At 48.0% G+C, this 57,671-nt stretch carries 53 protein-coding genes, 1 tRNA gene and 1 pseudogene (1 of these 55 running past the window's edge); 37 read left to right on the top strand and 18 right to left on the bottom strand.

Annotated features, from left to right (window positions below; genetic code table 11):
* From R3187_RS18295 to tsaA, 4 genes are all read right to left on the bottom strand, one after another.
* Window positions 1–296: the 5' portion of a sulfite exporter TauE/SafE family protein gene (locus R3187_RS18295; RefSeq protein ID WP_318968507.1), read on the bottom strand. Its footprint begins 454 nt before the window's first position; 296 of the gene's 750 nt are visible here — the first part of the coding sequence; its start codon is at window positions 294–296; its stop codon lies off the left edge, out of view.
* Between the two features lie 238 nt (window positions 297–534).
* On the bottom strand, window positions 535–2,256 hold the full coding sequence (locus R3187_RS18290) for a proline--tRNA ligase (protein ID WP_318968506.1): 1,722 nt from the start codon (window positions 2,254–2,256) through the stop codon (window positions 535–537).
* 49 nt (window positions 2,257–2,305) lie between these two features.
* On the bottom strand, window positions 2,306–3,364 hold the full coding sequence (locus R3187_RS18285) for a galactose oxidase (RefSeq protein WP_318968505.1): 1,059 nt from the start codon (window positions 3,362–3,364) through the stop codon (window positions 2,306–2,308).
* Window positions 3,312–4,043, bottom strand: a complete 732-nt coding sequence (gene tsaA / locus R3187_RS18280; protein WP_318968504.1) for a tRNA (N6-threonylcarbamoyladenosine(37)-N6)-methyltransferase TrmO — start codon at window positions 4,041–4,043, stop codon at window positions 3,312–3,314. Before tsaA ends, R3187_RS18285 begins: the two co-directional genes overlap by 53 nt.
* A gap of 149 nt (window positions 4,044–4,192) precedes the next feature.
* On the opposite strand from tsaA, the gene purU reads away from it, so the two are divergent.
* Together purU and R3187_RS18270 are read left to right on the top strand one after the other, a co-directional pair.
* Window positions 4,193–5,026 (top strand): formyltetrahydrofolate deformylase, encoded by an 834-nt coding sequence (gene purU / locus R3187_RS18275; RefSeq protein WP_318968503.1) that lies wholly within the window; start codon window positions 4,193–4,195, stop codon window positions 5,024–5,026.
* Between the two features lie 76 nt (window positions 5,027–5,102).
* A complete protein-coding gene (locus R3187_RS18270) occupies window positions 5,103–5,636 on the top strand; it encodes a hypothetical protein (protein WP_318968502.1) in 534 nt (177 codons plus the stop codon).
* 14 nt (window positions 5,637–5,650) lie between these two features.
* Here the strand turns inward: R3187_RS18270 and can are convergent, their stop codons facing one another.
* Entirely contained in the window at window positions 5,651–6,292 is a 642-nt protein-coding gene (gene can, locus R3187_RS18265; RefSeq protein ID WP_318968501.1) for a carbonate dehydratase, read from the bottom strand.
* A 200-nt stretch (window positions 6,293–6,492) separates the two neighbouring features.
* Here can and R3187_RS18260 point away from each other — a divergent pair, with 200 nt between their 5' ends.
* From R3187_RS18260 to R3187_RS18250, 3 genes are all read left to right on the top strand, one after another.
* Entirely contained in the window at window positions 6,493–7,908 is a 1,416-nt protein-coding gene (locus R3187_RS18260) for a mannose-1-phosphate guanylyltransferase/mannose-6-phosphate isomerase (RefSeq protein ID WP_318968500.1), read from the top strand.
* 1 nt (window position 7,909) lies between these two features.
* Window positions 7,910–9,346 carry a phosphomannomutase CpsG gene (locus R3187_RS18255; protein WP_318968499.1) on the top strand — a complete coding sequence of 479 codons (1,437 nt, stop codon included), beginning with the start codon at window positions 7,910–7,912 and terminating at the stop codon, window positions 9,344–9,346.
* Window positions 9,347–9,451: 105 nt separating this feature from the next.
* Window positions 9,452–9,976 carry an H-NS histone family protein gene (locus R3187_RS18250; protein WP_318968498.1) on the top strand — a complete coding sequence of 175 codons (525 nt, stop codon included), beginning with the start codon at window positions 9,452–9,454 and terminating at the stop codon, window positions 9,974–9,976.
* 73 nt (window positions 9,977–10,049) lie between these two features.
* Here the strand turns inward: R3187_RS18250 and R3187_RS18245 are convergent, their stop codons facing one another.
* Window positions 10,050–10,793: a YciK family oxidoreductase gene (locus R3187_RS18245; RefSeq protein WP_318968497.1), complete on the bottom strand. Its 744-nt coding sequence runs from the start codon at window positions 10,791–10,793 to the stop codon at window positions 10,050–10,052.
* 238 nt (window positions 10,794–11,031) lie between these two features.
* Here R3187_RS18245 and R3187_RS18240 point away from each other — a divergent pair, with 238 nt between their 5' ends.
* On the top strand, window positions 11,032–13,395 hold the full coding sequence (locus R3187_RS18240; RefSeq protein ID WP_318968496.1) for a VolA/Pla-1 family phospholipase: 2,364 nt from the start codon (window positions 11,032–11,034) through the stop codon (window positions 13,393–13,395).
* Between the two features lie 102 nt (window positions 13,396–13,497).
* Window positions 13,498–14,499 (top strand): protease SohB, encoded by a 1,002-nt coding sequence (sohB, locus tag R3187_RS18235; protein ID WP_318968495.1) that lies wholly within the window; start codon window positions 13,498–13,500, stop codon window positions 14,497–14,499.
* 62 nt (window positions 14,500–14,561) lie between these two features.
* Here the strand turns inward: sohB and R3187_RS18230 are convergent, their stop codons facing one another.
* Window positions 14,562–15,896 (bottom strand): dicarboxylate/amino acid:cation symporter, encoded by a 1,335-nt coding sequence (locus R3187_RS18230; RefSeq protein ID WP_318968494.1) that lies wholly within the window; start codon window positions 15,894–15,896, stop codon window positions 14,562–14,564.
* A 170-nt stretch (window positions 15,897–16,066) separates the two neighbouring features.
* Here R3187_RS18230 and R3187_RS18225 point away from each other — a divergent pair, with 170 nt between their 5' ends.
* On the top strand, window positions 16,067–18,349 hold the full coding sequence (locus R3187_RS18225; protein WP_318968493.1) for an Ig-like domain-containing protein: 2,283 nt from the start codon (window positions 16,067–16,069) through the stop codon (window positions 18,347–18,349).
* 60 nt (window positions 18,350–18,409) lie between these two features.
* On the opposite strand, the gene astB is transcribed toward R3187_RS18225, so the two are convergent.
* Window positions 18,410–19,750 carry an N-succinylarginine dihydrolase gene (astB, locus tag R3187_RS18220; protein WP_318968492.1) on the bottom strand — a complete coding sequence of 447 codons (1,341 nt, stop codon included), beginning with the start codon at window positions 19,748–19,750 and terminating at the stop codon, window positions 18,410–18,412.
* A 232-nt stretch (window positions 19,751–19,982) separates the two neighbouring features.
* Here astB and topA point away from each other — a divergent pair, with 232 nt between their 5' ends.
* Complete coding sequence (gene topA / locus R3187_RS18215; protein ID WP_318968491.1) at window positions 19,983–22,598, top strand: type I DNA topoisomerase; 2,616 nt, start codon at window positions 19,983–19,985, stop codon at window positions 22,596–22,598.
* Window positions 22,599–22,638: 40 nt separating this feature from the next.
* On the opposite strand, the gene R3187_RS18210 is transcribed toward topA, so the two are convergent.
* A complete protein-coding gene (locus R3187_RS18210; RefSeq protein ID WP_318968490.1) occupies window positions 22,639–23,403 on the bottom strand; it encodes a hypothetical protein in 765 nt (254 codons plus the stop codon).
* 74 nt (window positions 23,404–23,477) lie between these two features.
* On the bottom strand, window positions 23,478–24,167 hold the full coding sequence (locus R3187_RS18205; protein ID WP_318968489.1) for a sensor histidine kinase: 690 nt from the start codon (window positions 24,165–24,167) through the stop codon (window positions 23,478–23,480).
* A gap of 156 nt (window positions 24,168–24,323) precedes the next feature.
* Here R3187_RS18205 and cysB point away from each other — a divergent pair, with 156 nt between their 5' ends.
* Entirely contained in the window at window positions 24,324–25,301 is a 978-nt protein-coding gene (gene cysB / locus R3187_RS18200) for an HTH-type transcriptional regulator CysB (protein WP_318968488.1), read from the top strand.
* A 77-nt stretch (window positions 25,302–25,378) separates the two neighbouring features.
* On the opposite strand, the gene metE is transcribed toward cysB, so the two are convergent.
* Window positions 25,379–27,646 carry a 5-methyltetrahydropteroyltriglutamate--homocysteine S-methyltransferase gene (gene metE, locus R3187_RS18195; RefSeq protein WP_318968487.1) on the bottom strand — a complete coding sequence of 756 codons (2,268 nt, stop codon included), beginning with the start codon at window positions 27,644–27,646 and terminating at the stop codon, window positions 25,379–25,381.
* Between the two features lie 105 nt (window positions 27,647–27,751).
* Between metE and R3187_RS18190 the strand changes: the two genes are divergently transcribed.
* The 4 genes from R3187_RS18190 to R3187_RS18175 all read left to right on the top strand — a co-directional run bounded on the left by R3187_RS18190 (window position 27,752) and on the right by R3187_RS18175 (window position 31,118).
* Complete coding sequence (locus tag R3187_RS18190; protein ID WP_318968486.1) at window positions 27,752–28,669, top strand: LysR substrate-binding domain-containing protein; 918 nt, start codon at window positions 27,752–27,754, stop codon at window positions 28,667–28,669.
* Window positions 28,670–28,708: 39 nt separating this feature from the next.
* A complete protein-coding gene (locus R3187_RS18185) occupies window positions 28,709–29,563 on the top strand; it encodes a sterol desaturase family protein (RefSeq protein ID WP_318968485.1) in 855 nt (284 codons plus the stop codon).
* A gap of 156 nt (window positions 29,564–29,719) precedes the next feature.
* Window positions 29,720–30,172: a DUF4112 domain-containing protein gene (locus R3187_RS18180; RefSeq protein WP_318968484.1), complete on the top strand. Its 453-nt coding sequence runs from the start codon at window positions 29,720–29,722 to the stop codon at window positions 30,170–30,172.
* A gap of 121 nt (window positions 30,173–30,293) precedes the next feature.
* Window positions 30,294–31,118, top strand: coding sequence for a transporter substrate-binding domain-containing protein (locus R3187_RS18175; protein WP_318968483.1), 825 nt, complete (start codon window positions 30,294–30,296; stop codon window positions 31,116–31,118).
* A 21-nt stretch (window positions 31,119–31,139) separates the two neighbouring features.
* Here the strand turns inward: R3187_RS18175 and mutH are convergent, their stop codons facing one another.
* A complete protein-coding gene (mutH, locus tag R3187_RS18170) occupies window positions 31,140–31,817 on the bottom strand; it encodes a DNA mismatch repair endonuclease MutH (RefSeq protein WP_318968482.1) in 678 nt (225 codons plus the stop codon).
* Window positions 31,818–32,225: 408 nt separating this feature from the next.
* Here mutH and rppH point away from each other — a divergent pair, with 408 nt between their 5' ends.
* The 8 genes from rppH to R3187_RS18130 all read left to right on the top strand — a co-directional run bounded on the left by rppH (window position 32,226) and on the right by R3187_RS18130 (window position 39,700).
* Window positions 32,226–32,729, top strand: a complete 504-nt coding sequence (gene rppH / locus R3187_RS18165) for an RNA pyrophosphohydrolase (RefSeq protein ID WP_318968481.1) — start codon at window positions 32,226–32,228, stop codon at window positions 32,727–32,729.
* A 46-nt stretch (window positions 32,730–32,775) separates the two neighbouring features.
* Window positions 32,776–35,034, top strand: a complete 2,259-nt coding sequence (gene ptsP / locus R3187_RS18160) for a phosphoenolpyruvate--protein phosphotransferase (protein WP_318968480.1) — start codon at window positions 32,776–32,778, stop codon at window positions 35,032–35,034.
* 69 nt (window positions 35,035–35,103) lie between these two features.
* Window positions 35,104–35,898 (top strand): sulfite exporter TauE/SafE family protein, encoded by a 795-nt coding sequence (locus tag R3187_RS18155; RefSeq protein ID WP_318968479.1) that lies wholly within the window; start codon window positions 35,104–35,106, stop codon window positions 35,896–35,898.
* Window positions 35,899–35,947: 49 nt separating this feature from the next.
* Complete coding sequence (gene lgt, locus R3187_RS18150) at window positions 35,948–36,778, top strand: prolipoprotein diacylglyceryl transferase (RefSeq protein WP_318968478.1); 831 nt, start codon at window positions 35,948–35,950, stop codon at window positions 36,776–36,778.
* Window positions 36,775–37,608: a thymidylate synthase gene (locus R3187_RS18145; RefSeq protein ID WP_318968477.1), complete on the top strand. Its 834-nt coding sequence runs from the start codon at window positions 36,775–36,777 to the stop codon at window positions 37,606–37,608. Before lgt ends, R3187_RS18145 begins: the two co-directional genes overlap by 4 nt.
* A gap of 81 nt (window positions 37,609–37,689) precedes the next feature.
* Complete coding sequence (locus R3187_RS18140; protein ID WP_318968476.1) at window positions 37,690–38,313, top strand: FlgO family outer membrane protein; 624 nt, start codon at window positions 37,690–37,692, stop codon at window positions 38,311–38,313.
* Window positions 38,310–38,957, top strand: coding sequence for a FlgO family outer membrane protein (locus R3187_RS18135; protein WP_318968475.1), 648 nt, complete (start codon window positions 38,310–38,312; stop codon window positions 38,955–38,957). The genes R3187_RS18140 and R3187_RS18135 overlap by 4 nt, the downstream gene beginning before the upstream one ends.
* 215 nt (window positions 38,958–39,172) lie before the next feature.
* The gene (locus R3187_RS18130) at window positions 39,173–39,700 is read left to right on the top strand and encodes a FlgO family outer membrane protein (RefSeq protein WP_318968474.1); all 528 of its coding nucleotides are present in this window, start codon (window positions 39,173–39,175) and stop codon (window positions 39,698–39,700) included.
* 19 nt (window positions 39,701–39,719) lie between these two features.
* Here the strand turns inward: R3187_RS18130 and R3187_RS18125 are convergent.
* Together R3187_RS18125 and R3187_RS18120 are read right to left on the bottom strand one after the other, a co-directional pair.
* A tRNA-Arg gene (locus tag R3187_RS18125) sits at window positions 39,720–39,794 on the bottom strand.
* 101 nt (window positions 39,795–39,895) lie between these two features.
* Window positions 39,896–41,029, bottom strand: a complete 1,134-nt coding sequence (locus R3187_RS18120; RefSeq protein ID WP_318968473.1) for a flagellar assembly protein T N-terminal domain-containing protein — start codon at window positions 41,027–41,029, stop codon at window positions 39,896–39,898.
* A 193-nt stretch (window positions 41,030–41,222) separates the two neighbouring features.
* Between R3187_RS18120 and R3187_RS18115 the strand changes: the two genes are divergently transcribed.
* Entirely contained in the window at window positions 41,223–41,678 is a 456-nt protein-coding gene (locus R3187_RS18115; protein WP_318968472.1) for an LPP20 family lipoprotein, read from the top strand.
* Window positions 41,679–41,722: 44 nt separating this feature from the next.
* Here R3187_RS18115 and flgN read toward each other — a convergent pair whose 3' ends face one another.
* From flgN to flgA, 3 genes are all read right to left on the bottom strand, one after another.
* Window positions 41,723–42,157, bottom strand: a complete 435-nt coding sequence (gene flgN, locus R3187_RS18110; RefSeq protein WP_318968512.1) for a flagellar export chaperone FlgN — start codon at window positions 42,155–42,157, stop codon at window positions 41,723–41,725.
* Between the two features lie 2 nt (window positions 42,158–42,159).
* Window positions 42,160–42,492 carry a flagellar biosynthesis anti-sigma factor FlgM gene (gene flgM, locus R3187_RS18105; protein ID WP_318968471.1) on the bottom strand — a complete coding sequence of 111 codons (333 nt, stop codon included), beginning with the start codon at window positions 42,490–42,492 and terminating at the stop codon, window positions 42,160–42,162.
* A 77-nt stretch (window positions 42,493–42,569) separates the two neighbouring features.
* Window positions 42,570–43,280, bottom strand: coding sequence for a flagellar basal body P-ring formation chaperone FlgA (gene flgA / locus R3187_RS18100; RefSeq protein WP_318968470.1), 711 nt, complete (start codon window positions 43,278–43,280; stop codon window positions 42,570–42,572).
* Window positions 43,281–43,470: 190 nt separating this feature from the next.
* Between flgA and R3187_RS18095 the strand changes: the two genes are divergently transcribed.
* The 13 genes from R3187_RS18095 (at window position 43,471) to flgL (ending at window position 56,113) form a co-directional block, all read left to right on the top strand.
* Window positions 43,471–44,400, top strand: a complete 930-nt coding sequence (locus R3187_RS18095) for a chemotaxis protein CheV (RefSeq protein ID WP_318968469.1) — start codon at window positions 43,471–43,473, stop codon at window positions 44,398–44,400.
* Window positions 44,401–44,416: 16 nt separating this feature from the next.
* Entirely contained in the window at window positions 44,417–45,250 is an 834-nt protein-coding gene (locus R3187_RS18090; protein ID WP_318968468.1) for a protein-glutamate O-methyltransferase CheR, read from the top strand.
* A gap of 70 nt (window positions 45,251–45,320) precedes the next feature.
* Complete coding sequence (gene flgB / locus R3187_RS18085) at window positions 45,321–45,722, top strand: flagellar basal body rod protein FlgB (RefSeq protein WP_318968467.1); 402 nt, start codon at window positions 45,321–45,323, stop codon at window positions 45,720–45,722.
* A 2-nt stretch (window positions 45,723–45,724) separates the two neighbouring features.
* Window positions 45,725–46,144: a flagellar basal body rod protein FlgC gene (gene flgC / locus R3187_RS18080; RefSeq protein ID WP_318968466.1), complete on the top strand. Its 420-nt coding sequence runs from the start codon at window positions 45,725–45,727 to the stop codon at window positions 46,142–46,144.
* A gap of 13 nt (window positions 46,145–46,157) precedes the next feature.
* Entirely contained in the window at window positions 46,158–46,841 is a 684-nt protein-coding gene (locus R3187_RS18075; protein WP_318968465.1) for a flagellar hook assembly protein FlgD, read from the top strand.
* Window positions 46,842–46,866: 25 nt separating this feature from the next.
* Window positions 46,867–48,186 (top strand): flagellar hook protein FlgE, encoded by a 1,320-nt coding sequence (gene flgE / locus R3187_RS18070; RefSeq protein WP_318968464.1) that lies wholly within the window; start codon window positions 46,867–46,869, stop codon window positions 48,184–48,186.
* A 129-nt stretch (window positions 48,187–48,315) separates the two neighbouring features.
* Window positions 48,316–49,062 carry a flagellar basal-body rod protein FlgF gene (flgF, locus tag R3187_RS18065; protein WP_318968463.1) on the top strand — a complete coding sequence of 249 codons (747 nt, stop codon included), beginning with the start codon at window positions 48,316–48,318 and terminating at the stop codon, window positions 49,060–49,062.
* Window positions 49,063–49,099: 37 nt separating this feature from the next.
* The gene (gene flgG / locus R3187_RS18060; protein ID WP_217666768.1) at window positions 49,100–49,888 is read left to right on the top strand and encodes a flagellar basal-body rod protein FlgG; all 789 of its coding nucleotides are present in this window, start codon (window positions 49,100–49,102) and stop codon (window positions 49,886–49,888) included.
* A gap of 11 nt (window positions 49,889–49,899) precedes the next feature.
* The gene (gene flgH / locus R3187_RS18055; protein ID WP_318968462.1) at window positions 49,900–50,586 is read left to right on the top strand and encodes a flagellar basal body L-ring protein FlgH; all 687 of its coding nucleotides are present in this window, start codon (window positions 49,900–49,902) and stop codon (window positions 50,584–50,586) included.
* Between the two features lie 65 nt (window positions 50,587–50,651).
* On the top strand, window positions 50,652–51,758 hold the full coding sequence (locus R3187_RS18050) for a flagellar basal body P-ring protein FlgI (RefSeq protein WP_318968461.1): 1,107 nt from the start codon (window positions 50,652–50,654) through the stop codon (window positions 51,756–51,758).
* Between the two features lies 1 nt (window position 51,759).
* The gene (gene flgJ / locus R3187_RS18045) at window positions 51,760–52,821 is read left to right on the top strand and encodes a flagellar assembly peptidoglycan hydrolase FlgJ (protein WP_318968460.1); all 1,062 of its coding nucleotides are present in this window, start codon (window positions 51,760–51,762) and stop codon (window positions 52,819–52,821) included.
* 35 nt (window positions 52,822–52,856) lie between these two features.
* Complete coding sequence (flgK, locus tag R3187_RS18040; RefSeq protein ID WP_318968459.1) at window positions 52,857–54,875, top strand: flagellar hook-associated protein FlgK; 2,019 nt, start codon at window positions 52,857–52,859, stop codon at window positions 54,873–54,875.
* A 2-nt stretch (window positions 54,876–54,877) separates the two neighbouring features.
* The gene (gene flgL / locus R3187_RS18035; RefSeq protein ID WP_318968458.1) at window positions 54,878–56,113 is read left to right on the top strand and encodes a flagellar hook-associated protein FlgL; all 1,236 of its coding nucleotides are present in this window, start codon (window positions 54,878–54,880) and stop codon (window positions 56,111–56,113) included.
* A gap of 29 nt (window positions 56,114–56,142) precedes the next feature.
* On the opposite strand, the gene R3187_RS18030 is transcribed toward flgL, so the two are convergent.
* Window positions 56,143–57,153 carry a putative sugar O-methyltransferase gene (locus tag R3187_RS18030; RefSeq protein ID WP_318968457.1) on the bottom strand — a complete coding sequence of 337 codons (1,011 nt, stop codon included), beginning with the start codon at window positions 57,151–57,153 and terminating at the stop codon, window positions 56,143–56,145.
* A 236-nt stretch (window positions 57,154–57,389) separates the two neighbouring features.
* Here R3187_RS18030 and R3187_RS18025 point away from each other — a divergent pair.
* Window positions 57,390–57,671 (top strand): annotated as a pseudogene (locus R3187_RS18025) (flagellin FliC); the annotation flags it as partial.

Here is a 57,671-nt window from a genome sequence, read left to right as displayed (position 1 = left end):
ACCAGCAGCTGCCAGCGACTGTCGATAAGCGTACCTGCCCAGGCACCGCCATAGGTACCAAGCATACCCGGCAAGCCAAACCAAGCGACGTGACGCCAGCTGATCAGTCTTTTCATGCCATTATGCACAGAGCCAAATAAGCTGATCCCCGCTACGATTAACAGCGATGAGGCTATCGCTAACTCTGCTGGCATGCCAATTAGGTACAGCAGCACCGGGACGGTCAGGATAGAGCCGCCTGAGCCAAATAAACCGAGGCTTAAACCGATAATTAAGGCCCCAACAAATGCCAGCATGCCACCTCCTTATATATCTAAAAAGAATAAGCTTATAACCTTGATTTATTTTAAGGCGTTTCGGGCAAACTGGCAATCAAAATTTAGAATATACTAATTTAAATAAGCGGATTAACGTTAACTCATTGTTTTTAAAAAATATAAAAATTGTCAGCGGTAACATCGGCAGACCCGACAGACTGTGTTCAGCAGATTTACACAGTCTGTCGGGGGTAAAGGCAGGGGAACAGCGGCTTTATCAGCTTAGTTTTTGCTGAATTTCAGTCACCACAGCGGCAACATCGAGCATCACTTTTTCGCCAGTGCGGCGGTTTTTATATTCAACCTGCTGGTTATCCAGATTACGTTCCCCGACGACGATAGTGTGGGGTACACCAATCAGCTCCATATCGGCAAACATAACACCGGGACGCTCGCGGCGGTCATCAAACAGTACTTCAATGCCAGCGGCTGATAATTGTTGATAAAGTTGCTCAGTAACTTCAGCAATGCGCGCGGATTTATGCATATTCATCGGAATAAGTGCGACCTGAAATGGTGCAATGGCGTCTGGCCAGATAATGCCGTTTTCATCATGGTTTTGTTCAATCGCGGCGGCAACAATGCGCGAGACACCAACACCGTAACAGCCCATAGTCATGGTTTGATGCTTGCCTTCTTCATTTAACACACCGGCTTTCAGCGCTTTTGAATATTTTTCACCGAGCTGAAAAATATGGCCAACCTCAATACCGCGTTTAATAATAAGATTACCAAAACCGCAGGGGCTGGGATCACCGGCCACAATATTGCGGATATCTGCTACCTGATACTCGGGAATATCCCGATCCCAGTTGGTTCCGCTAAAGTGATAACCATCTTTGTTAGCACCCGTAACGAAATCAGCAAGATGTGCTGCGCTTCGATCGGCAATTATTCTGACTTGTAAGCCAACCGGGCCGACTGAACCCGGGCCAGCATTGCAAAGCGTCCGGATTTGCTCCTCTGTGGCAAATTGCAGCGGGCTGGCAATGCCATCAAGCTTTTCTGCTTTTAATTCATTTAATTCATGATCGCCGCGCAGTACCAGGGCGACCAGTTGCTGCTGACCGCTTTCATCAGCTTCGGCCAGTACAAACATTGTTTTGGCAATAGTGGCCGGGGCAACATTCAGCAATGTCGCAACCTCAGCAACAGTGCCGGCTCTCGCAGTGGCAATTTCGGTTAATGCTGACGTCGGTGCAGTTCTTGCTCCTTTTGGCGCCAGCGCTTCTGCCATTTCAATATTCGCCGCGTAGTCGCTGCTGTCAGAGAAAGCGATAGCGTCTTCACCTGATTCAGCCAGTACGTGAAACTCATGGGAGACACTGCCGCCAATAGCACCACTGTCAGCTTGCACCGGCCGGTAATCCAGCCCCAGGCGGTTAAAAATATTACAGTAGGCGCTGTACATAGCGTCATAGGTTTGTTGCAGGCTGTCCTGGCCCAGATGAAAGGAATAGGCGTCTTTCATGATAAATTCCCGGGCGCGCATTACCCCAAAGCGCGGCCGCCGCTCATCCCGGAATTTAGTTTGGATCTGATACAGATTCAACGGTAATTGTTTGTAACTGGTAATCTCGCGGCGAACTAAATCAGTAATCACTTCTTCATGGGTAGGCCCCAGCACATAGTCACGCTGATGACGGTCTTTAAAACGCAGCAGCTCTGCATCCATGCTGAACCAACGGCCGGATTCCTGCCATAACTCAGCAGGTTGCACCATGGGCAACAGCACTTCAATGGCACCGGCTTTGTTCATTTCCTGACGGACGATCTCTTCAACTTTACGCAGTACTTTGACGCCAGTAGGCAGATAGCTGAACATGCCGGTACCCAACCGGCGGATCAAACCGGCTCGTAACATTAGTTTATGGCTGATAATTTCGGCGTCGGATGGAGTTTCCTTCACCGTAGATAGTAAATACTGGCTGGTGCGCATACTGCTCTCAGAAAATAGTCAGAAAATTGCCGTCATTCTAGCAAGTCATTTAGTCTGGCAGAAGTTGAATCTGATGTTTTATTGGCTTATTTGTTACCTTCTGCTCTGAAATCATGCCACCAAGGGTATAAAACTGACCATTTAATTCCAGCAGCGCCCGTGCGTCCATAACAGGCACACTGTCTGCTGCCGTTCGCCACGCCTGCCTGGCGACTGAATATATCCAGACTTCACTGGAAGGTATGGCGCTTTTGCTATCGAAGCCAACGCCGCTGAAATGATAGGCTGTCTGGCTGCCACCAACAAAGATGATAACCGGCTCGTTATTAAGTTCAGTGCCGGTTGCTGCCATTCTGAAACGGGCATTGCCGGTTGGATGCACTACTTCTTGCCAGCCAATCTCGTTTGGGTTACTGCCAATGGTTCCCTGCCAGCAGGCAGGCTCGGTGACAAAGTTACGTGGCTGAGCTTTTGGATACTCAATCGTCACGCCATCACAAAGCAGCAGGGTATTACCAATAATGCCACCGGCTAAACCAAATACCGGTTTCCCCGGAAACGGCGTGGCTTGTGACCAGCGCTGGGTAAAGTTATCAAATACCTGTACCAGGTTAACGTTACCGTGGTCACTCCAGCCACTGACCAGGTATATATAGCGATTCTGATAGGGCAGGGCTGTCGCATCGTCCACTGGAACAGGCATATCGTTAATCCGGGTGTAGCGCCGGGTTACCGGATCAAGCCGATAGCTGTCAGCTGCGGTTTGTTTGCTGCCATCCGCATTAATGCTAAAACCACCAAACAAGAAAAAGTTGTTATTAAGGGCGACAGCACTGGCGGCCGCCCGCCCGGTTAACCGTTGTTTACTTGGAACCTCGGGTAATTCTGTCCAGCCAAATTCACCGACGGTGTGCAGCCACACTTTATTATGCAGATCACTGGATTGCTTGCCAGGGCCGACACCCATAGCACTGATAATATAGGTTTTGCCGCGCACAGTGGTGCTGGCAACACTGTTGTTGCTGACTGGCTCGGGTAGCTCGGGTATCGCAATGCTACTGGCTGCAGCCGTCATTAAACTCAGATAGCTGAGAGATTTCAGTAACATGATTGTGTTCTCCATTGACAGTCCATTTAATATTAAACTGGTACAACGTCATGCCGTACTGTTGTTCGGCAGTGCGTTGTTTTTTATATGATGGCCGTGGATCCTGCTTCAGTACTTTTGAAATTAACAGCGCCAGATCCGGATAAGCGGTCTGCGCCTGACAAAAGTCTCTGGCTTGCTCACTGAAACTCACGGTCATCAACGTTTCTGGTGCACTGTCAGCAAAGCCTCCCATCGCATCTGGCAGGGCATCAGCATAGGGTAAATACGGTTTAATGTCTAAAATGGGCGTCCCATCAAGTAAATCAATACCGCTTAGCTCCAACACCAGCTTGTCCTGGTTTTTGTAAACCCTATCCAGTTTTACGACAGAAAGGCCAATTGGATTAGGCCGGAATGTTGCACGAGTGGCAAAAACACCTTTTCGGGCATTGCCACCCAGTCGCGGCGGTCTGACTAATGGTGACCAGCCCTTGCTCGCTGTCTCGTGAAATACAAATACCAGCCATAAATGGCTGAAGCTTTCGATACCCCGGACAATGTCATAATCGGCATAGGGCGGACTAAGCACTAATTTACCCCTGGCTTCAGGTATCAGACCTGGCTGGCGCGGGATAGCAAACTTTTGTTTGTATGGCGATTGAATGGTGCCAATAACGTTAAACTGAAAAGAATTCATTTTTGATGTACACAGCGAGCATGAATAAAGGCGCATTATGCAGTTGCGATGGCGAAGTAACAAGCAGTAGCATAGCCGTCTGAATATCTTTGACGCTATACGGTTATTAGGTAAGAATAACCCTGCCCATGTTAAGTTAAGAGTAGAAGATGGAACGGAAAACCTTGTTAACGGAATGCCCTGATTCAAAAGGTCTGATCGCGCAGATAACCAATATTTGTTATAAGCACCAGCTTAACATTATCCGTAATACGGAATATGTTGATCCGGTAACCGGCCAGTTTTATATGCGTACTGTGCTTGAAGGCGTATTTAACGATACCACCTTGCTGTTTGATCTGGACCGGGCATTACCAGCAGGCAGTCGGCGCAGCCTGCTCAGCGAAGGCGCGAAGCGGGTGGTCGTGCTGGTCACCCGGGAAGCGCATTGTCTGGGTGATATTTTAATGAAAGTGTTTGATGGTTCACTGGCGTTAGATATCGCGGCAATTGTCAGCAATTACGCTGAATTGAGTGCGCTGGCTGACAAATTTGCCATCCCGTACCATCATATCAGTCATCAGGGGATCAGCAGAACAGAGCATGAACAGCGACTTCTGGCAGCGATAACGCCTTATCAGCCTGATTATCTGGTGCTTGCCAAGTTTATGCGGATCCTAAGTGCAGACTTCGTTGCCCGCTATCGCAACCGGATTATTAATATTCATCACAGCTTTTTACCTGCGTTTATTGGTGCTAGTCCTTATCAGCAGGCGTTTGAGCGAGGGGTGAAAATTATTGGTGCTACTGCCCATTTTGTTAATGAGCAGCTGGACGAAGGTCCGATCATTGAGCAGATGGTTCGAACGGTGGATCATAATTTCAGTGCTAACGATATGGCCAGAGCTGGCCGTGATGTCGAAAAAGCCGCATTGAGCCGGGCATTGCAACTGGTCGTGGAAAACCGGGTACTGGTGCATGGCAATAAAACCGTGGTGTTATAAGCCTGATTTTACATTACGCTGAATATCCTTAATACTTCAGCGATATTGTTGATTTGGCGCCAAAAAGAGAAAGGTCATGAAAATACTTTTATTCGTATGTTGCTTGTTAATCGGGGCTACTGCAGTTGCTGAAGACAGCCCAAGCTTACACCCTAAGCTGGAAGTATTCCGGCCCTTCCTCGGCCAATACTGGCAGGGTAATCTGGCTGAGCCGGGCAGTGAGAAACCGGTTATTGACCGCTCGCACTGGTCCCGTGCACTGAATGGTCAGGCAATTAAGACTGTACATTCAATCAATCACGGCGAATATGGTGGCGAGTCGTTTATTTTCTGGGATGATGCGAAAAACAGCCTGGCTTATTACTATTTCACCACTGCCGGCTTTTATACGCATGGCACCATGCAGTTTAATCCTCAGAGCGGCGAAATTATTGCGCTGGAGAATGTTGAAAATAACCAGAACGGCATAACTCAGGTTAAATCACATAGTAAAATTATGCCGGATGGAAGTTTACAGGTGCGTTCCAGCTATTTGCAAAACGAGCAATGGGTTGAGGGTCACAGCGCTGTCTATCAACCCGTTGCTCCGCAAGAGATTTTATTTAAATAATTCCTGACAACATCTTAGTTATCAAGCGGGTCCATGGCGTAAATATCGTCAATTTTATCGGCACAGGTATGACTGACCCGTAAATCTTTTACTCTGCCGTTACGCAAACTGTATACCCAGCCGTGAATCGCCAGCGGCTGGCCCCGTTCCCACGCTTCCTGCACAAAGCTGGTATGACAAAGATTGCGAACCTGCTCGATAACATTCAGTTCGATTAACCGGTTAACTCGCTCGTTTTCATCGCTGAAACTGTCCACTTCTTCCCGGTGCATCGCATAGACGTCTTTGACGTTACGCAACCAGTTGTCAACGAAGCCAACCCGTTGTTTCATCATGGCAGCTTTTACGCCGCCGCAACCATAGTGCCCAACCACCAGAATATGTTTTACCTTCAACACATCAATCGCATATTGTAACACCGACAGGCAGTTCATATCAGAATGCAATACTAAGTTGGCAACGTTACGATGAACAAACAGCTCACCAGGTAACAGCCCGACAATTTCATTTGCCGGCACCCGGCTGTCCGAGCAGCCAATCCACAGATACTCGGGCGTTTGCTGTTCCGACAACTGTTTGAAGAAACCCGGTTGCTCCCGCTCAATCCGATCTGCCCAGTTTTTATTGTTGATAAAGAGTTCTTTAAATTTTGGCATAACACTGATCCTGAAAATAGTCGCGTTAAGATAGCCGATTCTACCGCATTTATGAGCACCGACCAGCCCTTTCTGGTTGAAGGACCCGATTGTACAGGTTCGAACAATATCAATATTCCGGGTGACCTTTGCCGGCAAAGCTGGCTATACTAAGCTTTGCTAACCAACTTATTTTATGGAAAGTATCGCAAGGAGTTGCAATGATCCCGGTTATTTTATCTGGTGGGTCGGGTACCCGGCTCTGGCCTTTGTCCCGCGCAAAAAAACCTAAACAATTTTTATCTCTGGTTAATGAAAAAAGCATGCTGCAAAACACCCTGTTGCGGTTAAAGGGGATAGAACAGCTAGCTCCACCGCTGGTGGTATGTAACGAAGATCATCGGTTTATGGTAGCCGAACAGCTGCGTGAGCTTGGTATCAGTGATGCCGGTATTATGCTGGAGCCGGTTGGCCGTAATACGGCACCCGCTATTGCTATTGCTGCCATTCAGGCGCTGCAGACAGAACAGGATCCGGTATTGCTGGTGCTGGCGGCGGATCACGTTATTCAGGATATTCCGGCCTTTCAGCAGGCAGTGGCCGAGGCGCAGGTGGCAGCCGCCGCCGGTAAATTAGTGACCTTTGGTATAGTGCCGGTTAGTGCCCATACCGGCTATGGTTATATCCGTCACACTCCGGGCAACATTGCCGATATGCCGAATACTTTTGAGGTAACTGAATTTAAAGAGAAACCCGATAAAAATACCGCAGAGCACTATCTGGCATCGGGGGAGTATTGCTGGAACAGTGGTATGTTTATGTTTAAAGCCAGCAGTTTACTGGCAGAACTCGAAAAATTTGCGCCGGATATAGTTAAAGCATGCAAGTTGGCTGTGACTGCAGCCAGCCAGGATTTAGATTTTATCCGGATAGACAGTACAGCATTTAGCGCCAGTCCGGCCGACTCACTGGACTATGCGGTGTTAGAGAGATCTGACAATACCGTAATGGTGCCATTGCAAGCGGGCTGGAGTGATGTCGGCAGCTATGATGCGCTTTGGGAAGTGATGGCAAAAGACGCTCAGGGTAATGCCTGTCGTGGTGATGTCATGCTGGAAGCCACTCACAACAGTTATATTAACGCGGAAGAAAAGTTAGTGGCCGTGATTGGCTTAGACAATATTATTGTGGTGGAAACCAAAGATGCCGTTTTGGTGGCTGATAAAAACGATATTCAACAAGTAAAAAAAATTGTGCAACGATTACAGAGTTATGGCCGCAGCGAAGTAGACTTGCATCGCGAAGTGTTTCGGCCTTGGGGTAAATATGACTCGGTCGATCAGGGCAACCGTTATCAGGTCAAGCATATTACGGTAAAACCCGGCGCCAAATTATCAGTTCAGAAACATCATCATCGTGCTGAGCATTGGGTAGTAGTGAGTGGTACCGCACTGGTAAGAAACGGTGAACAGGAATTTATGGTTACCGAAAATGAATCAACATTCATTCCAATAGGTGTGGTCCACTCGCTGGAAAACCCGGGGAAAATTCCGCTTGAGTTAATTGAAGTGCAGTCGGGCAGTTATCTGGGAGAAGATGACATAGTACGTTTTGCTGATAAATACGGCAGAGATTAAGATGAATCAATTATCTTGTTTTAAAGCTTATGATATCAGGGGTAAATTGGGTGAAGAGCTAAATGAGCAAATTGCTTACAGCATTGGCCGGGCTTATGCCAGGATAATTAAACCGGACAGTGTGGCAGTGGGTGGTGATATCCGGCTCAGTTCAGAATCACTGAAACTGGCGTTGACACTGGGACTGCTGACAGAAGGTGTCGAAGTGCTGGATTTAGGGATGACCGGCACAGAAGAAGTGTATTTTGCCGCCCAATATCTGGCAATCGACGGTGCTATTGAAGTTACCGCCAGCCATAATCCGATAGATTACAACGGCATGAAACTGGTTCGGGCACAGTCGCGGCCAATAAGTGGCGACACCGGCTTGTTCGCAATCCGGGATGAGGCACAGCGACTGCTGACGGACTTATTGGAGCCGTCAGCATTACAAGAGTTAAGCCGACAAAGTCAGAAAATGGCTGGGAATGCGACGTGGCAGTATGGCAAAGCCAACTATAAAAAACACAGCATTCTCGAGCCTTATATTGAGCATTTGCTGAGCTACATTAATAGCGCCAATATAAAACCCTTAAACCTGGTGGTTAACTCGGGCAATGGTGCTGCCGGTCATGTTATTGATGCGCTGGAGCAAGCTTTTATCCAGCATAAAATACCGGTACATTTTATTAAAATTAACCATCAGCCAGACGGTAATTTCCCCAATGGCATTCCCAACCCGCTGTTGGTGGAAAACCGGCAGGTAACGGCAGACGCCGTCCTGCATTATCAGGCTGACTTTGGTATTGCCTGGGATGGCGATTTTGATCGCTGCTTTTTGTTTGATGAACAAGGCCGGTTTATTGAAGGTTATTATATTGTCGGTATTCTGGCTGCAGCGTTTTTGCAAAAGGAACCGGGCGCTAAGATTATTCATGATCCCCGGTTATACTGGAACACAGAAGCAGTATGTCAGCAATATAGTGGCCGGCCGATTTGCAGCAAGACAGGCCATGCTTTTATTAAAGAGCGGATGCGCGCTGAAGATGCGGTGTATGGCGGCGAGATGAGTGCTCATCATTATTTCCGGGACTTCGCCTACTGTGATAGCGGCATGATCCCGTGGCTGCTGGTTGCAGAACTATTATCATTGTCAGACAAAAAGTTATCACAATTGGTACAGCAAATGATTGCTGACTATCCCTCCTCCGGCGAGTTAAACTTTCATATTGCTCATCCCCAAAATGTTATTGCTAAATTAGCAGAGCACTATGCTCACCAGGCCGTTCAGACCGATAATATAGATGGGTTAAGTATGGATTTTGGTAACTGGCGCTTTAATCTTCGTGTTTCAAATACAGAAAATGTTGTCAGATTAAATGTTGAAGCCCGCGCGGATTCAACACTGATGGCACAAAAAACAGCGGATATAATGTCTTTCTTAACTGATGCTGAATAAAATCTGTTCTTTTATTTTATATCTTTATATTAAAATTCATTGCGTCTTTATTTAATCCGCTAAATTGCTTATCCTTTGTTAAATTTTATATATAAGGAGAGCGTCGTGTCTTTATTGTTAGATAAAAAAGAACTGAAGAAAGCAGCTAAAGAATTAACGCTGGTTAAGCTGACAGATGCCATTGAAACACTGAAAGGTGTCTTGGCTGAACGTCAGCAGGAAGTAGAATTAATCGCCCAACTGGAACAAATTGCCAAAGCGCAGGGGTATACCCTTGAGCAACTCGGTTACAAGCAAAGCAGTGATGTTGTGGTTGCTGAAAGAAGTGATAGTGTCAGTAGCAAGCGTCCGGTAAAACCGAAGTTTAAAACCATCAATAAAGACAGTCAGTTTTTCTATGTTGAAAATGGTCAGTTACAGTTGTTGCGCACCCATACAATGAAAAAAGGTTTGCAGCAACGGAGTATCCAGGTTGTGCCATTGGCGAAAGTAGACAAGAAGTTTGCCAAAGACGTCGACAAACTTATTGCTGACGCAACGGCCCAGGCAATTGAAAACTTTAATAGTAAAGTTGCTATCTGGAATGAATGGGCGCTAGCTAATGGTGGCGAAATTCTGGAAAAACGCTGAATTTTACCGCTTTAACAAAAAACCGGCTTTACTGCCGGTTTTTTTATGTCGATTTTAATAACTAATCCGTCCGCTATTTAGGTTGCGCATCAAGCGACTTACCATTTTCAGCTATGCTGGCATCCGTCATTAAATATAAATACAACCACATCAGATCTGCCGGTGCCTTTAACCCCATAGGATCTTCTCCGGGATAGGCTTTTGCCCGCATGGCTGTGCGGGTGGCGCCAGGATTAATGCAATTTACCCTGATTGAACTACCGGCGTATTCGTCGGCCATAACCTGCATTAAACCTTCGGTCGCAAATTTTGACACTGCATAAGGCCCCCAGTATGCCCGGCCGGCTCGGCCAACGCCTGATGAAGTGAATACAACAGAGGCCGCCGGCGCTTTTTTTAATACCGGCATTAACGCCTGGGTCATCAACATTGCGCTGGTAACATTGATTTGCATAATGTCCTGCCAGCTGGCCAGATTAATGTGTTCAAAAGGACTTAGCACACCAAGCAATCCTGCATTGTGCAGCACACCATCAAGTTTTCCGAATTCCCGTTCAATTGTCGTAGCCATATCTTTATAATGACTGGCTGTCGCCCCTTTTAAATCCAGCGGCACAATGGCGGGTTCAACCCCTCCGGCAGCAACGATTTCATCGTAGACAGCTTCAAGCTTTTTTACTGTTTTCCCCAGTAAAATAACTGTTGCACCATATCGGGCGTAGGTCAGCGCCGCACAACGGCCGATGCCATCACCCGCGCCGGTAACTAAAATAACTTTACTTTGCAGCGACCCCGGCGGGGCAGTGTAGTTATCCATAAAATCTAACCTGTTAGCGTTAAAAAACGGCGCAAGCATACGCCTAAAACAACTATTTTGCATCTTTCTTGCTGCCAACCGTATTTTTACGCTAGCGATCTGGCAGACTTTGAGTTAACTTTAACTGGTCGTAGCTGTTCAGTATGAACAGCCACTTTCAACTAAAAAGAATTCGTAATAAGCAAAGCAAGGTTTTGCTTTGCAATAAAAAAATAAGCGTTAAGGACGGGGAGACATTATGAAAAAGCTTGCTATTAGTATCGCTGTTGCGGCAGCGGTCGGCCTGGCTGGTTGCGGTGATTCATTAGAAGATATAAAGCAAGAGGTTGCTGATCAGGGTGCAGTTAAACCAGCTTCCAGAGTGGTATTTGATCCGACAGCAAGTCGGGTCTCAGTACCAAACGACTTATTATTTCAAGGTACCACAGATGGCACCTTAACGCTGGACAGTGGTGCAAACCCGGATTATACCAACCCGCAAACTGCCATCGGTGCGCTGGACGGTTGGTCTACGCAGAACCCGTTCGCGATTGAGCTCAGTTTCCCGGCAGAGACGACCTTAAATGCAGATTCGGCCCAGACCCCTGGTGCAGTCAGATTATTTAAAGCATTAATGGGCGACCCGATGTCGCCGGAAGCGGCTTGTCAGGAGGTGCCACGTGGTGCTGCCTGTCAGATAGTTGAAGAGCTGATGTTTGGTCAGGATTTCATTACTGCCGCGCGTGGTAACAGCGTCGCAGTGATTCCTCTGAAACCGTTGGAAAGCGCCACCACGTATTTGCTGGCGATGACCAACGTGTTGCAGGACAGTAATGGTGAGTCTGTTAAGCCGTCTACCACTTATGAATTAGTTAAGCAGGACATAGCAACTTTACCGCTTGCGACTGATTCTCAACGTTCTTTACAGGGCGTAATTAACAGTTTTGAAAATGCTCTGGTAAGGGATGAGGGACTTAATAAAGACAACATTATCTACACCGCCGCTATCACGACTCAATCTGTTGGTGCAGTGCTTTCTACCTTAAAGCAATTGATGGCCTCGCCAACACCAACCGGTTATGGCCCGTCGCCGCTGGTTGTCAATAATACAGGGCTGACTGTGTCACAACTCAGTCCTAATTTCGCCGGAAATCCGGCGTTTGCTCTTGCCCGCTACTACACCGGTACCATGAACCTGCCTTATTATTTGGGTTTACCAACGGAGGCTAATCCAACAGCACCGCTCAATACCCGCTGGATGGCTCGTTGTGACAGTGGTGCCATTATTGCGGCATTGCCACCGGAGATGAAACCAGAGACGCCGGTGTCGGAAAACGATGGCGCTTGTCAGGCATTAAGTGGTGGCGCGTTACGGGATTTAGGTGTTGATTCTGCCCGGCATTTAACTAAGTTTAATACCATTCCTAAAATTAATGGCTATCAGACAGTTGATGTGCAAATGACGGTGCCGGACGAGGCTGTTATTAATAAACCTGCTACAGGCTGGCCAGTAATTATTCTGCAACACGGCATTACTTCACGCCGCTCTGACATGCTGGCAATTACCGGTACCCTGGCCTCCCAAGGTTTTGCAACGGTGGCCATTGACCATCCGTTACATGGCGACCGTGGTTTTGGCCAGTTAAATGCCAGTAGCGGTAACGCGACAGTGTATATGAACCTGAGTAATTTACTGGTGACCCGTGATAATTTACGACAGAGTATTGCTGATATGCTGGCGTTACGTTTAGCGTTAAACTTTGCGCAGGGCGTTGATTTAGACACCAGCCGGGTCCAGTTTTTAGGCCACTCACTGGGCGGGATTACCGGCACCTCTATGGTGGCGCTGGCAAATACCACTACCGGCAATCCGCAGTTAGATGCATTGTACGGTGTTGAAACGGCGACACTGGCAATGCCAGGTGGTGCGGTAGCGAACTTCCTGCTTGATTCAGCGGCATTCGGTCCCCTGATTAAAGCCAGCGTTATGTTAGGTGCCGGTGGCGCATTAACCGAGCATTTTGTTACTTATGTTGCGACCAACACGAATTGTGGTGTGCCGACAGCTGAGACTGCTGCAACCTATCCAGGATGTGCCGCTCCAGTGGTTAATGCCTATCTGGCCACGCTTGCTGAGCCTGCCAATGCTGCACAGCAGGCACGGGTTTCTGCGACGTTAACCCAGTTTGCCTTCGCTGCGCAGACGGTAACAGATGCTGGTGACCCTAATAACTATGCTGAGCGCCTTGTTAACAGCGAAACGCCGGTATATATGATTGAGGTTGTCGGTAATGCCGAGGGTAATTTACCAGATCAGGTTATTCCAAATGGTTATTTTAACCCGTTAGCAGCGCTGGCAGCAGGTAAAATGCCTCTGGCCGGTACTGAGCCGCTGGCTCGTCTGCTAAATGCTGCTGCTGTTCCAGCCACTGCTGGTGGGATCACCCTGAATGGTAACAATGCCATTGCCCGTTTCAGCGCCGGTGATCATGGTTCAATTCTGAGCCCGGCCGCCAGTCTGGCAGCGACTCAGGAAATGCAAACCCAAAGCGTGACCTTTTTCCTAAACAGAGGTCAGGGACTGCTGGTTTCAAACCCTGCGGTTCTAGCAAGCGGAAACTAAGCCTGCTGGCGTAGTATAAAGCCCGGCGGCTTCAGGCACCGGGCTTTTTCTTTTTCAGAATCAGGATAGAATAGGTTTTTTCAGCCAGATAGGAGCGTTACTTTGGCATTTTTAATGGAATATGGCATGTTTTTGGCGAAAGCTGCAACTATCGTTTTCGCGGTTGCGCTGGTGATTGGCATCATAGTTAATGCCAGTCACAAACCAAAGGCGAAGAAAGGTAGCTTAGAGTTTACCGATCTGAGTAAACATTACCGGCAGCAAACTGAAGACTTACAGCAGCGTCTGCTGCAGAAAAAAGCGTTTAAACAATGGCAGAAGGGCCGGCATAAAGCTGAAAAATTGCAGTCCGATGAGCTGCCCTGCTTGTTTGTACTTGAGTTTAATGGCTCTATCGATGCCAGAGAAACGGAATCGCTGCGGGAAGAAGTTAGCGCGGTGCTGGCTGTGGCAAAGCCTGAAGATGAAGTACTGTTGCGGCTAGAGAGTGGTGGTGGGGTAGTACATGGCTACGGGTTAGCTGCATCGCAGCTGGACAGGATCCGTCAGCAGGGAATAACACTGACCGTGGCCGTGGATAAAGTAGCAGCGAGTGGCGGCTATATGATGGCCTGTATTGGCAGCAAAATTATCGCTGCACCTTTTGCGATTTTGGGTTCAATAGGGGTAATTGCTCAGTTGCCTAATTTTCACAAATTATTGCAGAAAAACCATGTCGATTTTGAGCAGTTTACCGCGGGAGAATTTAAGCGCACGGTAACATTGTTTGGTGAGAATACCGACAAGGGCAGGCAGAAATTTCAGCAGGAGCTGGAAGAAACCCATGTGTTGTTTAAGTCATTTGTGCAACAGCATCGTCCGCAGCTGGATGTGTCGCGGGTGGCAACCGGAGAACATTGGTTCGGTTATCAGGCGCTCGAACTGCTGCTGGTAGACGAAATTCAGACCAGCGATGACTATCTGATGAACAAAATGACCGGGCACCGGGTGTATAAAGTTAATTACCAGCTGAAAAAAGGCCTGGCGGATAAAGTAGGTATCGGCTCTGCCAATGTGTTGTCGCTATGGTGGCAACGGTTGGTGCAACACAACTGGCAGCGGTAGCAAATAGAATTCAGACAACAGCAGGCCGTTTTGACCCGTTGTTGTCTGCTGCAGGGACAGGCTTAGCGCAAATGATGAAAGTCCAGGTTCTCATCTTTAACACCGGCTGTTGAATCGTTAAATACAGCCTCGTCAAATTGTTTTTCACTTTTGCCAACAATGCAGGAAACCATGGCATCGCCGGTAACGTTTACCGCCGTGCGGGTCATATCCAGCAAGCGGTCAACCCCTATTATTAACGCAATACCTTCAACCGGCAGCCCCACTTGCTGTAATACCATTGCCAGCATAATTAAGCCAACGCCCGGCACGCCGGCCGTACCGATTGACGCTAATGTTGCGGTCAGAATAACCATCAGATAATCAGCAATGGTTAGATCGACCAGGTACACCTGCGCGATAAAAACGGTGGCGACACCCTGCATAATAGCGGTGCCATCCATATTAATTGTGGCACCTAAGGGCACGGTAAAAGAGGCGATACTGTTTTTAACACCCAGCTTTTTGGTTACCGTTTCCATCGTCACCGGCATCGTCGCATTGCTGCTGGAAGTGCTGAAACCAAACAAGGCCGCGTCACGCATCTTCCGTAAAAAAATCAGTGGATTCAAACCTGTAAGCAATTTTAAAATAATGCTGTAGCTCACCAGGCCATGGAAGATAAGCACAGTAAGTACAACACCAAAATACATTGCCAGGCTTTTGATAGTTTCAAATCCCAGCGTGGTAAATAATTTCGCCATCAGAAAAAACACGCCGTAGGGTGCCAGATTCATCAGAATAGTAACCAGCTTCATGATGACTTCACTTAAATCAGTAAAAACAGCAGCCAGTCGTTCACCCGGTTTACCACTTAACGCCATTGCAATACCAAACAACACTGCAAAGACGATAATCTGCAGCATATTGCCCTGCGCCATCGATTCAACAGGGTTGCTGGGGAAGATGTTGATAAATACCTGCGCCAGGGAGGGGGCTTCAGAAATATCGAAGTTAGCGTCAGATTGACGATCAACACCTTCTCCCGGCGCTACTAATAACGCAGCGGCCATAGCCAGACTAATCGCTACTGCTGTGGTAATAAGGTAAAGACCAATGGTTTTGCCGCCAAGCCGACCCAGGGTCGAGGTATCAGACAGCGAACAGGTTCCGCAAACTAATGAGACAAATACCAGCGGTACAACCAGCATTTTTAAACTGGCAATAAATATTTCGCCACCCACGTGAAAAATGCCGTCTACAAAAAAAGCTTTCAGAGGCAATTCCAGGCCAAACAGGGACAGGACCCGTTCTTCCTGACCAGCCAACATAGCTTTAAAAAAGAAGCCTACTAAGATGCCTGCCACCATGCCGATGACTATGCGGGCGGTTAATCCCAATTTTCGATTATTGCTCATTGTTTTAGTTATATATCAGTGCGGAATGTGCTTAAGACTATCAGTTTGCAGCGCCATTGGGCAGGGTTGATAAAAATTTTTTTGAAAATTGCTGTGACGTAGTGATAATTAATGGTTTAAGATGCAATTAACAAAAACTATATATAAAAAAACAGCTAGGGAGAGTTTTCATGCGAAACATCCGGCAACTACTTGTTGCATTAATGATTACATCGCTGGCCGCCTGCGGTGGCGGTGGTACCTTAGACAGTGGCAGCGGCGGTGGCGGCGGTGGTTCAGGTGGCAACACTCCGGTGTTTACACTTGCTGTTACCCTGACGAATGCAGCTGGTACAGAGTCAAATAACTTATCGCAAGACACGCCACTGGTTGTTACTGCAACTTTGAGCGCAACGAATAACGGCAATGTCGCTAACCGGCTTATTTCTTTTGAAGTCTCTGGCGATGGCCTGGCGACTTTGGGCAACGATGCGGGTTCCGCCTCTACCAATGCTGATGGTGTCGCTACTATTCCACTCAATGTGGGTAACCGGTCCGGTGCCGGCCAGGTCACGGCAACCTTTGGTGACGTCTCTGCCAGTGCAGTATTTAATTCTGCCGGTGATGGTGGTGATGACGTTGATGTGACCATTGGCTCTGTTTCTCTGATTGCTGATACCCTGCAACTGGGCACCGGCGCGTCAAGTAAGGTGGAGCTGTCAGCGCTGGTTCGCGATGCGAATAATGTGGTGCTGGCCGATATCCCGGTAATATTTTCTTCTGACTCTGGTGAGCTGGTGCAAATTGACAGTGTGACCGGTGCCAATGGTGTTGCTAAAGCAACCTTAACGTCACAGACAAATAAAACTAACCGTGATGTGTTAGTGACCGCCCGGGTTCAACAGCAAACCACCCAATTAACCGTCGCAGTGGTGGGTACCAGTATCAATATCGCAGCGCCAAACTCTGTTGTGCTGGGTGATACCTCTACCATTGATATTTTTGTTACTGATTCTAATGGCATTGGTATTCAGGGATCCGTAATTGAAGTTGTATCTTCACTGGGTAACACTCTGAGTGAGACCAGTCCAGTGACATCGGGTACTGCCGGCAAAGCCAGCATCAGCTATACAGCGACAAATAGCGGCACTGATACGTTAACGGCAACCGCTTTAGGTGTGACCAACAGTGAAACCATCAATATCAGTGCAGATGAATTTGCATTTTTGACGATGAATGGTGCTGATGGCGAACCCCTTGCCGGAGACCCGGTCCAGGAAGTACCGTTAAATAGTGCCCAGGAAGTTGAAGTGGAATGGTTGGTAAACAGCGCTGCCAATAATGGTGAGCTCGTTACATTTAACACTACTCGTGGCGAAATTACTTCAGTACCAAATGACGATTCTGAGCCGGTTTTTAGTGGCCTAGTAAAGAGTGAGGACACAACTGAGTCTGGACGAGCTAACGCCGTCATTCGGTCGCAGTTTGCCGGCTTGGCCACTATCAGTGCGCTGGGTGGTGAAGGCGCTGATGCAGTCAGTGCAAAAAAGGTGATTGAGTTTGTTGCTATCAACCCGACTCAACTAGAAGCACAGGCATTTCCGGCACAAATCGGCGTTGGTGAGTCCAGTGCTATCCGGGCGATCTTGCGCGACAGCAATAATAACCCGGTTAAAAACCAGACCATTGTATTTTCACTTAATAGCTCTGCCGGCGGCACGATAAGTACCGGTACCGCTGTGACTAACTCTCAGGGCGTGGCTTCTACAGTATTTACTGCCGATTCCACAACCGGCGGCGGCGTAAACGGGCAGAATCTGGTGATTAAGGCCAGCCTGCAAGCCGACAATGCAATTTTTGATGAAACCGACATCGCTGTTGGTCAGCGTACGTTGTTTTTCCGCTTTGGTACCGGGAATGTTATTACTAAACCCAGTGCCAGTACTTATGCGAAAGAGTTTACTGTAATTGTGACAGATAGCTCAGGTAACCCGGTTGGAAACCAGCAACTTAATGTTGCGGTGGTTCCTACGCTTTACCGAAAAGGTGTATGGGTAAAAAATCCTACGCCGCCAGCCGCGTTTAAAAACTGGGCTGCGCTATGGTCTGGGGCGGAGTCGTTTCCAGGAGCTAACGGCTGCATTAATGAAGACCTGAACTTAAATGGTATTCTTGACGCAGGTGAAGATGAAAATGGCGATGGCCAGTTGACACCAGGAAATGGTTCTGTTGTTGTTCCTGCGACAGTGACGGCTGATGACAATGGCTTAGCTGTATTTAATGTGAGGTATACTCAAGATGTTGCTGAGTGGCTTGATGTGCGTTTACAGGTGACTGGCTTTGCTGCAGGCACTGAAAATGTGGCTCATAGAGTTTATAGTCTGCCTGTAGCCGCAGAAGATGTAACAACGGAAACCAGTCCGCCAACAGAAAACCCGTTTGGTTCTGCATCATTGTGTAGCAATCCTTTGTAAAGCATTCAGATAATAAAAAGGGAGCTGATTCAGCTCCCTTTTTTTATCGTTTTTTTTAACTTAACGCTGGAACTGATAAACCGAACCCAGATTTAAAATCTGCGTAAGCTCATCCAAGGCGGTTCTTGATTCTGAAAGCAGCTGCGGATCAGCCAGGTCGGCTTCCGAAATCTGGTCACGATAGTGTTTGTCCACCCAGCTGTTCAGGGTAGAGAATAACTGCTCGTTCATCAGTACATGCGGATTGACAGCCTGACGTTCCTGCTCACTTAATGCGACCCGCAAGCGCAAACAGGCCGGGCCGCCGCCATTGCGCATACTTTGTTTTACATCATAATAATGAACATGCTTAATCGGAGTGCCACAGCCGGTTAGTTCGGCCAGATAGCGGCTTACTGCGGGGCTGTCCTGACACTCTGTCGGGGCGATAATCGCCATTTCGCCATTAGCCAGGGTAATGACCTGAGTATTGAACAGGTAAGTATTAATCGCTTCCTGCACCGACACTTCACTGGTATTCACTTCTATCAGGAACAGCTCACTGTCATTACCAAATTTACGCTTGAGCTCACCCAGTTTAGTCTGCGTATCAACAAAGGCCTGCTGATGGTAGAACAGCACGTTCTGGTTGCCGACCGCGATAACATCGTTATGAAACACGCCCTGATCAATCACCTCAGGGTTTTGTTGCATATAGACGACATGTTCTTCACTTAAGCCATGTAAACGGGCCACAGCCTCACAGGCTTCCAGTGTGTGCCGGGCCGGGAAACGTTTTGGGGCGGCTTGGCTCTGATCGAACGCATAGCGACCAAACACAAACATCTCAACACCTTTTTTACCGTAGTCACTGCATAATCTGGTATGATTTGCCGCGCCTTCATCGCCAAAATGGTCATTATCGGGCAAATGCTGGTGGTGAGCGAAGTGCTCTGGATCAGCGAACATTGCCTGTAATATTCTGCCGGTAGTCTGAGGTTCCAGTGACCGGTGAAATTTATTGGTTAAGTTCGCCGGGGTAAAATGTACTTTATTATCTGCGGTGTCGGCACTTGGCGATATCGTAGCAGCATTGGCTGTCCACATACTGGATGCCGAGCAAACAGCACGAAATACCGCAGGCGCCTGTTTTGCCGCGGTGGCGATGATGTCACTGTCTGAACCGGTAAAGCCCAGCCGGCGTAAGGTGTAAACATCCGGACGTTCCTGCGGCGCCAATACGCCTTGCACTAAACCTAAATCGTGCAACGCTTTCATTTTCTGCAAACCCTGCTTAGCGGCTTGTTTTGGGCTGGAAGTGTTGTTAGCGTTAGATAAAGAGGCAACATTGCCGACTGACAAACCGGCATAGTTATGGGTTGGTCCTACCAGACCATCGAAATTTGCTTCAAAATACTTCATTTTTGCTTTATATCCTTCTGTTGGAAGGGGCACTGTTTTTATTATTATTGCGGCCGCTTATTGTTTTTTTATGCTTCATTTAGGAGTTGGCTATCAAATAGCCGCTGGGTCTGTAAAATGGCCCAGATTGCATAATAATGAGTTTATTCACTTGTCACAACTGCGGTTTGCGGATATATGTTAAAAAAGGGCGGCCAAAAGGCGGCTACAGTTAGGGAATTCAGGTTTTAAGATGGCGAAATCACTGGTAATAGTCGAATCACCGGCAAAAGCAAAGACAATCAATAAATATTTAGGAAACGATTACGTCGTTAAATCGAGTGTTGGCCACATTCGCGATCTGCCCACCAGCAGTAGTAAAGATAAGGCCCGTACTACCGATAAAAGTCTGAGCAAAGAAGAGAAAGATTATAAAGCGCTGGTCGATCGGATGGGAATAGACCCGGCGCATGGCTGGAAAGCCCGCTATGAAATTTTGCCCGGTAAAGAAAAAGTGGTTAAGGAGCTTAAAGCCCTGGCTGATAAAGCTGATACCGTATATCTGGCAACGGATTTGGACCGTGAAGGAGAGGCTATCGCCTGGCATTTACAGGAAATCATCGGCGGCCAGCCTGATAAATTTAAGCGGGTGGTGTTTAATGAAATTACCAAATCTGCCATTTCCAATGCCTTTGTTGAGCCAGGTCAGGTTAATGTTGACCAGGTTAATGCCCAGCAGGCCCGCCGGTTTTTAGATCGGGTAGTCGGCTTTATGGTATCCCCGTTGCTTTGGAAAAAAGTAGCCCGGGGCTTATCTGCCGGTCGGGTACAGTCAGTCGCTGTGCGCTTAGTGGTAGAGCGGGAACGGGAGATAAAAGCCTTTGTGCCGGAAGAATACTGGACTCTGGCTGCGGATACATTAACGGATAATCAACAACCGTTGCTGCTTGATGTAGTCCGGGAAAATGGCAAAGCCTTTAAACCGGTAAATAAAAAACAGGCAGACACTGCAGTAAAAAGCTTACAGGATGCCCGTTTTGAAGTAATCGATCGGGAAGATAAGCCCAGCAGCAGTAAACCGCAGGCACCCTTTATCACGTCAACCTTGCAGCAGGCAGCCAGCACCCGCTTAGGCTATGGCGTTAAAAAAACCATGATGTTGGCACAGCGACTGTACGAGGCTGGCCATATTACTTATATGCGTACTGACTCTACCAACCTCAGTACTGAAGCGGTAAGTGCTTGTCGCGATTATATCAATGACAAATTTGGCAAAAAGTACCTGACTGCTGAGCCAGTCAGCTATGGCAGTAAAGCGAATGCACAGGAAGCGCATGAAGCAGTGCGGCCCTCTGAAGTCAGAGTGTTAGCCAGTGATCTTACTGATATGGAAGCCGATGCCCGTAAACTGTACGAATTAATCTGGCGTCAGTTCGTTGCCTGTCAAATGCCGCCAGCGCAGTATGATGTCACTAATATCACGGTGGCCGCAGCAGATTTCGAATTAAAAGCCAAAGGTCGGGTATTACGTTTTGACGGCTGGACCCGGGTGCAACCGGCAGTTAAACGCAAGGGTGAAGAGGATAACGAGCTGCCTGATGTGACAAAAGGTCAGCAATTACAATTACAGCAGTTGCAAAGTGCCCAGCACTTCACAAAGCCGGCTGCCCGCTTCAGTGAGGCCAGTCTGGTCAAAGAGCTGGAGAAACGCGGCATAGGCCGGCCTTCCACTTATGCCGCCATTATTTCAACTATTCAGGATCGGGGCTATGTCCGGGTTGAGAACAAACGTTTTTACGCTGAGAAAATGGGCGAAATCGTTACTGATCGGCTGGTAGAGAATTTTGATGATTTAATGAACTATGATTTTACCGCCAATATGGAGCTTACTCTTGACGACATCGCTAAAGGGCAAAAGCAATGGCGTAAAGAGCTTGATAATTTTTATACCGGCTTTTCTGACAAACTGAAGACAGCCGAACAAGACCCGGAACAGGGCGGAATGCGTGCCAATCAGTTTGTACTGACGGATATCGACTGTCCCAGTTGTGGCCGTAAAATGGGTATTCGCACGGCGTCTACCGGGGTGTTCCTTGGTTGCTCGGGCTATAACCTGCCACCGAAAGAACGTTGTACGACTACCCTGAATCTGTTACCAGGTGATGAAGCGGTAAAAGTAACTGATGAAGATGAGCTGGAAACTGAGGCGCTGCGCCAGAAAAAGCGCTGTGCTAAATGCGGCACGGCGATGGACAGTTATTTGATTGATGAACAGCGTAAGCTTCACGTCTGTGGTAACAACCCGGAGTGTGACGGCTATGAACTGGAAACCGGCAATTTCAAAATTAAAGGCTACGAGGGGCCGGTCATCGAGTGTGACAAGTGTGGCAGTGATATGCAGTTAAAGTCAGGCCGCTTTGGCAAGTACTTTGGTTGTACTAACAGCGAGTGTAAAAATACCCGCAAGCTGCTGCGTAGTGGCGAAGCTGCGCCACCGAAAGAAGATCCGGTGCATCTGCCTGAGTTAAAATGCGAGAAATCCGATGCTTACTTTGTGCTCAGAGACGGTGCTGCAGGACTGTTCCTGGCGGCCTCAACCTTTCCTAAGTCACGGGAAACCAGGGCGCCTTTGGTCAGTGAGCTGAAAAAGTTCCGCGAGCGGATTTCACCAAAGTTTTATTACCTGGCCGACGCGCCCGTTAAAGACAACGAAGGCAACCCGACTATTGTTCGCTGGAGCCGCAAAACCAAGCAGCAGTATGTAATGACAGAGAAAGAGGGCAAAGCGACAGGGTGGGCCGCCTGGTATGAAAACGGCAAATGGGTGGTTTCAGCTAAAGATACTAAGGATAAACCCGCTGCAAAATAGTCAGCATTAACCTGAAAAAAGGCACCTGAGGTGCCTTTTTTTACCATTTGCGCTTGGGCGCAAACAGCTCATCAATATCTTTGTTTTCTTTTTCTTCTTTCTTTTCCCTGTCCCGTAAATTACCGGCTTTAAGCTCTGTGGCAATATCTTCCAGCGTTTGCACCACTTCAGCTTTACGGCTAACGACATAGTCGTCCTGGTGGCTGCTGCCATTTAGTGATGTCAGTGCTTTTTCAAAATACTGGCGAGCGGAGCCAAGCATATTGTTACTGCGGGCCTGTTTGCCGCGCTTGATCTGGCTTTCGACATTAATTCGTAATTGCAGTATTTCTAAGCGTTTATCCTCGGCGATAACGGTCGAGGTATCAATATTACCCCGGGCATGCTCGCTGCGCAGAGTTGTCCGTAGTTTCTTTATGCCCCTTATCAGCCCTATTAATTGCTGATCGTTGTCAGGCAGTGTCAGATTATCAGTTGCGGCGGCATCCGGGTTCTCAGGTTCTTTCAGGCGGGTTTCTGCTTCCTGCAATCGTTGTTTTAACTCTCTGGTTCCTGGCTCAAGCTCCACCATCGCGCGTAAGGCAAAAGCCATCCGTTTTAACAGCATCGTGGTAATGGCAGGGGTAAAAGGTACATTGGCGGTATTGGTCAGCATATCCTCGGTATCATCAAGCAAATGACGTAATTTGGTAAACTCTGACCGTTTCAGGCTGGCTATCCGCTCTTTATGTTGTTGTACAACGTTGACCACGACAGCAATAATCACCAGGGCTACAATAAGTGAGATGATAATAGGTAACAACATGCAGACCTCTGATCGACTAGGCGTTTATAAATTATAGTAATCTGAAATGACGACAATGAACAGTATTCTGAAATTCAGGGCAGAGTTAACCTGAAACTGCCACCTTTTAGCTCACTATTATTTTGCAAACTGACGATACCGCGCTGATTCTTATTATAATGAGCCCGGGCAATTAACTTGGCAAAGAAGATACCCAGCCCGGTATGACCGTGGCGTAAATCCGGTTTATGCATATCGGCTGCAGCGTTATGCAGCATAAAATCGGGAAAACCCGGGCCATCATCTGCCACCACGATCTGCAGCTGATTGTCGGTAATCGTTGCCCCGATCAGGATCTGTTCAGTGCTGTAGCGCAGGGCATTGGCAACGGCATCGTTCAGGATAGTCAGGATCAGATCCCGGTCAAAAAACCAGTTTAAATCGTCATCGGCATTTATGGTAACTGTTATACCGCGCTGGCTAGCGTAATATTGATTTTTCAGAAGCAACTCTTCAAACAACTCCTGCAGATAATGCTGGTCAATCTGCACCGGTAACTGTTGCCGGTCGAGACGATACAATGATAGCAACTGCAGCAAATTTGAATTAAGCCGGTTTGCTTCATAATTAAGCCGTGCCAGTTCTTCACGGGCGCCGTGGGACAATTTAGCGCCTTCGGCCTGAATTAATTCTGCCGATTGGATAACCATGCACAATGAGTTTTTCATATCGTGCACACTGCTGGCCAGTATAGTGGCATAGTCGATTTCTGTTGGCGTAGTCATAACGGCTCCGGACACCTGTCAATAGTATAAGTCATGGGGTTGTTAATTTTTTTTTGCTACTTATAGTTATAGTATTGCCACTTATAAAAATTAGTTGGAATATCTGACAAGACGGGTATATTGAGCGAAGAGCATTCGTTACCGGACCTGGGCCAGATGAAATTACAGCAATTGCGTTACATTGTAGAGGTGTTAAACCATAACTTAAATGTGTCAGCAACGGCAGAAAGCCTTTATACCTCGCAACCCGGGATCAGTAAACAGGTCAGGATGCTGGAAGATGAGCTGGGTATTCAGGTATTTGGCCGCAGTGGCAAACATCTGACTCACGTTACCCCGGCCGGACGGGATGTCATCGAAATAGCGCAGCAAATTTTAGCAAAAGTAGAAAGTATAAAAGCGGTGGCCAAGGAGCATACGCTACCTGATCAGGGCAAATTAAATATTGCCACCACCCATACCCAGGCTCGTTATGCTTTACCACCTGTTATCAGCGGTTTTATGCAGAAATATCCTAAAGTATCACTGCATATGCATCAGGGCTCACCGCAACAAATATCTGAAGCCGCCTCGCGCGGTGAAGCTGATTTTGCTATTGCGACGGAAGCCCTGCATTTGTATGGTGATTTAGTGATGTTACCTTGCTATCACTGGAACCGCAGCGTCATCGTCAGGCAGGATCATCCATTGGCTCAGCTTGGCCGAAAGATTGCCGTGGAAGATGTGGCCCAGCATCCGATTGTCACTTATGTCTTTGGTTTTACCGGCCGCTCTGAGCTGGACCGTGCTTTTGCAGCAAAAGGCCTGGAACCGCGGATTGTCTTTACTGCCACCGATGCTGATGTGCTGAAGACTTATGTCAGGCTTGGGCTGGGGGTTGGGGTTATTGCCTCAATGGCTATTGATCCGCAACTGGACAAAGATTTGGTGGCACTGGATGCCAGGCATCTGTTTGAAGCCTCGACCACCAAAATTGGTTTTCGCAAAGGCGCGTTTTTACGTACCTATATGTATGATTTTATCCAGCGATTCGCTCCTCATCTGACGAAAGATGTGGTTGAACGGGCAAATTTACTGCGCAATCAGGAAGAAATTGACCGGATGTTTGACAGCTTCGAGCTGCCGGTACGCTAACAATAGTTACAATAAAACAGCCAGACTCTGATCCGCAAGTCTGGCTTCGTGGCAAGTGCCAACAGCAAGAATTTCGTTTACAGCAGTTCGCTACGCAGTTCTTTGCAGGCTTTGACCATATTGGTTAGCGCCGAGCGGGTTTCTGGCCACCCTCTGGTTTTCAGACCACAGTCCGGATTTACCCATAATCTATCAGCAGGGATCTTAGCAGCTGCCCGTTGAATAAGTTGTTTTATCCAGCTTACGGTCGGCACGTTCGGTGAATGGATATCATACACGCCCGGGCCTATTTCATTCGGATAGGCAAAGTCTTCAAATGCAGTCAGCAGTGCCATATCTGAGCGGGAAGTTTCAATGGTAATGACATCGGCATCCAGAGCGGCAATGGCGGTAATAATGTCATTAAATTCGCTGTAGCACATATGGGTATGTATTTGAGTCGTATCACGCACGTCACTGCTACATAATTTAAATGTCGCGACTGCCCAGTCAAGATAAGGCTGCCACTGGCTTTGCCGCAGCGGTAAACCTTCCCGTAGCGCCGGTTCGTCGATTTGAATAATTTCAATTCCCGCTGCCTCTAAATCCTGTATTTCCGCTCTTAATGCCAGACTTATCTGGCAGGCAATATCCTGACGGCTGATATCCTCCCGGGGGAACGACCAGCCCAGTATTGTTACCGGACCTGTTAGCATGCCTTTTACCGGCTTAGTGGTAAGTGACTGGGCATAACAACTCCATGCTACTGTCATCGGTTCAGGCCGGCTGATATCACCTATAATAATTGGCGGTTTAACGCAGCGCGATCCATAGCTTTGAACCCAGCCCGCCTGGCTGAACACAAAGCCATTTAACAATTCGCCAAAATACTCCACCATATCGTTGCGCTCCGCTTCGCCATGAACCAGTACGTCCAGCCCGATGTGTTCCTGCTCGGCGATTGCCAGCTGAATATGCTGTCTTATCTGCTGCTGATATTGCTCGGTATCTATTTTACCGGTTTTGACGGCCAGCCGGCTTCGCCGGATATCTGCAGTTTGCGGAAAAGAACCAATGGTGGTGCTTGGTAGTAATGGCAGCTTGAAATGTTGACGCTGGGCCTGTTGGCGCAGCGCAAAGGGCGACTTACGTCCGGCCGGTTGCTTTGCAATATCAGCAACGGCCTGTTGTACCGCCGGATTATGTACCCGGGCTGACTGCTGCCTGGCTGCCACTGGCTGGCTGTAGTGAGCAAGCGCCGTGGTAACATTGGTTTGCAGTGCCTGTTTTAACAGCGCAAGTTCCTGACACTTTTGTTTGGCAAAAGCGAACCAGCTACGGGCTTCAGGATCCAGCGCGGTTTCCAGCTCAAGATCTACCGGGCTGTGCAGTAAAGAACAGGAAGGCGCCAGCCAGAGCTTGTCGCCCCGTTGCTGATATACTGGCTGCAGCTGCCGGTAAAGGGTGGCTAAATCACTTCGCCAGATGTTACGACCATTAATTATCCCGGCTGATAATACCCAGCCCTCTGGCAGTGCCTGGCTTATCAATGCAATGTCACTGTTACCGGCGACAAAATCAACATGCAGTCCGTCGAGGGGCAAAGCGGTTAACAGCGGGATCGTATCCGATATATCAGCAAAGTAGGTTGCCAGCAGCAGCTTTACCCTACCTTTATCAAGTTGCTGGTATGCCGTTGTGTACGCTTGTAACCAGCTATCTGTCAGCTCCAGCGCTAATACCGGCTCATCAATTTGCAGCCAGCTGATCCCCAGACTATTCAGTTTATCCAATATTTGCTGATAGGCCTGCAACAACTGAGGCAACAGGTTTAGTTTGTCCTGATTGCAGATACTTTTTCCCAAATACAGATAACTCAATGGCCCCAGTAACACCGGTTTAGCATTAAAGCCGGCTTGCTGAGCCTCGGTTATCTGTTCAAACCAGAACATATCAGCCAGCCGGAATGTCTGGTTTTCAGCAAACTCTGGCACAATATAGTGGTAATTGGTATTAAACCATTTTGTCATGTCACTGGCTGCAGCGGGTTTGCCGCGCGGAGCCCGGCCTCTGGCGATCCTGAACTGCGTATCAAGATCAGCGGTATCAGAGTCGTTGCGGTGACGCGCTGGAATAACATCAAGCAACATAGACGTCGCCAGCACATGATCGTACCAGGCGAAATCACCTACCGGCAGCAAATCTATGCCGGCGTTAGCTTGCAGTAACCACTGCTTTTGGCGCAGTTCACGGCCGGTTTGCAACAGCTGCTGCTGGTTTATACTACCTTGCCAGTAAGCTTCTAAAGCCCGTTTTAATTCGCGTTTAGGACCAATTCGCGGAAATCCCAGATTGTGAGTCAGCATAATATTCTCCTTTTAGACATCCAGATGTTGAGATGTCCATTATTAGGCGTTATGCTGCTGCATACAAATGAAAAAATGGCGTTTACCGGATGAAGAAAATTCATAATGGTTGAAATTAAACATCTGAAAGCTATTCAGGCGCTGGCTGATCTGGGCTCGGTGCAGGGGGCTGCCAGCTTTCTTTGCGTTACCCAGTCAGCATTGTCACACCAACTGGCACAGCTGGAACGCCGGCTGGGACAGCAGGTATTTATCCGTAAAACCCAGCCTGTTATATTTACCGCCTGTGGCCAGCTGCTGCTGGATTGTGCTGCTAAGGTATTGCCGCAAATCAAGGCATTAAACCAGTTATTAAAGCCGGAAAGTATTGAACCCGGGGTACTTCAGTTGTGTGTTGAGTGCCACGCCTGTTTCCACTGGTTAATGCCGGCGGTCAGATCTTTCAGCAGCCAGTTCCCCCAGTGCCGGATAGACTGGGTAGCAGAAATTGAGCATCAGGCTGTGGAAAAGTTGCTGCACGGCGAGCTGGACGTGGTGCTGACGTCCGATAAACGCCCGGATGACAGGCTAAGTTATCTGCCTCTTTTCAGCATGCAGTTACGGGCCCTGATGAGCCCACAACATCCGCTAGCAACGAAAGGCTGGCTTGATCCAGCTGATTTACAGCAACAAACCCTGCTTGGATACCCGTTGCCCCAATCCCGCCAGGACGTATTCCGGTTTTTTCTGGCACCTTTGCCATTTCAGGGGGTGCAGCGCCAAGTCAGTCAGGCCAGTCAGATTTTGCAGCTGGTCGCGGCTGAACAGGGGATAGCAGTATTACCTGACTGGATGGCGGAACCCTTTTTGCAGCATGGGCTAATCGCCAGCCGGGCCCTGGGACACTCAGGCCTGTGGCGGCCGATGTTTCTGTGTTGCCGCCGCCAGCAAGCACAAACGCAGGCTATAAGGCAGTTAACAGCCGCATTGTGTTGCCACCGGCCTGAAAGTACCCGCGCTGCTTGTACACAGATGCAGGATTAACGTACTATTTAATCCGGTTTACATTAACAGCGAACAGCAATGCCACCCGTAGAATTAATCTTATTAGCGTTAAGTCCGGTATTTTTATTATGTGTGGTACTGGAGTGGCGGTTTGCTGTACTTAGAAAATATAACTGGTACCAGTGGCGTGATACGCTGGCAAATGCCATGCTGGCCTTACTGCACCAGGGCTCTGATATGCTGGCACTTGTCTTATTAATACCCTTTTTGTACTGGCTGCATCAGTACCGGCTGTTTACAATTGAACTGACTGCGCTGAATGTACTGCTGGCGTTTATTCTGCAGGACTTCCTGTATTACTGGTTTCATCGTGGCTCGCATCATATCCGCTGGCTTTGGGCATCGCATGTGGCGCATCACAGTTCGCGGCTGATGAATTTCAGCACGTCTTTCAGGCAAAGCCTGACTTATCCGCTGTCCGGCATGTGGTTATTCTGGCTGCCAATGGTGTTAATAGGTTATGAGCCCACGCTGGTATTTGCTGTCGTGGCGCTTAATCTGGCATTTCAGTTTTTTGTCCATACTCAGGCCATTGGCCGGCTTGGTGTGCTGGAGCACATCTTTAATACCCCATCACATCATCGGGTGCATCATGCCTGCAATGATATTTATATTGATCGTAATTTTGCCGGCGTATTGATCATCTGGGATAAGCTGTTTGGTACTTTTGTGCCGGAGCAAGCCGATGAGCCCTGTCGCTATGGGATTACTGACGATTTTAATTCGACCAACCCGTTAACCATCACCTTTTACGAATGGCGTCGAATGTGGCAAGAATTGCGCTGTGAAGAGCGGTCGCAGCCAGCTTGGAAGGTACTACTTAAAATGCCAAGAAAGTCGCCAGCGAGCCCTATTACAAAAATACCAGAATAAGCTACAACGTCGGCGAAAAAACCACATTGCGCTAAGCTTTAATTGTCTTGAACTATCGCTCTGAAGGAGGAGCTGATTAAATATCAGCCCGCCATGTTATCAGTTTTGTCATCCAGGATTACAGGTAGCAATTCAAATGGAAAAGGAGACCGACGAATGAAAACAAAAAGTCGTTTTACTCAGCGCCTGGCCTGGTTCTTAGACGAGAGTATTCCTCTGCCTGGTGGCTATAGAATTGGTCTGGATGGTCTCATTGGTCTAATACCAGGAATAGGTGACTTTATCACCGGCCTCTTATCCAGCGCCATTATTTATAAAGCCCATCAGTTAGGTGTGCCGCGGATGATATTGGGCAAAATGATTATAAATTTGATGATTGATACGGTAGTTGGCGCTATTCCAATTGCCGGTGATTTGTTTGATTTTGTCTGGAAATCAAATAGACGCAATGTTGCTTTACTGGAAGATTATCTGCAGCAACCTAAACAAGTTTACCGAAAATCAGTTATGCAAAACATATTATTCGTTGTTGCGCTGTTTGGTATTCTGGCACTGACAGTCGCCTTTATCGTTTGGATAGTGGGATTGCTTGTCAGTTTTGGTTGGTAATGCTGGTAAAGGTAACCTCAGACCCGCCAGAAAAAATGCCTGAATAAGTTGCTATGCTGCCGCGCAAAAAAAACAATTTGCACTAAGCTTGTATTAAAGTCATAGCACCATGAGGTGATTTATGAAGTCTATCAAGCTTTTACTATCATTGGCCCTGCTGTTAACTATGGTTGCCTGTCAACCGGTCTCCGAGCCCGAAGTCGCACTGCCAGCCGAGCCGATAGCGCAGCGCATGTCTGCTGTGCCGCCTCAGTGTTCACTGACGATGGGATTTGATGCCTGGGAGCCTTATCAGTATATGACGGTAGGTAATACTGTCACCGGGCTTGATGTTGAACTGGTAAGGGCAGTAGCCGCCGAAATGCAGTGTGAACTGAACATAGTTCAGGGAAGCTGGGTCGAATTACTGGGCTTGCTGCGCGAGGGAGAAATCGACTTTGTGCTCGGCGCCTCGGTTACTGAAGATCGTCAGGCGTTTGCTTATTTCTCGGAGCCTTACCGTCAGGAGCAATTTTCGCTGTATGTGCGGGCAGATGACGTTGGTTTGCCGGTAAACAGTATTGAAGAGTTTATTGCAGCAGGTTATAAGCTTGGCATCGTCAATGAATATTACTATGGCGATGAACTTGCAACACTGTATGCCTCTGCCGAGTACCGGCCACAATTTGTTGGCGCAATTATCAGTGAAATGAATATGGCCCGTTTGCTGGATGAAGAAATTGACGGTTTGCTGGAAGACAGCTTTGTTGCCGCATCAATATTGCGGCGTAAAGGGCTGGATGACCTGATAAAGCCGCATCAAATCACCTTGGGTAACAACGATGTGTATGTCATGTTCAGCAAAGCGTCGGTCGAAGAGCAGCTGGTTGCTGAATTCAACCGGGGTTTGGCAGCGATTAAACAAAATGGCTTATATCAGCAAATTATGCAGCGTTATCAGGACTGATCCCGGGGCGGGTTAATGTATTCAGCCACGGTTCGCCAGATTAAACTGGCGGCGCAGTATAGCCGCGGTAAAACTGGCTTTCAGATAAAAGCCCCGCGGCAGGGTCTGAATGGGTTGACCATTGGCACCAACTGCCGCCGTTAACGCTTTGCTGTCGGCGGCTTTAGGCCTCAGTTGCAGCACTTTGCCATGAGCTCCCCGGATCTGATCAATGCCACCGAGGCTTATCAACTCCATTAACTCCTCCCAGTCTTGCTGCAGCGCCTGCTGTTCAGCTGCAGAGGGCTGCCATAAAAATGCTGAACCAATAATCCGCTCGGCGACGGGTATCTGTCGTTCGGCCAGGACAGGTACCCAAAGCACCCGCTGCAGTTTCTGGCAAATCCATGATTGCTGCCAGCTCTGGTTGGTAACGCCGGTAAGTGGCGCCACGCAAACATAGGTGCTTTCCAGTGGTTTGCCCTGCTGGTCAATAGGTAAGGTTTTGAGTTCAATGCCCAGCGCAGGGAAGTCAGGCAATGCCTGAGAACCCGCTTCTGCTCCCAACGCCAGCTCAAGTAGCTGTCCGACCCAGCCTTTATCACGCTTTAAATCAGCCGGCACCACTACCTTTAATTCGCCAGCCAACTGGCCAAGTGTCATGCCTGCAATATTGCGGCAGCGTTGTAACAGCTGTTCGGTTGTTTTCAATGGGATCATAGTCACAGTATCAGTCGCTGCACTGAGTAGCTTCAGCTACGCCACACCGTACCATTTTTACTGCAGCTGCGCTGCTTAAAAACGCAGCAAACTAACTTATGCACAGCTGTCACAAACAAAAAGCGCCAACAATATACTTATAAATAGTTGTAATTATTAGACTTTGGCTTAAACGTTACAACCTTGACCAGCCTGATATTGTCGTTACTCAACAGCCTTTCGCAACTTAACAACAGTTTTATCCACAGAGCCTGTGAAGAAGTTCACAAAGCTTAACCTGGTAAGGTGTAAAATGTGGATAACTTTGTTTTGACCGCAGCGGTAAGGCGGTTGAAATTCTGTTTGCTGTAACCGCGACTTTGTGAAAGAATCTTTGTTATAGCAGAAATAGACTCGCTAGAGGTTTGTGTGATCGATGCCGAAGGTTTTCGGGCCAATGTCGGCATAGTAATTTGTAACACCCAGGGACAGGTGTTTTGGGCAAAACGATATGGTCAGCATTCCTGGCAGTATCCACAGGGTGGCATTGATGATGGCGAAACGCCAGAGCAGGCCATGTATCGCGAACTGCATGAGGAAGTCGGGCTCAGGCCCGAAGATGTAGAAATAATCAGTGTTACCAAGCATTGGTTGCGCTATAAGCTTCCAAAACGGTTAATTCGCAAAGACAGTAATCCTGTGTGTATCGGGCAAAAGCAAAAGTGGTTTTTATTGCGTTTGACCTGTCGGGAAGAAGATGTGAATCTGGCTGTAACATCGCATCCTGAGTTCGATAACTGGCGTTGGGTCAGCTATTGGTATCCGGTGCGTCAGGTAGTGGCTTTTAAACGAGAAGTTTATCGAAAGGTCATGCGCGAATTTGCCCCGGTTGCTTTGCCATTTACCCGTAGAGATGTTAGAAAAAAGTTTTAAGAAAAAATATTACCTTTGCTAAAACCGACAGGACAATGAGGTTCTTATGCTAAGCCAGCTGCGGCGGATTGTTCAGGATGTGGCTCAGGAGCCAGCTCTAGACAATGCTCTGGCTGGCTTAGTCTCAAGTATTAAAACCGCTTTAGCGACAGAATGCTGCTCAGTGTATCTGGCCGATTACCAGCAACAGCATTTTATGCTGATGGCAACCGACGGTTTAAACCAGGACGCAGTGGGTAAAGTTGCGATTGGTTTTTCTGAAGGTCTAATTGGCTGGGTAGGGCAACGGGAAGAGCCTATAAACCTTGCTCAGGCACAACGTCACCCCCGGTTCAGGGTAACCCCCGAAGTCAGCGAAGACCGTTTTTCTGCTTTTCTCGGTTGCCCGATTATTCATCATCGTAAAGTACTTGGTGTGTTGACCATACAACAGTCAGCGGAGCGGGTATTCAGTGAGGATGAAGAGTCTTTTCTGGTCACCCTTGGCGCCCAATTGGCGTCAGTGCTGGCAAATGCAGAAATGCGTGATGCAGCCAGTCAAAGTCCCTCTACCATGGCGAAATCAGGACAACTGGCCGGCTTGCCGGGCGCACCTGGTATGGCAATTGGTGAAGCCTATGTACTACAACCCTCCAGCGATTTTGACGCGATTTCCCTGAAAAAATCTGATGAACCGGAAAAAGAACTGGCGCTGTTTTACCGCGCGGTCAAGATCACCAAGGCCGAGTTTAACCGGCTGGCTGAACGAATGGCAGGCCATATTCCGGCTGATGCACTGGCCATTTTTGATGTGTATCATCAGCTGCTTGATGCCGCCAGCCTGGGCCAGGAGATTGAGCAACAAATTGCTGATGGCTGGTGTGCTAAAAGTGCATTAAAGCGGGTAGTAGAAAAGTTTGCCCGCCAGTTTGACGATATGGATGACCCTTATTTGCGCGAGCGGGGCACTGATATCAGGGATTTAGGGCAGCGGGTATTAAATAATCTGCTCGATTCAGAGCAGCGCAAAGTAAAACTGCCAAAGCGGGTAGTACTGGTTGCCGACAATGTCACTGCAACTATGCTGGCTGAAGTGCCGCGCGAGCAGCTGGTGGCAATTGTCTCACTGCGGGGCTCGGTAAACTCCCATGCGGCAATTATGGCCAGAGCCCTGGGCATTCCGGCGGTAATGGGCGTGAATGAGCTGCCATTGCTACACTGGCAGAATCAGCAGGTAATTGTCGATGGTTATGAAGGTCATATTCTGTTGTCGCCGGTTGAAGCGATTTGCGCAGAATATCGGCGGCTGATTAATGAAGACGCCGAACTGTCAGCCCGCTATCAGCAGGAAGTGGCGTTACCGTCACAGTCTGCCTGCGGCAAGCCTTTTAAACTGATGGTCAATTGTGGGTTGGCCATTGAACTGGAAACCAGTAATGCCGAATATACTGACGGTGTTGGCCTGTACCGAACTGAATTTCCGTTTATTATGCGTAATCGCTTTCCTACCGAGCAGGAGCAAGTTGAGCTATATCGCAAAGTATTAAGCGGCTATTGTGGTAAGGCTGTGGTAATGCGCACGCTGGATGTCGGTGGTGACAAAGCCTTACCGTATTTCAGTATTGTTGAAGAGAACCCTTTTCTGGGTTGGCGCGGCATCCGGCTGACCCTTGATCATCCGGAAATTTTTCTGGTCCAGATCAGAGCAATGCTAAAGGCCAATATCAGCCTGGATAATTTACATATTCTGCTGCCAATGATTTCTGATCTGGCTGAGGTTGATGAAGCTATCCGCTTGATCCGGCAGGCCAGTTTTGAAGTCAGTGATGAGCTTAATATTGCCCTGCCAAAACCAAAAATCGGGGTAATGATTGAAGTGCCGTCAATTATGTACCAGTTACCTGAGCTGGCCGCGCGGGTTGATTTCTGCTCAGTGGGGACCAACGATTTAACCCAGTATTTGCTGGCGGTCGATCGCAATAATGCCCGGGTTGCCAATTTGTACGACGCGCTGCATCCATCGGTACTGCGTGCATTGCATTTGCTGGCAGAACAGGCCCGGCAATTGCAGTTTCCCATCAGCATCTGTGGCGAGCTGGGCGGGGAGCCGGCCGGCGTTCTGGTGCTGGCAGCCATGGGTTATAGCCGCTTTAGTATGAATAATAGTAATCTGGCGAAAATAAAATGGCTGCTGCGCCGGGTAAACATCAGCGAACTGGAAGCACTGTTACCAGAAGTCCTGGCCTGCCAGTCGCCAAAGCAAGTAAAACAGCTGGTCCAGCGTTTTCTGGAGCATAAGCAGTTGCTTAACCAGTTAAGAGCATAACACCCTGTTCTGAAAGTTTAATGGTACAGCCAGCAGGGTTGTACCTTTGTATTTATATTGAGATGTCTTTTGTTAACGATACTGCTGATTTCTGCACTGATAGGTTGTCTGGCTGGCTTTCTGGCCGGGTTACTCGGCATTGGCGGCGGCCTGGTTATTGTGCCGGTACTTGTGGTGTTACTACCAGCTTTAGGGGTGGTCAGTGCCGACGATGTAATGGTGGTTGCGGTGGCCACCTCACTGGCGTCTATTATTATCACGTCCGGCTCGTCTATCCGGGCGCATCATAAACGCAGCAATGTCAGCTGGTCGCTGGCCGGCAGCGTAATGCTGGGAGCAGGCATTGGCGCCGGTATCATTGGTCTGGTTGCTCATCATATTAATGGCACTACTTTACGGATAATTTTTGGGGTAGCAGTATTTTTACTGGCGCTCAGAATGCTGGGGTCGCGCAGTGTTATTGGCCGGGCGCCGTTACCGGCTAAGCCGGTGCTTGCTGCCATTGCTGCAGTGCTAGGTGCTATCTCGGGCTTACTCGGTATCGGCGGCGGTGCGCTGGTGGTACCGGTACTGAATTATTTCTCTGTTGATATGCGCCGGGCTATTGGCTGTGCTGCCGCCAGTGGTATTGCTATTGCCGTGCTGGGCACCCTGGGGTATGTTATCGCCGGCTGGCAACACTACCAACTGACGGACGGTTTTATTGGCTATATATATTTACCTGCCTTAACAGGTATTGTCTCTACTTCGGTATTTACCGCAACCTTTGGTGCTGCCATGACCCAGCGCTGGCCGGTGCTGATGATTAAAAGAATATTTGGTGTGTTTCTGATGCTGGTTGCCCTCAGAATGGTATTTAGTTAGCAATTGCAGCTGTCCTGTGCAGCTGGTTGGTATGTTTTAAAGGATAAAAATGACAAATTCCTACCTTAATTTTCCTGATATTGACCCGGTAATGGTGTCTATAGGGCCGTTATTTGGCTATGGACCGTTAAATATTCACTGGTACGGCGTGATGTATGCGGTGGCATTTGGCATTGCGTACTGGCTGGCCAGCCGGGCGGCGGCTAAACCGGGCTCTGGCTGGACCAAAGAGCAAGTCAGCGATTTACTGTTTTTTGGTTTTATCGGCGTCATCGTTGGCGGCAGACTGGGCTATGTATTTTTTTACAATTTTGACCAGCTGCTGGCGGAGCCGCTTTACCTGTTTAAAACCTGGCAAGGGGGGATGTCTTTTCATGGTGGTTTGCTGGGGGTGTTGCTGGCGATGGCCTGGTTTGCAAAGCGCTACCAGAAATCTTATCTGGAACTGGGTGATTTTGTGGCGCCGCTTATTCCACTTGGGTTAGCAGCGGGCCGGCTCGGAAACTTTATCAACGGTGAATTATGGGGCCGTACTACAGATGTACCCTGGGCGATGGTCTTTCCGCATGCCGGTGCTGAACCGCGTCATCCGTCGCAGCTATATCATGTGGCACTGGAAGGCGTTTTGTTGTTTGTTATTATCATGCTGGTCCGGCGCTTAAACCCTGCTACCGGCACCTTGGGTGGTGTATTTTTGTTAGGCTATGGTGTGTTTCGCTTTATTGTAGAGTTTTTTCGTCAGCCGGACAGTCAGCTTGGCGTATTATCGGCTGGTATGACTATGGGCCAGTGGCTGTGTCTGCCAATGATGGCAGCAGGCCTGGGCCTGATAATTTATGTTAACAGCAAACCAGCAGCGGCGGCACGGGGAGCAAAATGAAACAATATCTTGATTTAATGCGCCATGTGCTGGAGCACGGCCATAAAAAAACTGACCGTACCGGCACCGGCACTATCAGTGTGTTTGGCTACCAAATGCGCTTTAATTTACAGCAGGGCTTTCCGCTGGTTACCACTAAAAAATGTCATTTGCGCTCAATTATTCATGAGTTGCTGTGGTTTTTGAAAGGTGAAACCAATATTGGTTATTTGCAGGATAACGGTGTATCAATCTGGAACGAATGGGCAACCGAAACCGGTGAGCTGGGGCCGGTATATGGTGCGCAGTGGCGTAGCTGGACCAGTCATGATGGCCAGGTGATTGATCAGATAAGCCAGCTTATCAGCGATATTAAAAAAACACCTGACTCGCGACGGTTACTTGTCAGTGCCTGGAACCCGGCCGTGTTGCCTGATACCCGTTATTCACCTAAGGAAAACGCAGCAATGGGCAAACAAGCCTTGCCGCCTTGTCATACCTTATTTCAGTTTTACGTGAATGACGGTCGGTTGTCATGTCAGCTCTATCAGCGCAGTGCTGATATTTTCCTTGGCGTGCCTTTTAATATTGCCAGCTATGCCTTGCTTACCCTTATGGTAGCGCAGGTATGTGATCTGCAGCCCGGTGATTTTGTTCATACTTTTGGCGATGCTCATTTGTATCTGAACCACTTAGATCAGGTAAATACCCAATTAGCACGGCAACCTTACCCGATGCCAACCATGCGGTTAAACCCTGAGGTTAAGGATATTTTCGGGTTTAAAATTGAAGACTTTATATTGGAAAACTACCAGGCGCATCCGCACATTAAAGCGCCGGTGGCAATTTAATGACAATTTACTAATTACTTTTCTGGCCTGGATCTTGCTTTTGAATTTGGCAAAAGCAATCAGGCTTGGAAAGAGGTAAATATGAATCGGCTTTGCTTGGTTACAGTAAGCCTGCTGACACTGGCGCTGCTGGCCGGTTGTGTAAACCGGACCGCACCTGCAGAAACGACACCATCATCTTCTGAATTGAGTCCTCAGCCGCTGGGTTTCTATACCGAACGGCTGGCCAGGCAATTATTTGCCCAACTAAACGACAGCCCTCTATGGCTTACCCGGCCGCAGATTGCCGTAAGCAGTTTTCTGCCGGCCACAGCATTACATTTACGGGACGCTAACACAGAGCAGCGGGATTTCGCCAATCAGCTAAGCGAAAGCATGCTTGCTCATAGCCGACAGTTTGGTTACGCCGTTTACGAGTACCGGCTGAGTAATGAGGTGATGCTGGCAGATGGCTATGAACAGGCGCTAAGCCGGCAACTGGCTGATATTAATAGCAAAGGCGAAGCCAATACTCTGCTTACGGGCACCTATACGCTGCAACAGGACGCAGTAATTGTTAACGCCCGGCTAATTCATATTCCATCAAAACAAGTATTAGCTGCCGTGACGGATTATATTCCGGCAAATGTGCTGTGGAGCACGCAGCAAATTAACAAACGTGGCGCGATGTTTTACCGGCAAAGTCCGGCAGGAGAGAGTAAATGAAACGGTTATCAATTTTAGCAATAGTTGTGGCAGTTAGCGGTTGTGCAGCGCCAGAGCACACTGTTACTGTTACCGGCCAAAATGGCGATATGCAGGACAACAGATCGCAGCGGATCGCCTCATTACCCAGTTCTGTTTCCCCAGCCGGCAATGATATGCAAACCTCAGCCCGTTTGCCGTTACTGACGGTAAATGATTACGTCCGGAATCTGGTGCATGAATTAATGGCATTGCAACACAGTCTGGACAGTGACAGTCAGATTGGCGTAACTGACTTCAGCTATGTCGATTCAGCTCTTGATCAGGGCTCTGTTTTCAGTAATCACCTGAGTGAAGCGATGATCTACGATCTGCACAAATTTGGCGTACCGGTGCTGGACTACAAAGTTACCGATTATATCCGGGTAACAGAAACGGGTGATTTTGTGTTAAGCCGCAATTATGAAGAGCTGTCAGATGAAGTGGCCATTCGTTATGTGGTAACCGGCACCCTTACCACCCATCAGCAGGGGGTATTAGTGAATGCCAGACTGGTGCAAATAGATAACAAACGGGTGGTATCAGCAGCCCGGACCTTTATTCCCCGTCATATTGTCCAGGCCGTTATTTCCCGTCAGGGCGAGCAGGTAATGCGGATTAGATAGTTTTAATCCGTCTTTCCCGAGCGGCTAAAGATAACGCAGCAAGCGCCGATATACTAAAACAGACGTTTAGTATATCGGGCTTTATCATGATAAAAACAATTTTCCTGGCGGGTTTTTGCAGTGCGGTTTTAACTATCAGCGGCTGCAGCATGTTAGCTTTTAAGCAACAACCTAGTTCGAACAACAACCCACCTCCGCTTGCAAGCTCTTATATTATGACGGCGTCAGGCGCTGATCTGCAGCAAGTACAAGCCGTCAATGCTGTGCAGGCATATCCAGCAAGCAGCCGGCTGTATGCCAGTCATAAACAGCTCGACGACTATGTCGCCCAACTGGCGATGCAGCTTTATCATACAAGTGCGACTCTCATCTCGGATGCCACCGTCGCCGTTGCCGGCTTTGCTGAGCTCACTCCTGGCCGCGATCATTTACACCCGCTGGGCAATGTGCTGGCCGAGCGCTTTTTACAGCAACTGCCACGTTACGGGCTCACTATGGTTGACCATAAACTGACAGCAGGTATCAAGCTCACGGCACAGGGTGATGCCGTGTTCAGTAACCGGGCCGGGCAGGTAGCTGCCAACCAGCGGATAGATTACGTATTAAGTGGTACCGTGCAGCATAACCAGCACGGGGCCCAGGTAAATGTGCGAATTATGAATTTAAAAAACAAAACCATCCTGGCCAGTGCCAGTCAGCTTATTCCGCAGTTTGTGTTGGAAAATGGCCAGACTAGCTGGTAAGTGTAAATTTAGAATAAAATGGCTGCCCCAGCAGGAATCGAACCTGCAACTGCCCCTTAGGAGGGGGCCGTTATATCCATTTAACTATAGGGCAAATAAGCGGAAATTGACGCGCGAAAGTTTAACAGAATAAATAGCTTAAGTGAACGGCAAAACGCCTTACTGCTTTAATGTCTGTTGTATCTTTTACGTCCGCTAAATGACTGAGTTATTTATGCTTATCAAATCACCAATTTGTAAGTGGCTTAACAGAGTAGGGGTGCTGGCACTGGCCCAGGCATTATCGGTGCTGATGTCAGTAATTGTCAGCGTTACCGGGCTTTTATGCAGTTTTTCCAGCCCATCTTTGCCGGCAAAGCGCTGGATTTGCATTACCGTTACGCTATCGCCTAATTGCAGTCCCTGACGGCTGCCTTTATTAATGGCGATTTGATGCTGGTCAATATGACTGATTTGCGCCAGTAAACCCTGGCACTGAGTATGTTGCTGAATGTCTTTGGCAACGGCTTTTAATACAGTATCAATTTTCTGGCCATAAGGCTGTTGCCAGAATTGCTGACTGTGGCTACCGGCCACTTTAAGCTCGCTGTTCCACTGGGCCTGGGTCCGGTATTGTTGCTGGAACAGCAGCTGATTATTAAACACATCATAAAGGGCAACATCAAGCGCAAAAAAGCGCTCGAAACGGTCGTCCTGCCAGAAACGGCTGGTTTGTTTCCCCAGCGACAGATCAGTAATTTGGCTCACTAACACAAATTGCTGACCGTCGTTAAATAACTGGCGGTTAGTAATGTCCGTCATCAGTTCCGGCTGCAAACTGTAATTTACTTCATTGATAACCACCGCAGGGCTGTAATCCTGCAGGTGACGGGAAAGTTGTGCAGTAGCATTTTTATCCAGCTCAAACAATTGGCCGTGAATAGCATCGCGCCGGGCGCTAAGTTCGACCCTGGCCAGTAGCAGAGGTTTTTTTTGCTGACTGCCCTGACAACTTTGCTGTTGGGGCAGAATTTCCGCTTGCAGGGTTACCGTTACATAATCGTTGCTGAAGTTTTCGCTAAGCAGCCTGATTTCCCGGATTTCTGAACTGCTGTCCAGACTAAGCTGGTGCTGTTGCATTACCCCGGCAACTAACTGTTGCTGACTGGTTACCCTGACACCGGCAAATAAAGCGGCTCGCTCCAGCGCATCAGCAATGGCTGCCTGTTTGGCTTTTGCTATATCACCTTGTTCGATCGCCGCCTGGCCGGTCATCTCATACCAGTTAGCACTAACATAAGCAGGTAGTATAAAAGCGCAGCAGCTAACGGCTAAAAATCGTAATTTCATAGGTCGCCAATAATGAGTTGGAATCATCTTCGTTTGCTATCAGAAGCAAAAACTATGCCTTAGTTTTGTGCGAATTAGTTTTATGCGACAACAATACCAGGATCCTTAAATGAAGGTGGCGCAGAAATTGCTAATAATCAGATAGTAATAACATAGTAATTAATTCAGCTACTGTGCTGACTACGGATGCCTTATGATGAAATTAGTCTTTATCACACTTTCTGCATTATTACTCAACGGTTGCAGCCAGATCTTTGATAAACATATTGAATATGCAGCGGTTAAGCCTGATGCTTTTCCGTTATTGCATGCCGTTGGTGTGGCGCCGATTTCACTGCAGCCAGGAGAGTCCGACAGCCAGAAAATGCTACTGGCCATGCGGGCATCTAAATTGGAAGCGTATCGCGAGTTGGCTGAGCAGGTTTATGGTCAAAGAATTGACAGCAGTAATAATTTACGCGCGATGGTAGCAGGTAATGATCAGTTCAGTACGTCGGTACAGGGGGTTATTCGTGGGGCCCGGGTCGTAAAGACCTATGCGCTGGACGATGCTTATATTACTGAGTTAGAGCTGGACTTTGAGCAGGTATATCATCTATACCAAAATGTTTATCCGCGCCAGAAAATAAAAAGTATTCACTACTATTGAACCCAGGCTCAATGGGCAGTAAGCGCAGCGCCTGATAATTCCGTTCAGGCTTTAATACCTTTACCCATATTATCAATGGTGGGTTTGCCTTTATTGGTATAGGTTAAACCGGATTTCCCTCTGGCCGATAATAATTCTGTTTTAAAACGCTGCAAAGTTAACTGGCTTTGTTCGAGTGTTATCTGATTGACTTCGTTTTGTTGCTTACAATCAGCTAATAAGTGCTCCAGCGAACTGATTTGTTGTTCAAACCAAGACTCCGTTCGCGCGTTTTGCAATAAAGGAGAGGTTGCTATTTCAGTATCTGTCCGTTGAATTTCTGTCAGTAGATTTTGCTTGTCTGTGGTGAGGGTATTGAGGACGTCTATATCACGGGCGGCAAGGGCGGCAAGTTCTTGCCGCAATAACAACAGCAGCGCATCCAATTGCGCTTGCTGTTGTGTTAACAGGGAGCTAAGAGGTTCAAATTGGCTGTTCATCATTATTTGTTAAACAAATCACCTTCGAATTGCATAATCCGCCGGGCGAGTTGCTCTACATTTACCTTGTACTTGCCTTCGGCAATGGCCTGCTTAATTTTGTCAACTTTTTCCTGATCAACACCAGTAGCGGCATTGGCCTTTTCCTGCAATTTAGTAAATTGCTTAGCCTGCGGAGTTATTGAGACTGAGTCCTGACGCTGGGCAGCACCTTGCTGGTTTGCCTGTTGCGTTGCATTTTGTTGCACAGTGGTTTGCTGCCGCTGTACATTCTGATCAACTTTGTCATTCTTCACCTGAGAAGTATTCTGCAGGTTATTGATATTTATCGCCATGATAGAACCTCTTTACCTTAAACCAGTTCCTTATGTTCAGGTTAACGGCTGAGCTTTAAAAAACTTTAATTTATTTTTTAAAATTTTACTCTTACCTGATTAACAGCAACAACTTCTGTCTGAATTTTCCGACCAGACTGCTGGTTTTGCACAGCTATAGTGTCGCCAAGGGTCCCATCCTGTTCGGCAATACCGCTGGCCGATACACTAAGACCACTGTTATCAATCAGTATTGTAACAACATCCCCGCGACAGACAAGACAAAGATCCTGCATTGTAATCAGTTGACCATTGTTCAGCGATCTTTTGCTGCGGGCGCCAACTATCTGACGCGGATCGCTGACAAGATTGCCACGGACAAACCGACGTTCCTTATCTTCCATCTGCAACATATCGGCCGTTATTACCGTTCCTGTAGCAATATTTTGACGGACAGTTACCGCTGCAACCATTTCAGTGACTTTTACCGGTAAATACAGCTGCCAGGATCCAGGCTTGCTGCAACTGATATTAACGGTGAACTGACGAGAGTTGCTGCTATACGGCCGGCTGAACTCTGGCTTATCTGAACACGTTTTATCACCAATCCGGCTATCCAGCGGCGTAACATCAAGTTCAACCTGACTGTCTGTCGTTATCCCCAGCTCATTTCTGAGCCATTGTGCTGTCATTTCAGTAAGTTGCTCAGGGCTGTATTGTTGCATGCCAGATTGATCTGCCCAGGTCATATTACTGATAAAAAATAATGAGATAAAAAATGCCTGATAAAATTTATCGTACTTAATCATATGGTTTCAGCTATGCTTTATGGGTTAACAGTTATACTATTGCCGTGTAACGAAATTATATTAACGTCAGGGCGCCGAACTAGCTTTGCCGGTTTAACGCCCGAAACAGTCTGCTCTGGCTGCGTCAAAGTGTTACCGCCACAGACGTTGCTGCAATAATAGCGCCAGAATGTTGTAACAGGAGTGGCTTATGGCCAGCATTTTAGATTCCGTCAATCAGCGTACCCAACTGGTCGGTCAGAACCGGCTGGAGTTACTGCTGTTTAAACTGACTGGCCAGCAACGCTACGGTATAAACGTATTTAAAGTACGTGAAGTACTACAATGTCCACCCTTGACCGCCATTCCCCGGCGCAATAAGTTTGTGCGTGGCATCGCTCATGTCCGGGGCCAGACCATTTCAGTTATTGATCTGAGCCTGGCAACAGGGGGGCAACCGGTGGTTGATCTTGCTACCGCTTTTATTATTATCGCCGAGTATAATCGTTCGGTGCAGGGCTTTCTGGTCAGTTCTGTGGAACGCATTATTAATATTAACTGGGAAGCGATAATGCCACCGCCAAAAGGCACCGGCGGGAAACAGAGCTATCTGACAGCGGTGACAGAAATTGACAATCAGCTGGTTGAAATTCTTGATGTTGAGAAGATTCTGGAGGAAATTTCACCATCGCCAACCAAAATCAGTAGTAATGTAGATACTGCAACCATCAGCAGCGATCTGGGTGACCGGCTTATTCTGATTGCTGACGACTCGACAGTGGCCCGCAATCAGGTAAAAAGAGCACTGGAAGGGCTGGGGGTGAAAATGCACCTGGTGAACAACGGCCGCGAAGCACTGACATACTTACAACAAGTGGCGAAAACCTGCCAGAGTTCCGTTACCGAGAAAGTAGGCTTGCTGATTTCAGATATTGAAATGCCAGAAATGGATGGGTATACCCTTACCGCTGAGATAAGGCTTGATCCGCAGTTAAAAAACCTGCATGTTATTTTGCATACTTCGTTAAGCGGAGTGTTTAACCAGCAAATGGTTAAAAAAGTGGGCGCTAACGATTTTATTGCGAAATTTAATCCGGACGAACTGGCAGAATCGGTGCAAAAGTGGCTGCATGCAGAATAAGCGCTAAGGGCGAGTAGTGACCAATAAAGAGCTACAGGAAGGCGAATATAAACTGTTTCGGGATTTTCTCGAACAGCAGTGCGGTATTGTGCTGGGTGACAACAAACAATATCTGGTAAAAAGCCGGCTGGGGCCGCTGATGCACCGCTTTAACATTGCCACCTTATCTGAACTGGTCAGCAAAACCTTAAGCCCGTTTGAACGACAACTGCGCTCTGCGGTCATCGATGCCATGACCACGAACGAAACGTTATGGTTTCGCGATACCTATCCCTATGAGTTGTTGAAAAAACAAATTTTGCCGGAACTGGAAAAAAGTTGCCGTACTCTTAAAATCTGGTCTGCCGCCAGCTCGTCCGGACAAGAACCGTATTCTATCGCGATGACCGGGCTGGAGTATCAGCAAAGCCGGCCAGGGGCATTTAGTCTGGGCTTAAATATTCTGGGTACCGACATCTCAAATACCATGCTTGAGCATTGTCAGCGGGGCGAATACGATGCACTGGCCCTGTCACGCGGCTTATCACCCGAGCGGCGCAGCCGGTTCTTTGAAGACAGTGGCAATGGTATGATGCGGGTGAAAGATTTTGTCCGGAAAAACGTCAGTTTTCGCCATTTAAACCTGCTTGACAGCTATACGTTGTTGGGCAAGTTCGATGTCATATTTTGCCGTAATGTCCTTATTTATTTTTCCCCTGATTTAAAAGCAAAAATTATTAAACAGTTTGCCCAGTCCTTAAATCCCAGAGGCTATTTGTTTCTTGGCGCCTCCGAATCTATCTCTAGTGTCAATAATGATTTTGAAATGCTGCGCTGTAACCCCGGCATTATTTACCGTAAAAAGGTTTAATCTCAACCGCTGAAAAACTGGCCTGCGTTTTGCATTTGATTTGCCATAGTTCCATAGAGGTGGCAAAAAAATGGCAATCAGTTTTGAAAAAGCATTTGGCATGCATCCCCATGCATTGTTAATTCGTGAAAAACGCTCTGAAGTGTTGGCCGAAAACATTGCCAATGCTGATACCCCGGGCTACAAAGCCAAAGACGTTGATTTTCAGCAAGCCTTGCAGTTAGCAAAGTCGCGTCAGGGGCAAAGCGCCAGCCGCACGCACGAGCAGCACTTTCATATTGCCTCCACTATGGCCAAAGACACCTTATTCCGTTATCCGGATCAACCTGATACCGGTGATGGCAACAGCGTGGATATCCATCGTGAACGCAATGCTGTTATGCAGAATAACCTGGAATACCAGGCCAGTTTAACCTTTATGAACAGCCGGATTTCTGGATTGAAAAAAGCACTTACTGGCTCAGGACAATAATTATGAGTATCTCAAAAGTATTTGATATTTCAGGCAGTGGCATGACCGCTCAGTCGGTACGAATGAATACCACTGCCAGTAACATTGCTAATGCCAACAGCGTTAGCAGCAGTGTCGCAGAAACGTATCGGGGGCGGCATCCGGTTTTTGCCGCAGAGCTTTCAGAGGCGAGGCGACAGCAAGGGGACAGCGCCGGGGTTAAGGTGTTGGGTATTGTCGAGTCTGATGCCCCGCTTAATGTTGAATATGCGCCTAACCACCCCCTGGCCGATGAAAATGGCTATATCTATAAGCCTAATGTCAACATTATGGAAGAGATGGCAAATATGATTTCTGCCTCCCGCTCCTACGAGACTAACGTGCAGACAGCAGATGCTGCCAAGCAAATGATTATGCGTACCCTGCGAATGGGCCAGAGTTAATAAGGAATAACAGATGAGTACTATTAACACTAACCAGGCGCTGGATGGCATGTACTGGGATAACGGCAATAAAGTGCCGGACAAAAATAATGGCGCACTAACCCAGTCTGACTTTTTTGCGTTGCTAACTCAGCAACTGGCATATCAGGATCCAACTAAGCCGGTAGAAAATGATCAGATGATTGCTCAGATGACCAATTTTACCATGGCTGATGGTATCGGCTCGCTGAATGAAAGTTTTAAAGGGCTGTCTGAGAGCATGACTTCGAATCAGGCGTTGCAGGCATCCTCTTTGGTAGGCCGGACAGTGCTTACCCAATCAGATGAAATTGTGTTTACCGGTGAAACCTTATCCCGGGGCCATATTAATCTTGATCGCGCCGCTGACAACATGCGGGTGCGGATAGAAAAGCCCAATGGTGAGCTGGTGACTAACTTTGACGTCAGCAATCCGGCGCTGGGCAAAAACGAATTTGTCTGGGATGGCACCGATGCAAACGGTGAGCCGATGCCACCTGGTGTTTACAAAATTAAAGTTGAAGCCAGTTTTGCCGGCAAAAATGAGTCGATACCGGTAAATGTGTTTACGCCGGTATCCAGCGTCAGCCTGGCAGGCAATGGCAAAGGAATTACTCTTAATCTGGTTGGGTTAGGAGCAATAAAATTAACTGATGTTCTGGAAGTTTCTTACGGTTAAGTAACCGTTTAAGGTGAGGTGATTTATGAGTTTTCAAATAGCATTAAGCGGCCTGGCTGCTGCCCAGAAAGATCTGGACACAACGGCAAATAACATTGCCAACGTTAATACTACCGGCTTTAAAGAGTCGCGGGCTGAGTTTGCTGACGTCTATGCGACATCTATTTTCTCTTCGGGACGCACTAAGGTAGGGGATGGTGTTACTACCTCAACCGTGGCGCAACAGTTTAACCAGGGATCGTTGCAATTTACCAATAACTCACTTGATTTAGCAATAACCGGTGAAGGCTTTTTCGCAACGACACCGGACCTGCAATCTCAGGATTTAACCTATACCCGTTCAGGTGCGTTTAAACTCAATAAAGATAACTTTATTGTTGATAACCGCGGCAACTTTCTGCAGGGCTTTAATGTTGACCCGGTTACCGGGGAGAACAGTTCAGTAAGTTTAAGTACCTCATCTCCGATTGCAATTCCGACTTCAGCGGGTGCTCCGCGTGAAACCAACAATGTTTTTCTGAGTATGAATGTTGATTCCAGAGCGCTGGAGACGGCCAGTGTAGCGTTTGACCCCACTGATCGGGCAACGTATAACCACTCTACTTCAGTTACGGTATACGATAGCCTGGGCGAATCGCATATTCTTACTACCTATTTCAGAAAGGTAGATACGACTGCGCCAGCTCCTTCACAGTGGGAAACTTATGCGGTTTGGGATGATAATGTGGCCGCGCCTCCTGCTGCTGGCTCCTGGATTCAGGGAGACGACGTTTTCTTTGATTCCAGCGGTAATTTTATTACGCCGCCTATTCCGGAAATACGCTTGCCGGCCGCCACGTTAAACGACCCATTAAACGGCTATTTAACCAATGGCGCGCAGTACGCAAATGATGTGGTAGTTAACTTTCGGGATGCTTCCGGCACCCGGACGCCAACCCAGTATGCGTCAGGCTTTGATGTCAATAACTTAAGCCAGGATGGTACTACGGTGGGCAGCCTGACCGGGGTTGATATTGACTCATTTGGCCGGGTACTAGCCACGTACAGTAATGGTGACTCATCGTACTTAGCCCAGGTTACTCTGGTTCGGTTCGCGAATGTGCAGGGCCTGAAACAGGTTGGTAATACGTCCTGGAAGCAAAGCTTAACCTCCGGTGAGCCAATAGGTGGTCAGGGCAACACCGGTACTTTCGGTGCGGTTAATGCGTCGGCCCTGGAACAATCTAATGTTAATCTGACGACCGAACTGGTTGACCTTATCAGTGCCCAGCGTAACTTCCAGGCGAACTCACGAGCGCTGGAAGTAAACAGCACATTACAACAGACAGTGCTGCAGATCCGTTAAGTTAAACAAGCTTACACGTTGGCTAAAACACCACCTTCGGGTGGTGTTTTTTTATCCGGCTGGCTGGCGTTACATTAACTGGCATTAAAGTTGCTTTAGAATTAGCAGAAACCTTTAACGGAGTGCGTTATGGACCATTTGCTATATATCGCCATGAGTGGTGCCAAAGAAAATATGCATGGCATCAGCGTGCGGGCGAACAACCTGGCAAACAGCAATACCGTTGGCTTTAAAGCAGATTTTGAACAGGCCCGGGCAATGCAGGCCTTTGGCGAAGGACTGCCGTCCAGGGTATTTGCGATGACAGAACAGCCAGGTCAAAACTTTGACGCGGGTCCGGTCATTATGTCTGAGCGCGAGCTTGATATTGCAATTCAGGGCGATGGCTGGTTTGCGGTGCAAGACGCCGATGGCAATGAGGCTTATACCCGGGCCGGTAATTTACAGTTAAGTCCTACCGGGATGCTGGAAACAGCCAATGGCCGGGCAGTGATAGGTGATGGTGGCCCGATCCAACTGCCGGTACCGCTGGCAAAATTAGAAATTGGCCAGGACGGGACTATCAGTGCTTTACCGCAGGGCGCACCAGCGAATGCGCTGGAAGAAGTCGGCCGGATAAAACTGGTAAACCCGGTGTATGCAGATCTTACCAAAGGTACTGATGGCTTGTTCCGGCGTAAAGATGGCCAGTTAGCCGCAGCCGATATTAATGTCAGCCTGTTACACGGCGCCTACGAGGGCAGCAATGTCAATGCTGTCGGAGAAATGACCCATATGATTAGTCTGCAGCGCCAGTTTGAACTGCAGGTGAAAATGATGAAAAGTGCCGAAGAAATGGACCGTCAGCAGAACGCCTTGCTGCGGATCATGGGCTAGTAACTGATTAATGGGCGAGAGCCCCGGGAGGTAACAGATGCATCCAGCTCTGTGGATAAGTAAAACCGGTTTAGACGCCAAACAGCGTGATATTTCGGTTATTTCAAATAACCTGGCAAACGCCAGCACAGTGGGTTTTAAAAAGAGCCGGGCCGTGTTTGAAGATCTGTTGTATCAGAACGTTAATCAGCCTGGTGGTCGCTCATCGCAAAACTCTGAGTTGCCCAATGGTTTAATGATTGGTGCCGGTACTAAGGTAGTCGCAACTCAGAAAAACTTTACTCAGGGTAATATGATTACTACTGAAAACAGTCTGGATATGATGATTCAGGGCCACGGTTTTTTTGAAGTACTGATGCCCGATGGCACGATTTCATACACCCGAAATGGTCAGTTTACCGTCGATGGTGATGGCAATCTGGTTACCTCCGGTGCAGGTTTTCAGGTACAACCTAATATCGTTATTCCACCTGATGCAACCAGTATCACGGTGTCACAGGACGGTGAAGTGTCAGTTCGCCTCGCTGGCCAGGTTGATAACGCGGTATTGGGCCAGTTGACTGTCACCAACTTTATTAATCCGGCAGGTTTAGAGCCGACGGGTCAGAATTTATTTAAAGAAACCGCAGTCAGTGGCGATCCGGTGCAGGGTATTCCGGGGCTGGAAGGGCTTGGTATTATTGTCCAGGGTTCACTGGAAACCTCGAATGTTAATGTGACAGAAGAACTGGTCAGTCTGATCGAATCACAACGGGTGTATGAGATGAATTCTAAAGTGATTTCCTCGGTCGATCAGATGTTGGGTTTTGCGATTCAGCAATTATAAACGGAGGCGTTATGCGTACTGTTATTTTGGTACTGTCAGCGGTACTGGGTTTGTCATTGTTATCCGGTTGTGCTTCGTTAGAGCAGCCGTTTGCTGATGATCCATATTATTCGCCAATTCCGCCCGAGCCCGCCCCGCGTCCGGTTTTAAAGACAGGCTCGCTGTTTGCGCAGCATCATTCCAACAGCTTGTATTCTGACAACAAAGCCCGGCATGAAGGTGACATTATTACCGTCGTGCTGCGTGAGCGCACCCAGGCTTCCAAGCAGGCTAAAACAGAAACTGAAAAAGAAAGTACGGTTAATATTCAGCCCGGCGTTGGTCTCGGTGGGCGTGCAATTTCCGCTGCCGGCAATGTGCTGCAGTTTGGGGCCAGTGCCACAAATGAATTTACCGGTGATGCCAAAGCTGATCAGAGTAACAGTCTGGTAGGCGATATTTCGGTCAATGTATTGCAGGTAATGGCCAATGGCAATTTAGTCATCCGGGGCGAGAAGTGGCTAACCCTGAATACCGGCAAAGAATATATCCGGTTAACCGGAATTATCCGGCCGCAGGATGTCGACGTTAACAATACTGTTGAGTCAAATAAGATAGCCAATGCCCGAATTGAATACAGTGGCACCGGCTCGCACCATTATGGCCAGTCGCCAGGTTGGTTAAGCCGGTTCTTTAATGGGCCTTTGTGGCCATTCTGAATGTCGTGACCCTGTTAGTGAATGGTATTAAGGTGATCCCGGTGACTTTTTTCAGAGGTAAGACTATGTTGCAGATCAAATGGCTGGGCGCTCTGTCAGTGTTGCTGACTCTGCTGCTGGCAAATGAGCCGGCACATGCTGCGCGGATTAAAGACGTGGCCGATATTGATGGTGTGCGTTCCAACCAGTTGGTTGGTTATGGCCTGGTCGTCGGTTTACCCGGGACGGGCGAACAAAGCCCGTTTACCGAGCAAAGTTTCCGGACCATGCTGGCAAACTTTGGTATAAATCTGCCAGCCGGTCAGCGTAGCCAGATAAAAAATGTGGCGGCTGTTGCGGTACATGCTGAATTACCAGCCTTTGCCAAGCCCGGTCAGACGATTGATATTACGGTATCGTCTGTAGGCAGTGCCAAAAGTCTGCGCGGTGGTACCTTATTACAAACCTTTCTGACCGGTCTCAATGGCAATGTCTATGCCATAGCGCAGGGCAGTCTGATTGTCAGCGGGCTTGGTGCTGAGGGCCTGGATGGTTCGCGCATTCTGGTTAACACACCAACTGTCGGGCGTATTCCAAACGGTGCTATGGTAGAGCGGGAGGTGATCACACCCTTTGGCAATGGCGATTTTATTACTTTTAATTTAAAACAGGCTGACTTTACCACTTCAAAACGGCTGGCAGAAGTGATTAATCAGTTTATCGGCCCTGAGACCGCTTATTCACAGGATGCAACTTCAGTGCAGGTGAGAGCGCCGCGTGATCTATCACAGCGCGTGTCGTATTTATCGACCCTGGAAAATCTGGAGTTCGCGCCGGCCAGTCACTCAGCAAAAATTATTATTAATTCGCGTACCGGTACCATAGTGATTGGTAAAGACGTCAGATTATTTCCGGCGGCAGTCACCCATGGGGGGTTAACAGTGACCATTGCTGAGAACCCGCAGGTGGTGCAACCCAATCCGTTTGGCGAAGGGGTAACGGCAATAGAAGAAAACAGCATTATCGACGTCAGTCGGGAAGACTCTCGGATGTTCAAATTTGACCCGGGTGTTACCCTGGATGATTTAGTCCGCACCGTTAATGCGGTTGGCGCCGCGCCGGGCGATTTAATGGCTATTTTAGAAGCGTTAAAAGAGGCTGGTGCCATTCACGGCGAGCTGGTGGTGATTTAACATGAGCCTGACCAAAACCCAAGTTTCTTATCATGATGTCAACAGCCTGCAGAATATCAAAACTGCAGCCAAAACTGACGAAAAAGCGGGGTTACGGCAGGCAGCCGAGCAGTTTGAAGCAATTTTTATGAGTATGTTGCTGACGAGTATGCGCAAAGCCAATTCGGCGTTTGAAGCCGAAGGTATGATGAATAGTCAGACTACTGAGTTTTATCGTGACATGCATGACAGTCAGTTAGCCACCGATTTAGCCCAAAAAGGAGCGCTGGGGCTGGCTGACTTATTAGTGGCACAGCTTGACCCGACAGCGGGTATCAGTCGTCCGAAGAAAGATACTGAACTTAATATGCCGGGTACCGCCAGTTTTAATCCGTTACCTGAGCGGCCAGATGTCAGCAGGGCCTTAAACCGCAGTGAACTCAGTTCGGGTGTCAGGCAAACATTGCAAGCAATAGCAGATTTGCCGGCAGCTACGCCATCTGTTGCCAGGCCCGAGGCAGCATCCATGACAGCTGCAACTGAAAAGAGTAAGCCAGTTGACTGGCAAATTAACTCTCCTCAGGAATTTGTCCGTAAATTATTGCCGGCAGCAAAACAGGCAGCTAAAGCTTTGGGCCTGGATCCAATGGCAATGATTGCTCAGGCCGCGCTGGAAACCGGTTGGGGTCAGCGGATGATTAAAACGGCCAAAGGTGAAAATAGTTTTAATTTATTTGGGATTAAAGCCCAGAGCAACTGGCAGGGTGACAGTGCGGTAGTCGATACGCTGGAGTTTCGCGGCGGTGTAGCCCAAAAAGAGCAAGCGCGGTTTCGCTCTTACGGCTCGCCGGAACACAGCCTGCAGGATTACGCCAGTTTTATCAGTAACAGCCCACGCTATCAGCAGGCGCTGCAGGTCACTGCGGAGCCGGCAGCGTATTTTAATGAATTACAGGCAGCGGGCTACGCCACAGACCCGGAATATGCCAAAAAAATTATGGCAGTCTATCAAAGCCCTACCTTTAATCAGGTCAGGGCCGAGCTAAATGTCGCTCAAGATTTTAATCTTGGCGCCGATGAATAGCATGTTAGCCACCCGACGTGGCAACGGAGCAACCTATGTCAGATAATTTACTTAGAATTGGTACCTCAGCCGTATTGGCTAATTCGACGCTGCTGAATACCACAAGTAATAATATCGCCAATATTAATACCCCGGGTTATGTCAGGCAGCGCACAGAATTTGAAGCTGAGCAATTGGGTTTGGGTGTAGGCAGAGGCACAACAGAAAGGTTAGTAAACGAGTTTACCCAAAAGCAATTACGTCGTGATACGTCAAACTTTTCGTTTGCCCAACAATATGTTTCAGAAGCAAACCGGGTAGATGCATTGTTTTCTAATCCTGCCAACAGTATTGCTACCGGGGTAAATGATTTATTTAAGCAATTTCAGATTGCCAATAATGAACCGGCTACTCTGGCCAACCGGCAGCTGATCATCGGCAGTTCCCAGGCACTACTGGATAAGTTTTCCACCTTATCCAGCCTGGTATTGGATCAGGAGAACTTTGTAAACCAGCAACTGGATATCTACACCAGCGAAACTAATGGCTACATAAAACAAATTGCTGATTTGAACCTGCAGATCGCGGCATTTGGTGAGGGAGCCAGTCGCCCAGTCCCCCTTGATTTATATGATAAGCGTGACTTTGCGATTCAAAAGCTGGCAGAAATGGTTGAGATTAAAACCCTTGATGCAAAAAATGGGGAAAAACTGGTATTTCTGGGCACCGGGCAATCACTGGTAGTAGAGCGCGGCCAGTTTAACCTGATGACCTTGCGAGGTGAGCCTGATCCAGCACAGCGGGAGTTAAAGCTACAATTATCAGCTCGTGAAAGCGTAGAGCGTGATATTGATATAGAGGCTGTTGGCGGCAAAATCGGCGGCTTGCTCGAGTTCCGCGAAGAAATTTTAGTCCCGACACAGAACCGTCTAGGCCAACTGGCGTTTTCGATGACGGATGCAATGAACCGCCAGAATCGGCTGGGTATGGATTTAAACGGCGAAATTGGCGGTGATCTGTTTATCTTACCCGAAAGCAATGGTTACGCTTTTTCATCGAATACCGGAGCCGGTGCTGTCAGTGTCCGGATTGAACCAGGTCAGGGCAACAGCTTACCCCCAAACGATTTCTTATTAACAGTTGAAGCCGGCGGAGTGCGTATTCAGGCGCTTGATGCCCGTGGTGAAGTTATTTCGGGTTCCGATAAAGTGGTGGCAATTGCCTCCTATCCGGCAACGATAAGTTCTGCTGATGCAGCCGGCGATTTGTATGGTCTGGAAATTACTCTGACCGGTGCGCCAGCAGTAGGGGATAAATTTGAACTTAAACCTCTGAGTACGGCATCCCGGACGTTGCAAATGGCCACAAACCGACCGGAAGATATCGCACTTGCGCTGCCAGTACGTACTGAGTTGACTGTGGCTAATCTGGGTAATGCCCGGGTTGAAGAGTTACAGGTTACGGATACTTCACCGGCAACCCCACCTGCGTATGGCTTTGATACCCCTGCCGGATTAGTCAACGGTCCATGGACAATGACCTATACTGGCAGTAATACATTTGAAATTGTCGATAATGTAGGAAATCCGGTCGCCACGGCAGCTTTTGGCTCAAATCAGTATCAGGATATTTTTGCCCAGGCCGGAGTAGATGTCGGGTTTGATTTTTCAGTCACGGGCATCCCAGCAACCGGGGATACCTTTAAAATCAGTTTTAACGACGGCGGTTTTAACGATAACCGGAACGGTCTGGCGTTCTCTGCGCTGCAAACGTCGAAAACAACCCGGTTAAATCCGCTGTCTGGACCCAACAGTGCGAATGCGGTCAGCTTTAATCAGTCGTATGCCGATATGGTCAGCTTAATTGGTGAGCGAACCAGTCAGGCCAGAAATAATGAAGCCGCCAGTAAAGCACTACTGGATCAGACTACCGCCTGGTATGAATCACTATCTGGCGTAAGTCTGGACGAAGAAGCGTCGAATTTAGTCCGTTTTCAGCAAACCTATGCTGCAGCAGCTAAAATCATTTCGACATCGCAAACCATATTTGACACCTTATTGGCATCGGTGAGGTAACAATGAGATTATCATTTAATATGAAGTTTAATGCCGGATTAGACGGCATTCTGAATACTCAACAGAAAATGAACCGGGCACAAGACCAGTTAACCAAGCAAACCCGTATTCTGACCCCGGCAGACGACCCGGCAGCTTCAGCAAAAGTACTGGGCTTAGATCAGAATCTGCAGCAGGTCGAACAATTTCAGAGCAACAGTGTGTTGCTGAAAAATAACCTGGCGCTGGAAGAGACAATATTAAGCAATATGCGTACGTCAATTGATCGTGCCAGAGTGTTGGCTATTGCCTCGGGCAATGGTGCCTACACCGATGATGATAAACAAGCCGTGGCACAGGAGCTGAAAAATATTCAGGTAGAACTGCTCGATCTGATGAACACTCGTAACGCTGAAGGGGGCTATATCTTTTCGGGTTTTCAAGATAAAAAGCAAACTTACGCCTTTAACCCCGCTACCGGTATCTATGAATTTCAGGGGGATGATGGTCAGAAAGCACTGCAAATTTCGCCCACAATCGCGTTGCCAGGGAACGACAGTGGTAAACAGGTGTTTGAAAATATTGATGCCAGGTTAAAAACCACTGCCGCCAGTATTGTTGCCGGTGGTGCCACAAGCGCACTGGTATCGGTCACTGATCAAAGTAGATTCGATGCTTTTTACAAGCAGAATTATGACAGACTGACACCCGCAAATAACGACTTTAATGTGGTTTTGACAGCACCGTCCACTTATGAGATCCAGCAAAATGGCAGTTCACTGGTGCCACCGGTAACCGGTACTTTTGTGCCTGATGCCCCTATCCAGTTTAACGGCTTGACGATCCAGATAAGCGGTGCTGCGGCCGTGCCGGGACAGGTCGATTTTTCGCTGCAGGCGCCTGAGAAAAAGAATATCCTGACCACTATTGGTGAGTTTATTACCGCCCTGGAAAATCCTGCGCTGTCGGGGGGGGATTTTGATGAAGCGATCAGTGACACCCTGACTCAGGTTACATCTGCAGCGACGAAAATTGACAGCACGTTGTCTTCAATCGGTGGTCGGGTAAATGTGCTGGATAGCGTGTTTGGTACTAATGAAGATTTAACGATCAATAATAAAGCATATCGTGCTGATTTAGCTGAAGTGGATTACGCTGCGGCTTTAACCGAAATCACCAAGCAGGAAATTGCCCTTCAAGCAATTTCGTCCACTTTCACCAAAGTATCCGGAGTAAGTCTGTTTGATTATTTAAGGTAATAACCCTTATCGTTACTGCTTCAACATTTTCATTTGCGTTTAAACAACAGCAGTTCGGAATGATAGTTATCGACTGTTTTAAAGCCGAATGGGTGTACCTGTCGACTAACCAAATGATAATTGGGTAGCATCCTGATGTAATCGTCACTGAGAATCGGTTGCTTTACCCCGATGTCGTCTGCAGTCTTTTTCACTTGTTTACCTTCACGCATATTTCGAAGCAGTATCCAGGTGCTTTGTAGCTGGTCGACGTAAGAAAAGTAGTTTTGCACAATATGCGGCTCCATTTCCTGAAACGAGATAAAGTTGACGAAAAGATCTACCTTGCCTCTGAGTTTAGGTAATTGCCAGCTCGCAAGCACAGAAATCTCTGATAGCTTATCAATTTCAAGCACGTCTGCGTGTTTAGTTTCGAGGTAACCACTTACTTTTCGGTTAGGTAGTGCATTGCTGAGATAATGTTCAGCAACAAATAAAGTGGGCGGAATATCAATATCAATATAACGCAGATTGGATATATCACTTTTAGCAAGAATTTCACCGAGGGTGCCGAAGCCGCCACCAATTTCCAGCACCGTATGGATTTCCTCGTCAATATGTTGCTTCAGTAGCTGTAAACCAAGCAGATAGTTCAATGAGGAACGACTGTAACGCTTCTGGTCAAACTCAAACTGCTCCAGTGGATTACCAAAGTCTGACTCTGTAAAGTTCGAAAGGCAGGGAGATTTCCCATGATTCTCTGCGGCTAAAAACACTCTGTAGTCAGCAAGAGCCGACTGATAGCCACTAAGCAACAAGGCAATAGCCTGTTGTGGCTTTACCGCATTCGGAAACGAGCGCTGTATGTATGCAGAGATTTCGCGCTGCATTTCCTGGCTAAAGCTATTCCCAGGGTAGCCGTAGGTTGGGACAAAGAAACTCAGGTTTTCTTCGATCCGGCGAAAATTTTCAACCCCGTGCTGCTTCAGAGCTGCAGCAATTTTCACAGAAGCATCAGCCCAGAATGACGAAGGCTTGTATAGCTCATTTTGTGTTTTCATATCCGCAAACGCTTGATCCAGTGAGGTAAACTCTGTTGATTTAGGCACTATTAATGTCCAGAAAGTGATTAAGCATCCTTACACTATAATGGAAAAAACGATCAGCACAATTGTTGACGCATAGATGTTTTGATAAAAAAAATTAAAGAAAAAATTCAGGCCGACGATAACTAAGTATCAAGGGTACAGCTTAGCGATTAACGATTAAGCACGAATGCAGATTTTAGGAGCACACCATGGCCTTATACGTAAACACCAACACTTCATCATTAAATGCGCAGCGCCAATTGTCTCAATCTGGTAATGCACTGGATACGGCTTTTAAGCGTTTGTCATCGGGTCTTCGGATTAACAGTGCCGCCGATGATGCGGCAGGATTACAGATTTCGAACCGGTTGACCAGTCAGGTAAATGGATTAGACCAGGCAGCCCGAAATGCCAACGATGGTATTTCATTAGCGCAGGTCGCTGAAGGCGCGATGGAAGAAATCACCAACTCATTACAGCGTATTCGTACT

This window comes from Arsukibacterium sp. (assembly GCF_033721375.1).
In the GTDB taxonomy this organism is placed as follows: Bacteria; Pseudomonadota; Gammaproteobacteria; order Enterobacterales; family Alteromonadaceae; genus Alishewanella.
The sequence above is the reverse complement of the archived record's forward strand: the minus strand, read 5'-3'. Positions and strand labels throughout refer to the sequence as shown.

Coding starts and splice junctions, on each gene's coding strand:
- R3187_RS18290 (WP_318968506.1), bottom strand. CDS start 2,256: ATGCGCACCAGCCAGTATTTACTATCTACGGTGAAGGAAACTCCATCC.
- R3187_RS18285 (WP_318968505.1), bottom strand. CDS start 3,364: ATGTTACTGAAATCTCTCAGCTATCTGAGTTTAATGACGGCTGCAGCC.
- tsaA (WP_318968504.1), bottom strand. CDS start 4,043: ATGAATTCTTTTCAGTTTAACGTTATTGGCACCATTCAATCGCCATAC.
- purU (WP_318968503.1), top strand. CDS start 4,193: ATGGAACGGAAAACCTTGTTAACGGAATGCCCTGATTCAAAAGGTCTG.
- R3187_RS18270 (WP_318968502.1), top strand. CDS start 5,103: ATGAAAATACTTTTATTCGTATGTTGCTTGTTAATCGGGGCTACTGCA.
- can (WP_318968501.1), bottom strand. CDS start 6,292: ATGCCAAAATTTAAAGAACTCTTTATCAACAATAAAAACTGGGCAGAT.
- R3187_RS18260 (WP_318968500.1), top strand. CDS start 6,493: ATGATCCCGGTTATTTTATCTGGTGGGTCGGGTACCCGGCTCTGGCCT.
- R3187_RS18255 (WP_318968499.1), top strand. CDS start 7,910: ATGAATCAATTATCTTGTTTTAAAGCTTATGATATCAGGGGTAAATTG.
- R3187_RS18245 (WP_318968497.1), bottom strand. CDS start 10,793: ATGGATAACTACACTGCCCCGCCGGGGTCGCTGCAAAGTAAAGTTATT.
- R3187_RS18240 (WP_318968496.1), top strand. CDS start 11,032: ATGAAAAAGCTTGCTATTAGTATCGCTGTTGCGGCAGCGGTCGGCCTG.
- R3187_RS18230 (WP_318968494.1), bottom strand. CDS start 15,896: ATGAGCAATAATCGAAAATTGGGATTAACCGCCCGCATAGTCATCGGC.
- R3187_RS18225 (WP_318968493.1), top strand. CDS start 16,067: ATGCGAAACATCCGGCAACTACTTGTTGCATTAATGATTACATCGCTG.
- astB (WP_318968492.1), bottom strand. CDS start 19,750: ATGAAGTATTTTGAAGCAAATTTCGATGGTCTGGTAGGACCAACCCAT.
- topA (WP_318968491.1), top strand. CDS start 19,983: ATGGCGAAATCACTGGTAATAGTCGAATCACCGGCAAAAGCAAAGACA.
- R3187_RS18210 (WP_318968490.1), bottom strand. CDS start 23,403: ATGTTGTTACCTATTATCATCTCACTTATTGTAGCCCTGGTGATTATT.
- R3187_RS18205 (WP_318968489.1), bottom strand. CDS start 24,167: ATGACTACGCCAACAGAAATCGACTATGCCACTATACTGGCCAGCAGT.
- cysB (WP_318968488.1), top strand. CDS start 24,324: ATGAAATTACAGCAATTGCGTTACATTGTAGAGGTGTTAAACCATAAC.
- metE (WP_318968487.1), bottom strand. CDS start 27,646: ATGCTGACTCACAATCTGGGATTTCCGCGAATTGGTCCTAAACGCGAA.
- R3187_RS18190 (WP_318968486.1), top strand. CDS start 27,752: ATGGTTGAAATTAAACATCTGAAAGCTATTCAGGCGCTGGCTGATCTG.
- R3187_RS18185 (WP_318968485.1), top strand. CDS start 28,709: ATGCCACCCGTAGAATTAATCTTATTAGCGTTAAGTCCGGTATTTTTA.
- R3187_RS18180 (WP_318968484.1), top strand. CDS start 29,720: ATGAAAACAAAAAGTCGTTTTACTCAGCGCCTGGCCTGGTTCTTAGAC.
- R3187_RS18175 (WP_318968483.1), top strand. CDS start 30,294: ATGAAGTCTATCAAGCTTTTACTATCATTGGCCCTGCTGTTAACTATG.
- mutH (WP_318968482.1), bottom strand. CDS start 31,817: ATGATCCCATTGAAAACAACCGAACAGCTGTTACAACGCTGCCGCAAT.
- ptsP (WP_318968480.1), top strand. CDS start 32,776: ATGCTAAGCCAGCTGCGGCGGATTGTTCAGGATGTGGCTCAGGAGCCA.
- lgt (WP_318968478.1), top strand. CDS start 35,948: ATGACAAATTCCTACCTTAATTTTCCTGATATTGACCCGGTAATGGTG.
- R3187_RS18145 (WP_318968477.1), top strand. CDS start 36,775: ATGAAACAATATCTTGATTTAATGCGCCATGTGCTGGAGCACGGCCAT.
- R3187_RS18140 (WP_318968476.1), top strand. CDS start 37,690: ATGAATCGGCTTTGCTTGGTTACAGTAAGCCTGCTGACACTGGCGCTG.
- R3187_RS18135 (WP_318968475.1), top strand. CDS start 38,310: ATGAAACGGTTATCAATTTTAGCAATAGTTGTGGCAGTTAGCGGTTGT.
- R3187_RS18130 (WP_318968474.1), top strand. CDS start 39,173: ATGACGGCGTCAGGCGCTGATCTGCAGCAAGTACAAGCCGTCAATGCT.
- R3187_RS18120 (WP_318968473.1), bottom strand. CDS start 41,029: ATGAAATTACGATTTTTAGCCGTTAGCTGCTGCGCTTTTATACTACCT.
- R3187_RS18115 (WP_318968472.1), top strand. CDS start 41,223: ATGATGAAATTAGTCTTTATCACACTTTCTGCATTATTACTCAACGGT.
- flgN (WP_318968512.1), bottom strand. CDS start 42,157: ATGAACAGCCAATTTGAACCTCTTAGCTCCCTGTTAACACAACAGCAA.
- flgM (WP_318968471.1), bottom strand. CDS start 42,492: ATGGCGATAAATATCAATAACCTGCAGAATACTTCTCAGGTGAAGAAT.
- flgA (WP_318968470.1), bottom strand. CDS start 43,280: ATGATTAAGTACGATAAATTTTATCAGGCATTTTTTATCTCATTATTT.
- R3187_RS18095 (WP_318968469.1), top strand. CDS start 43,471: ATGGCCAGCATTTTAGATTCCGTCAATCAGCGTACCCAACTGGTCGGT.
- flgB (WP_318968467.1), top strand. CDS start 45,321: ATGGCAATCAGTTTTGAAAAAGCATTTGGCATGCATCCCCATGCATTG.
- flgC (WP_318968466.1), top strand. CDS start 45,725: ATGAGTATCTCAAAAGTATTTGATATTTCAGGCAGTGGCATGACCGCT.
- R3187_RS18075 (WP_318968465.1), top strand. CDS start 46,158: ATGAGTACTATTAACACTAACCAGGCGCTGGATGGCATGTACTGGGAT.
- flgE (WP_318968464.1), top strand. CDS start 46,867: ATGAGTTTTCAAATAGCATTAAGCGGCCTGGCTGCTGCCCAGAAAGAT.
- flgF (WP_318968463.1), top strand. CDS start 48,316: ATGGACCATTTGCTATATATCGCCATGAGTGGTGCCAAAGAAAATATG.
- flgG (WP_217666768.1), top strand. CDS start 49,100: ATGCATCCAGCTCTGTGGATAAGTAAAACCGGTTTAGACGCCAAACAG.
- flgH (WP_318968462.1), top strand. CDS start 49,900: ATGCGTACTGTTATTTTGGTACTGTCAGCGGTACTGGGTTTGTCATTG.
- R3187_RS18050 (WP_318968461.1), top strand. CDS start 50,652: ATGTTGCAGATCAAATGGCTGGGCGCTCTGTCAGTGTTGCTGACTCTG.
- flgJ (WP_318968460.1), top strand. CDS start 51,760: ATGAGCCTGACCAAAACCCAAGTTTCTTATCATGATGTCAACAGCCTG.
- flgK (WP_318968459.1), top strand. CDS start 52,857: ATGTCAGATAATTTACTTAGAATTGGTACCTCAGCCGTATTGGCTAAT.
- flgL (WP_318968458.1), top strand. CDS start 54,878: ATGAGATTATCATTTAATATGAAGTTTAATGCCGGATTAGACGGCATT.
- R3187_RS18030 (WP_318968457.1), bottom strand. CDS start 57,153: ATGAAAACACAAAATGAGCTATACAAGCCTTCGTCATTCTGGGCTGAT.